65 protein-coding genes and 1 pseudogene are annotated in these 53,269 nt (G+C 59.2%); 45 read left to right on the forward strand and 21 right to left on the reverse strand.

Features of this window, described 5'->3' with window-relative positions; translation table 11 throughout:
- The 30 genes from DFR40_RS17565 to rplQ form a co-directional block, all read left to right on the forward strand.
- Positions 1-97 (forward strand): EF-Tu C-terminal domain-related protein (locus DFR40_RS17565; RefSeq protein ID WP_078453405.1); only part of this gene is annotated, 97 nt, incomplete at its 5' end.
- A 66-nt stretch (positions 98-163) separates the two neighbouring features.
- Entirely contained in the window at positions 164-475 is a 312-nt protein-coding gene (gene rpsJ, locus DFR40_RS08695) for a 30S ribosomal protein S10 (RefSeq protein WP_027456678.1), read from the forward strand.
- 110 nt (positions 476-585) lie between these two features.
- Complete coding sequence (gene rplC / locus DFR40_RS08700; RefSeq protein WP_121458254.1) at positions 586-1,224, forward strand: 50S ribosomal protein L3; 639 nt, start codon at positions 586-588, stop codon at positions 1,222-1,224.
- Positions 1,225-1,233: 9 nt separating this feature from the next.
- Positions 1,234-1,857, forward strand: a complete 624-nt coding sequence (gene rplD, locus DFR40_RS08705; protein WP_121458088.1) for a 50S ribosomal protein L4 — start codon at positions 1,234-1,236, stop codon at positions 1,855-1,857.
- The gene (gene rplW / locus DFR40_RS08710) at positions 1,854-2,156 is read left to right on the forward strand and encodes a 50S ribosomal protein L23 (protein WP_121458089.1); all 303 of its coding nucleotides are present in this window, start codon (positions 1,854-1,856) and stop codon (positions 2,154-2,156) included. The genes rplD and rplW overlap by 4 nt, the downstream gene beginning before the upstream one ends.
- On the forward strand, positions 2,156-2,983 hold the full coding sequence (rplB, locus tag DFR40_RS08715; RefSeq protein WP_121458090.1) for a 50S ribosomal protein L2: 828 nt from the start codon (positions 2,156-2,158) through the stop codon (positions 2,981-2,983). Before rplW ends, rplB begins: the two co-directional genes overlap by 1 nt.
- A 10-nt stretch (positions 2,984-2,993) precedes the next feature.
- Positions 2,994-3,269: a 30S ribosomal protein S19 gene (gene rpsS / locus DFR40_RS08720; RefSeq protein WP_028994188.1), complete on the forward strand. Its 276-nt coding sequence runs from the start codon at positions 2,994-2,996 to the stop codon at positions 3,267-3,269.
- A 9-nt stretch (positions 3,270-3,278) separates the two neighbouring features.
- The gene (gene rplV / locus DFR40_RS08725; RefSeq protein WP_028994189.1) at positions 3,279-3,608 is read left to right on the forward strand and encodes a 50S ribosomal protein L22; all 330 of its coding nucleotides are present in this window, start codon (positions 3,279-3,281) and stop codon (positions 3,606-3,608) included.
- 9 nt (positions 3,609-3,617) lie between these two features.
- Positions 3,618-4,403 (forward strand): 30S ribosomal protein S3, encoded by a 786-nt coding sequence (gene rpsC / locus DFR40_RS08730; RefSeq protein WP_121458091.1) that lies wholly within the window; start codon positions 3,618-3,620, stop codon positions 4,401-4,403.
- 2 nt (positions 4,404-4,405) lie between these two features.
- Positions 4,406-4,819 (forward strand): 50S ribosomal protein L16, encoded by a 414-nt coding sequence (gene rplP, locus DFR40_RS08735; protein ID WP_028994191.1) that lies wholly within the window; start codon positions 4,406-4,408, stop codon positions 4,817-4,819.
- Positions 4,820-4,821: 2 nt separating this feature from the next.
- Positions 4,822-5,016, forward strand: coding sequence for a 50S ribosomal protein L29 (rpmC, locus tag DFR40_RS08740; RefSeq protein WP_028994192.1), 195 nt, complete (start codon positions 4,822-4,824; stop codon positions 5,014-5,016).
- Positions 5,013-5,279, forward strand: a complete 267-nt coding sequence (rpsQ, locus tag DFR40_RS08745; RefSeq protein WP_121458092.1) for a 30S ribosomal protein S17 — start codon at positions 5,013-5,015, stop codon at positions 5,277-5,279. Before rpmC ends, rpsQ begins: the two co-directional genes overlap by 4 nt.
- 152 nt (positions 5,280-5,431) lie before the next feature.
- Positions 5,432-5,800, forward strand: a complete 369-nt coding sequence (gene rplN, locus DFR40_RS08750; RefSeq protein ID WP_028994194.1) for a 50S ribosomal protein L14 — start codon at positions 5,432-5,434, stop codon at positions 5,798-5,800.
- Positions 5,801-5,810: 10 nt separating this feature from the next.
- Complete coding sequence (gene rplX / locus DFR40_RS08755; protein ID WP_121458093.1) at positions 5,811-6,128, forward strand: 50S ribosomal protein L24; 318 nt, start codon at positions 5,811-5,813, stop codon at positions 6,126-6,128.
- A 9-nt stretch (positions 6,129-6,137) separates the two neighbouring features.
- Entirely contained in the window at positions 6,138-6,677 is a 540-nt protein-coding gene (gene rplE, locus DFR40_RS08760) for a 50S ribosomal protein L5 (RefSeq protein WP_121458094.1), read from the forward strand.
- A 7-nt stretch (positions 6,678-6,684) separates the two neighbouring features.
- Positions 6,685-6,990, forward strand: coding sequence for a 30S ribosomal protein S14 (gene rpsN / locus DFR40_RS08765; RefSeq protein ID WP_121458095.1), 306 nt, complete (start codon positions 6,685-6,687; stop codon positions 6,988-6,990).
- Between the two features lie 14 nt (positions 6,991-7,004).
- Positions 7,005-7,403: a 30S ribosomal protein S8 gene (rpsH, locus tag DFR40_RS08770; protein WP_121458096.1), complete on the forward strand. Its 399-nt coding sequence runs from the start codon at positions 7,005-7,007 to the stop codon at positions 7,401-7,403.
- 12 nt (positions 7,404-7,415) lie between these two features.
- Positions 7,416-7,946, forward strand: coding sequence for a 50S ribosomal protein L6 (gene rplF / locus DFR40_RS08775; RefSeq protein WP_121458097.1), 531 nt, complete (start codon positions 7,416-7,418; stop codon positions 7,944-7,946).
- Between the two features lie 9 nt (positions 7,947-7,955).
- Positions 7,956-8,312, forward strand: coding sequence for a 50S ribosomal protein L18 (gene rplR / locus DFR40_RS08780; protein ID WP_121458098.1), 357 nt, complete (start codon positions 7,956-7,958; stop codon positions 8,310-8,312).
- Positions 8,313-8,338: 26 nt separating this feature from the next.
- On the forward strand, positions 8,339-8,866 hold the full coding sequence (gene rpsE / locus DFR40_RS08785; RefSeq protein ID WP_121458099.1) for a 30S ribosomal protein S5: 528 nt from the start codon (positions 8,339-8,341) through the stop codon (positions 8,864-8,866).
- Positions 8,867-8,869: 3 nt separating this feature from the next.
- Complete coding sequence (gene rpmD, locus DFR40_RS08790; RefSeq protein ID WP_121458100.1) at positions 8,870-9,052, forward strand: 50S ribosomal protein L30; 183 nt, start codon at positions 8,870-8,872, stop codon at positions 9,050-9,052.
- A gap of 3 nt (positions 9,053-9,055) precedes the next feature.
- Complete coding sequence (gene rplO, locus DFR40_RS08795; RefSeq protein ID WP_121458101.1) at positions 9,056-9,490, forward strand: 50S ribosomal protein L15; 435 nt, start codon at positions 9,056-9,058, stop codon at positions 9,488-9,490.
- Positions 9,491-9,571: 81 nt separating this feature from the next.
- A complete protein-coding gene (gene secY / locus DFR40_RS08800; protein ID WP_245985655.1) occupies positions 9,572-10,837 on the forward strand; it encodes a preprotein translocase subunit SecY in 1,266 nt (421 codons plus the stop codon).
- 5 nt (positions 10,838-10,842) lie between these two features.
- Positions 10,843-11,061: a translation initiation factor IF-1 gene (infA, locus tag DFR40_RS08805; protein WP_028994205.1), complete on the forward strand. Its 219-nt coding sequence runs from the start codon at positions 10,843-10,845 to the stop codon at positions 11,059-11,061.
- A gap of 74 nt (positions 11,062-11,135) precedes the next feature.
- The gene (rpmJ, locus tag DFR40_RS08810; RefSeq protein ID WP_121458103.1) at positions 11,136-11,249 is read left to right on the forward strand and encodes a 50S ribosomal protein L36; all 114 of its coding nucleotides are present in this window, start codon (positions 11,136-11,138) and stop codon (positions 11,247-11,249) included.
- Between the two features lie 50 nt (positions 11,250-11,299).
- Positions 11,300-11,662: a 30S ribosomal protein S13 gene (rpsM, locus tag DFR40_RS08815; RefSeq protein ID WP_028994207.1), complete on the forward strand. Its 363-nt coding sequence runs from the start codon at positions 11,300-11,302 to the stop codon at positions 11,660-11,662.
- 12 nt (positions 11,663-11,674) lie between these two features.
- A complete protein-coding gene (gene rpsK / locus DFR40_RS08820; RefSeq protein ID WP_121458104.1) occupies positions 11,675-12,064 on the forward strand; it encodes a 30S ribosomal protein S11 in 390 nt (129 codons plus the stop codon).
- A 12-nt stretch (positions 12,065-12,076) separates the two neighbouring features.
- Positions 12,077-12,706 carry a 30S ribosomal protein S4 gene (rpsD, locus tag DFR40_RS08825; RefSeq protein WP_121458105.1) on the forward strand — a complete coding sequence of 210 codons (630 nt, stop codon included), beginning with the start codon at positions 12,077-12,079 and terminating at the stop codon, positions 12,704-12,706.
- A 24-nt stretch (positions 12,707-12,730) separates the two neighbouring features.
- Entirely contained in the window at positions 12,731-13,705 is a 975-nt protein-coding gene (locus DFR40_RS08830) for a DNA-directed RNA polymerase subunit alpha (RefSeq protein WP_028994210.1), read from the forward strand.
- A gap of 57 nt (positions 13,706-13,762) precedes the next feature.
- Entirely contained in the window at positions 13,763-14,164 is a 402-nt protein-coding gene (rplQ, locus tag DFR40_RS08835; protein WP_121458106.1) for a 50S ribosomal protein L17, read from the forward strand.
- 62 nt (positions 14,165-14,226) lie between these two features.
- Here rplQ and DFR40_RS08840 read toward each other — a convergent pair whose 3' ends face one another.
- Both DFR40_RS08840 and DFR40_RS08845 read right to left on the reverse strand, forming a co-directional pair.
- Positions 14,227-15,762: a SpoIIE family protein phosphatase gene (locus tag DFR40_RS08840; protein ID WP_121458107.1), complete on the reverse strand. Its 1,536-nt coding sequence runs from the start codon at positions 15,760-15,762 to the stop codon at positions 14,227-14,229.
- A gap of 66 nt (positions 15,763-15,828) precedes the next feature.
- A complete protein-coding gene (locus DFR40_RS08845; protein WP_121458108.1) occupies positions 15,829-17,658 on the reverse strand; it encodes an ABCB family ABC transporter ATP-binding protein/permease in 1,830 nt (609 codons plus the stop codon).
- A 90-nt stretch (positions 17,659-17,748) separates the two neighbouring features.
- Between DFR40_RS08845 and DFR40_RS08850 the strand changes: the two genes are divergently transcribed.
- The 4 genes from DFR40_RS08850 to DFR40_RS08865 are packed head-to-tail and all read left to right on the forward strand — an operon-like array spanning position 17,749 to position 20,624.
- Positions 17,749-18,162 carry an acyl-CoA thioesterase gene (locus tag DFR40_RS08850; protein WP_121458109.1) on the forward strand — a complete coding sequence of 138 codons (414 nt, stop codon included), beginning with the start codon at positions 17,749-17,751 and terminating at the stop codon, positions 18,160-18,162.
- Between the two features lie 45 nt (positions 18,163-18,207).
- The gene (locus DFR40_RS08855; RefSeq protein WP_121458110.1) at positions 18,208-19,296 is read left to right on the forward strand and encodes an OmpP1/FadL family transporter; all 1,089 of its coding nucleotides are present in this window, start codon (positions 18,208-18,210) and stop codon (positions 19,294-19,296) included.
- Between the two features lie 6 nt (positions 19,297-19,302).
- Entirely contained in the window at positions 19,303-19,836 is a 534-nt protein-coding gene (locus DFR40_RS08860; RefSeq protein ID WP_121458111.1) for a DUF2802 domain-containing protein, read from the forward strand.
- 32 nt (positions 19,837-19,868) lie between these two features.
- Positions 19,869-20,624 carry an SPOR domain-containing protein gene (locus DFR40_RS08865; protein WP_121458112.1) on the forward strand — a complete coding sequence of 252 codons (756 nt, stop codon included), beginning with the start codon at positions 19,869-19,871 and terminating at the stop codon, positions 20,622-20,624.
- Here DFR40_RS08865 and DFR40_RS08870 read toward each other — a convergent pair whose 3' ends face one another.
- Positions 20,625-20,945, reverse strand: a complete 321-nt coding sequence (locus tag DFR40_RS08870; RefSeq protein ID WP_121458113.1) for a tetratricopeptide repeat protein — start codon at positions 20,943-20,945, stop codon at positions 20,625-20,627. It abuts the gene before it with no gap.
- A 53-nt stretch (positions 20,946-20,998) separates the two neighbouring features.
- On the opposite strand from DFR40_RS08870, the gene DFR40_RS08875 reads away from it, so the two are divergent.
- Both DFR40_RS08875 and recG read left to right on the forward strand, forming a co-directional pair.
- On the forward strand, positions 20,999-21,379 hold the full coding sequence (locus tag DFR40_RS08875) for a RidA family protein (RefSeq protein ID WP_121458114.1): 381 nt from the start codon (positions 20,999-21,001) through the stop codon (positions 21,377-21,379).
- A gap of 7 nt (positions 21,380-21,386) precedes the next feature.
- Positions 21,387-23,414 carry an ATP-dependent DNA helicase RecG gene (gene recG / locus DFR40_RS08880; RefSeq protein ID WP_121458115.1) on the forward strand — a complete coding sequence of 676 codons (2,028 nt, stop codon included), beginning with the start codon at positions 21,387-21,389 and terminating at the stop codon, positions 23,412-23,414.
- Here recG and DFR40_RS08885 read toward each other — a convergent pair.
- On the reverse strand, positions 23,404-24,294 hold the full coding sequence (locus tag DFR40_RS08885) for an alpha/beta fold hydrolase (protein ID WP_121458116.1): 891 nt from the start codon (positions 24,292-24,294) through the stop codon (positions 23,404-23,406). The two genes, recG and DFR40_RS08885, sit on opposite strands and share 11 nt — an antisense overlap.
- Positions 24,295-24,426: 132 nt before the next feature.
- Here DFR40_RS08885 and DFR40_RS08890 point away from each other — a divergent pair, with 132 nt between their 5' ends.
- Both DFR40_RS08890 and DFR40_RS08895 read left to right on the forward strand, forming a co-directional pair.
- The gene (locus DFR40_RS08890) at positions 24,427-25,173 is read left to right on the forward strand and encodes a M48 family metallopeptidase (RefSeq protein ID WP_121458117.1); all 747 of its coding nucleotides are present in this window, start codon (positions 24,427-24,429) and stop codon (positions 25,171-25,173) included.
- A 182-nt stretch (positions 25,174-25,355) separates the two neighbouring features.
- Positions 25,356-25,757, forward strand: a complete 402-nt coding sequence (locus tag DFR40_RS08895) for a hemerythrin domain-containing protein (RefSeq protein WP_121458255.1) — start codon at positions 25,356-25,358, stop codon at positions 25,755-25,757.
- 23 nt (positions 25,758-25,780) lie between these two features.
- On the opposite strand, the gene nirD is transcribed toward DFR40_RS08895, so the two are convergent.
- The 3 genes from nirD to DFR40_RS08910 form a co-directional block, all read right to left on the reverse strand.
- A complete protein-coding gene (gene nirD / locus DFR40_RS08900; protein WP_121458118.1) occupies positions 25,781-26,119 on the reverse strand; it encodes a nitrite reductase small subunit NirD in 339 nt (112 codons plus the stop codon).
- An 18-nt stretch (positions 26,120-26,137) separates the two neighbouring features.
- On the reverse strand, positions 26,138-28,741 hold the full coding sequence (nirB, locus tag DFR40_RS08905) for a nitrite reductase large subunit NirB (protein WP_281270069.1): 2,604 nt from the start codon (positions 28,739-28,741) through the stop codon (positions 26,138-26,140).
- Positions 28,742-29,006: 265 nt separating this feature from the next.
- Positions 29,007-29,897: an MBL fold metallo-hydrolase gene (locus tag DFR40_RS08910; protein ID WP_121458119.1), complete on the reverse strand. Its 891-nt coding sequence runs from the start codon at positions 29,895-29,897 to the stop codon at positions 29,007-29,009.
- 118 nt (positions 29,898-30,015) lie between these two features.
- Between DFR40_RS08910 and DFR40_RS08915 the strand changes: the two genes are divergently transcribed.
- Both DFR40_RS08915 and DFR40_RS08920 read left to right on the forward strand, forming a co-directional pair.
- Entirely contained in the window at positions 30,016-30,930 is a 915-nt protein-coding gene (locus DFR40_RS08915) for a LysR family transcriptional regulator (RefSeq protein ID WP_121458120.1), read from the forward strand.
- 104 nt (positions 30,931-31,034) lie between these two features.
- A complete protein-coding gene (locus DFR40_RS08920; RefSeq protein WP_121458121.1) occupies positions 31,035-31,373 on the forward strand; it encodes a hypothetical protein in 339 nt (112 codons plus the stop codon).
- 215 nt (positions 31,374-31,588) lie between these two features.
- Here the strand turns inward: DFR40_RS08920 and DFR40_RS08925 are convergent, their stop codons facing one another.
- The 13 genes and pseudogenes from DFR40_RS08925 to DFR40_RS08975 all read right to left on the reverse strand — a co-directional run bounded on the left by DFR40_RS08925 (position 31,589) and on the right by DFR40_RS08975 (position 47,854).
- Positions 31,589-33,085 (reverse strand): NYN domain-containing protein, encoded by a 1,497-nt coding sequence (locus DFR40_RS08925; RefSeq protein WP_121458122.1) that lies wholly within the window; start codon positions 33,083-33,085, stop codon positions 31,589-31,591.
- Positions 33,086-33,224: 139 nt separating this feature from the next.
- Complete coding sequence (locus DFR40_RS08930) at positions 33,225-34,238, reverse strand: Abi family protein (protein ID WP_121458123.1); 1,014 nt, start codon at positions 34,236-34,238, stop codon at positions 33,225-33,227.
- A gap of 9 nt (positions 34,239-34,247) precedes the next feature.
- A complete protein-coding gene (locus DFR40_RS17570; RefSeq protein WP_425453941.1) occupies positions 34,248-34,748 on the reverse strand; it encodes a restriction endonuclease subunit S in 501 nt (166 codons plus the stop codon).
- 429 nt (positions 34,749-35,177) lie between these two features.
- A pseudogene (locus DFR40_RS17575) lies at positions 35,178-36,017 on the reverse strand (restriction endonuclease subunit S); the annotation flags it as partial.
- The gene (locus tag DFR40_RS08940; protein ID WP_121458125.1) at positions 36,014-37,483 is read right to left on the reverse strand and encodes a type I restriction-modification system subunit M; all 1,470 of its coding nucleotides are present in this window, start codon (positions 37,481-37,483) and stop codon (positions 36,014-36,016) included. The pseudogene DFR40_RS17575 and the gene DFR40_RS08940, both read right to left, overlap by 4 nt.
- A gap of 35 nt (positions 37,484-37,518) precedes the next feature.
- The gene (locus DFR40_RS08945) at positions 37,519-38,928 is read right to left on the reverse strand and encodes a B12-binding domain-containing radical SAM protein (RefSeq protein WP_121458126.1); all 1,410 of its coding nucleotides are present in this window, start codon (positions 38,926-38,928) and stop codon (positions 37,519-37,521) included.
- A gap of 3 nt (positions 38,929-38,931) precedes the next feature.
- On the reverse strand, positions 38,932-41,280 hold the full coding sequence (gene hsdR / locus DFR40_RS08950; protein ID WP_121458127.1) for an EcoAI/FtnUII family type I restriction enzme subunit R: 2,349 nt from the start codon (positions 41,278-41,280) through the stop codon (positions 38,932-38,934).
- 91 nt (positions 41,281-41,371) lie between these two features.
- Positions 41,372-42,499, reverse strand: a complete 1,128-nt coding sequence (locus DFR40_RS08955; protein WP_121458128.1) for a TniQ family protein — start codon at positions 42,497-42,499, stop codon at positions 41,372-41,374.
- Between the two features lies 1 nt (position 42,500).
- Complete coding sequence (locus DFR40_RS08960; protein ID WP_170160185.1) at positions 42,501-43,523, reverse strand: TniQ family protein; 1,023 nt, start codon at positions 43,521-43,523, stop codon at positions 42,501-42,503.
- Positions 43,501-44,478 (reverse strand): TniB family NTP-binding protein, encoded by a 978-nt coding sequence (locus DFR40_RS08965; RefSeq protein WP_170160186.1) that lies wholly within the window; start codon positions 44,476-44,478, stop codon positions 43,501-43,503. Before DFR40_RS08965 ends, DFR40_RS08960 begins: the two co-directional genes overlap by 23 nt.
- Complete coding sequence (locus DFR40_RS08970) at positions 44,475-46,454, reverse strand: integrase catalytic domain-containing protein (protein WP_121458131.1); 1,980 nt, start codon at positions 46,452-46,454, stop codon at positions 44,475-44,477. The genes DFR40_RS08965 and DFR40_RS08970 overlap by 4 nt, the downstream gene beginning before the upstream one ends.
- A 15-nt stretch (positions 46,455-46,469) precedes the next feature.
- The gene (locus DFR40_RS16965) at positions 46,470-47,405 is read right to left on the reverse strand and encodes a hypothetical protein (RefSeq protein ID WP_147431302.1); all 936 of its coding nucleotides are present in this window, start codon (positions 47,403-47,405) and stop codon (positions 46,470-46,472) included.
- 185 nt (positions 47,406-47,590) lie between these two features.
- Positions 47,591-47,854: a DNA-binding protein gene (locus DFR40_RS08975; protein WP_121458132.1), complete on the reverse strand. Its 264-nt coding sequence runs from the start codon at positions 47,852-47,854 to the stop codon at positions 47,591-47,593.
- A 78-nt stretch (positions 47,855-47,932) separates the two neighbouring features.
- Here DFR40_RS08975 and DFR40_RS08980 point away from each other — a divergent pair, with 78 nt between their 5' ends.
- Together DFR40_RS08980 and DFR40_RS16970 are read left to right on the forward strand one after the other, a co-directional pair.
- Positions 47,933-48,373 (forward strand): helix-turn-helix domain-containing protein, encoded by a 441-nt coding sequence (locus DFR40_RS08980; protein WP_121458133.1) that lies wholly within the window; start codon positions 47,933-47,935, stop codon positions 48,371-48,373.
- A 29-nt stretch (positions 48,374-48,402) separates the two neighbouring features.
- The gene (locus DFR40_RS16970) at positions 48,403-49,068 is read left to right on the forward strand and encodes a hypothetical protein (protein ID WP_147431303.1); all 666 of its coding nucleotides are present in this window, start codon (positions 48,403-48,405) and stop codon (positions 49,066-49,068) included.
- A gap of 247 nt (positions 49,069-49,315) precedes the next feature.
- Here the strand turns inward: DFR40_RS16970 and DFR40_RS16975 are convergent, their stop codons facing one another.
- Positions 49,316-50,638 carry a HEPN domain-containing protein gene (locus DFR40_RS16975; RefSeq protein WP_147431304.1) on the reverse strand — a complete coding sequence of 441 codons (1,323 nt, stop codon included), beginning with the start codon at positions 50,636-50,638 and terminating at the stop codon, positions 49,316-49,318.
- 434 nt (positions 50,639-51,072) lie between these two features.
- Here DFR40_RS16975 and DFR40_RS08985 point away from each other — a divergent pair, with 434 nt between their 5' ends.
- The 3 genes from DFR40_RS08985 to DFR40_RS17580 all read left to right on the forward strand — a co-directional run bounded on the left by DFR40_RS08985 (position 51,073) and on the right by DFR40_RS17580 (position 52,789).
- Positions 51,073-51,690, forward strand: a complete 618-nt coding sequence (locus DFR40_RS08985) for a hypothetical protein (RefSeq protein WP_121458134.1) — start codon at positions 51,073-51,075, stop codon at positions 51,688-51,690.
- A gap of 78 nt (positions 51,691-51,768) precedes the next feature.
- Positions 51,769-52,320 carry a hypothetical protein gene (locus DFR40_RS16980; protein ID WP_147431305.1) on the forward strand — a complete coding sequence of 184 codons (552 nt, stop codon included), beginning with the start codon at positions 51,769-51,771 and terminating at the stop codon, positions 52,318-52,320.
- A gap of 4 nt (positions 52,321-52,324) precedes the next feature.
- Entirely contained in the window at positions 52,325-52,789 is a 465-nt protein-coding gene (locus DFR40_RS17580) for a transposase (RefSeq protein WP_425453943.1), read from the forward strand.
- The last annotated feature ends 480 nt before the right edge of the window (positions 52,790-53,269 follow it).

Below are 53,269 nucleotides of genomic sequence, written 5' to 3' on the forward strand. Positions count from 1 at the left end.
GATTGCCCCGATCGCCATGGAAGAAGGCCTGCGCTTCGCCATCCGCGAAGGTGGTCGTACCGTTGGCGCCGGTGTCGTCGCCAAGATCATCGAGTAACATCGCTCTTTTGAAACCCGGAGCGGCAGGTACTGTCGCTCCATTGTTCTTTTGGAAGCCAAGAAAATGCAAAATCAAAAAATCCGTATCCGCCTGAAGGCCTTCGACTATCGCCTGATCGATCAATCCGCCCAGGAGATTGTTGAGACCGCCAAGCGCACCGGCGCTGTCGTTCGTGGTCCTGTGCCGCTGCCGACCCGCAAGCAGCGTTTCGACATCCTGCGTTCGCCGCACGTTAACAAGGCTTCCCGTGATCAACTCGAGATCCGCACGCATCTGCGCCTGATGGATATCGTCGATCCGACCGACAAGACTGTCGATGCCCTGATGAAGCTTGACTTGCCTGCTGGCGTCGACGTCGAAATCAAGTTGCAGTAATTGTAGTTTTGCGGATATAATCCGCGCCTTTCGGGGGTGGCCGGCAACGGCTGCCCGTTTGTTGTTTTACATCGACCGGCCAATCGCAGCCGGCGATGAGGAGAATAACCATGAGTCTAGGCCTTGTAGGTCGCAAGGTTGGCATGACTCGCATTTTTGCCGAGGATGGCGCGTCCATTCCGGTAACTGTGCTTGACGTGTCCAATAACCGCGTGACCCAAGTCAAAACGCCGGAGATCGACGGCTACGCAGCCGTTCAGGTCGCATTCGGCCAGCGCCGTGCCTCGCGTGTTTCCAAGCCCCTTGCTGGTCATCTGGCCAAGGCGGGTGTGGAAGCCGGGCATGTGCTCAAGGAATTCCGTATCGAAGCCGATCAACTTGCCTCTTTGAAGGCTGGTGATCAGGTGGCTGTGACGATCTTTGCCGAAGGGCAAAAGGTCGATGTCACCGGTACCTCGATCGGTAAGGGTTTCCAGGGTGGCATCAAGCGCCACAACTTCAGTTCCAACCGTGCTTCCCACGGTAACTCGGTGTCGCACAATGCGCCGGGTTCCATCGGTATGGCGCAGGATCCGGGTCGCGTTTTCCCGGGTAAGCGCATGGCCGGTCACCTGGGTGATGTGCAGTCCACGATGCAGGGTCTGACGATCGTTCGCGTTGATGCCGAACGTCAGTTGCTGCTGGTCAAGGGTGCTGTTCCGGGTGCCAAGGGTTCCGACGTCGTCGTGCGTCCGGCAGTCAAGGCTTAAGGAGGCGACATGGAACTGAAGGTTATCAACGAACAAGGTCAGGAAGCGGCAAAGCTGCAGGCCTCCGACGTGTTGTTCGGTCGCGAATTCAATGAGGCTCTGGTGCACCAGCTCGTCGTTGCTTATCAGGCAAACGCACGCTCGGGTGACAGCAAGCAAAAGGATCGCTCCGAAGTCCGTCACACCACCACCAAGCCGTGGCGCCAGAAGGGTACCGGTCGTGCTCGTTCCGGTTCGAACGGTTCGCCGCTGTGGCGTGGGGGCGGTCGGATTTTCCCGAACTCTCCGGATCAAAATTACTCCCAGAAGGTTAACAAGAAGATGTTCCGCGCCGGCATGGCAGCGATCCTCTCCGAGTTGGCCCGTCAGGATCGCCTGGTCGTTGTTGACGATCTGGCGGTCGACGCACCGAAAACCAAACTTTTCAGCGCCAAGCTGAAGGGTATGGGACTCGACGGCAACCTGCTGGTCATCACCGACGAACTGAACGAGAACCTCTATCTGTCGTCGCGCAACCTGCCCAATGTTCTGGTGCTTGAAGCTCAGGAAGCCGATCCGGTTTCCCTGGTTCGCTTCGCCAAGGTGCTGGTCACCAAGAACGCTGTGGCCAAGTTCGAGGAGATGTGGGGATGAACCAGGAACGTCTGTTGCAGGTGCTGCTTGCGCCGCAAATCTCCGAAAAGGCAACCTACGTTGCCGAGAAGAACGAGCAGGTGATCTTCCGCGTTGCCACTGATGCAACCAAGCCGGAGATCAAGGCTGCGGTCGAGCTTCTGTTCAAGGTTGAAGTTGAGTCTGTCCAGGTCGCCAACGTCAAGGGCAAGGTCAAGCGCTTCAAGGGCGCGACCGGTCGCCGCAAGGGTTGGAAGAAGGCCTATGTCTGCCTCAAGGCCGGCCAGGAAATCAACTTCGTTGAAGGGGGTAACGCCTGATGGCTCTCGTTAAAGTCAAGCCGACTTCCCCCGGCCGTCGTGCCGTGGTTCAGGTCGTCAATGCCAATCTGCACAAGGGCAAGCCGTTTGCCGGTCTGGTCGAAAGCCAGTCGAAGAACGCCGGCCGCAACAACAATGGTCGCATCACCGTGCGTCACCAGGGTGGCGGCCACAAGCAAGCTTATCGTGTCATCGATTTCAAGCGCACCAAGGACGGTATTCCGGGCAAGGTCGAGCGTCTGGAATACGATCCGAACCGTACCGCCAACATCGCTCTGGTTTGCTACGCCGACGGCGAGCGCCGTTACATCATCGCCAACAAGGGCATGGTGGTAGGTCAGCAGGTCATGAGCGGTTCCGAAGCCCCGATCAAGTCCGGCAATGCCCTGCCGATCCGGAACATTCCGGTCGGTACGACGATCTGCTGCGTCGAGATGCTGCCGGGCAAGGGTGCGCAAATTGCGCGTTCGGCCGGTACTTCGGTCCAGTTGCTGGCCCGCGAAGGCACCTACGCCCAGATCCGCCTCCGCTCCGGCGAAGTTCGCCGCGTTCACGTCGAATGCCGCGCCACCATCGGTGAAGTCGGTAACGAAGAAAACAACCTGCGCAAGATCGGCAAGGCCGGTGCTCAGCGTTGGCGTGGTATTCGTCCGACGGTCCGTGGTACCGCGATGAACCCGATCGATCACCCGCACGGTGGTGGTGAAGGTAAGACCGGTGAAGGCCGTGTGCCGGTTAACCCGTGGGGTCAACCGACCAAGGGTTACCGTACCCGCAGCAACAAGCGCACGAACAGCATGATCGTTCAGCGCCGTCATAAGCGTTAAGGGGTAGGAAATGGGACGTTCTCTCAAAAAGGGCCCGTTTGTTGATGCGCACCTGATCGACAAGGTCGAAGCAGTTCGCGCCACCAACGACAAGCGCCCAATCAAGACCTGGTCGCGTCGTTCGACGATCCTCCCCGAGTTCATCGGCCTGACGATTGCGGTCCACAATGGCAAGCAGCATATCCCGGTGTTCGTCACCGAGAATATGGTCGGTCACAAGCTCGGCGAGTTCTCGCTGACCCGGACGTTCAAGGGTCACACCGCCGGCAAGAAGGCCAAGAAGTAAGGAGCTGACATGGAAACTCGTGCAAGTTTGCGGGGCGTACGCCTCTCTGCGCAAAAGGGCCGCCTGGTTGCGGACCTGGTGCGTGGCAAGCCGGTTGGTCAGGCTCTCAACATCCTGGCTTTCAGCCCGACCAAGGGCGCCGGTATCATCAAGAAGGTTCTGGAGTCGGCCATCGCCAACGCCGAACACAACGATGGTGCCGATATCGACGAACTGACGGTGAAGACCATCTACGTCGAAAAAGGCATGGTGCTCAAGCGCTTCACTGCGCGCGCCAAGGGTCGTGGCAACCGGATCAGCAAGCCGACCTGCCACATCTATCTGACCGTTGGTAACTAAGGAAGAGCCATGGGACAGAAAATTCATCCGACTGGCTTCCGTCTGGCCGTCACCAAGAACTGGAGTTCGCGTTGGTTTGCCAACAGCAAGGACTTCCCCGGTATGCTGCAGGAAGACGTCAAGGTTCGTGAGTACCTGAAGCGTAAGCTGGCGCATGCCTCCGTGGGGCGCGTCACCATCGAGCGTCCGGCGAAGAACGCCCGCGTCACCGTGTATTCCGCCCGTCCGGGTGTGGTCATCGGCAAGAAGGGCGAAGATATCGAAACCCTGCGTACGGATCTTCAGCGCATCATGGGCGTTCCCGTCCATGTGTCGATCGAAGAAATTCGCAAGCCGGAAATTGATGCTCAGCTGATCGCCGACTCGATCGCCCAGCAGCTCGAAAAGCGCATCATGTTCCGTCGCGCCATGAAACGTGCGATGCAGAATGCCATGCGCCTCGGTGCCCAGGGTATCAAGGTGATGAGCGCCGGTCGTCTGAACGGTGCTGAAATCGCCCGTAGCGAATGGTATCGCGAAGGTCGTGTGCCCCTGCACACTCTGCGCGCCGACATCGACTACGCAACCTCGGAAGCGCTGACCACGTACGGCATCATCGGTATCAAGGTCTGGGTTTACAAGGGCGACATGCTTGATCGCAACGAGCAGCCGGTGGCTGAAGAGCCGATGGCTGAAGAGCGTCGTCCGCGTCGCGCGCCGGGCAAGCCTGAGGGCGACAAGCCCCGCACCCGTACGGTCAAGAAGGCCGACGGTGCTGGTGAGCCGGCCAAGCGCGTCAGAAAGGCAGGTGCTTAATCATGTTGCAACCTAATCGTCGCAAGTTCCGCAAGGAGCACAAGGGGCGCAATGAAGGTCTTGCCACCCGCGGCACCAAGGTGTCGTTCGGTGAGTGGGGCCTCAAGGCGACCGGTCGTGGTCGTTTGACCGCGCGACAAATCGAAGCCGCCCGTCGTGCGATGACCCGTCATATCAAGCGGGGTGGTCGCATCTGGATCCGTATCTTCCCGGACAAGCCGATTTCCAAGAAGCCGGCAGAAGTTCGTATGGGTAACGGTAAGGGTAACCCGGAGTACTGGGTTGCCGAAATCCAACCGGGCAAGGTCCTGTACGAAATGGACGGTGTCAATGAAGCGCTGGCCCGCGAGGCGTTTGCCCTTGCTGCTGCCAAGCTGCCGATTGCCACCACCTTCGTGACTCGTCATCTGGGGTAATCATGAAAGCTAGTGAACTGAGAACCAAGAGCGTGGACGAGCTCAAGACGGAACTGCTGGAGCTGCTGAAGGCGCAGTTCGGTCTGCGCATGCAGATCGCTACTCAGCAACTGTCTAACACCAGCCAAATGTCCAAGGTTCGTCGCGACATCGCGCGCGTTCGTACCCTCATCCGTGAAAAGGCGGTGCAACAATGAGCGAGGCTACCAGCATCAAGCGTACGCTGATCGGTCGCGTGGTTAGCGACAAGATGGAAAAGACGGTGACTGTCCTGGTCGAGCGCAAGGTCAAGCATCCGATGTACGGCAAGGTCATGATCCGCTCCAAGAAGTACGCGGCTCATGATGAGGCCGGTGTCGCCAAGGCCGGCGACCTGGTTGAGATCGTCGAAACCCGCCCCGTCTCCAAGACGAAGGCATGGGCAGTGACGACTGTTCTGGAAAAGGCAATCGTCGTCTGACGATATTTTTTCCAAATACTTGCGTAGTCAGTAAAGAAGCCGGTATAATCCGGCTTCTTTTTTGTTGCGGCGTGAATTGTCGCGGCAAATTTGTTCGACCCTTACGGGTTCCAAGACTGACCGCGTTGCGGATTAAGTTGGAGTTTATCTAAATGATTCAGATGCAGACGACGCTGGACGTCGCCGATAACACCGGCGCTCGTTCAGTTATGTGTATCAAGGTGCTTGGTGGGTCTAAGCGCCGTTACGCTGGCATTGGCGACATCATCAAGGTCAGCATCAAGGATGCTGCCCCGCGTGGTCGGGTCAAGAAGGGTGATGTTTATAACGCCGTGGTGGTTCGTACCGCCAAGGGCGTTCGCCGTCCCGATGGCTCGCTGGTGCGCTTTGATGGCAATGCCGCGGTTCTTCTCAACAACAAGCTCGAGCCGATTGGCACGCGCATCTTTGGCCCGGTCACGCGTGAACTGCGTACCGAGCGGTTCATGAAGATCGTGTCGCTGGCGCCCGAAGTTCTGTAAGGAGAGCGGAATGGAAAAAATTCGCAAGGGTGACGAAGTTGTCGTCATCACCGGCAAGGATAAGGGCAAGCGCGGTACCGTGCTGCTTCGCGTGGATGCGGATCACCTGGTGGTCGAGGGCGTGAATCGTGCCAAGAAGCACGTCAAGCCGAATCCGATCAAGGGTGTTCAGGGTGGTATCGTCGACAAGGACATGCCGATCCATATCTCCAATGTTGCGCTCTTCAATCCTGCGACCAAGAAGGCCGACCGCGTCGGTATCAAGTCGCTCGAAGATGGTCGCAAGGTTCGCGTGTTCAAGTCGAACGGCGAGCTGGTGAACGCATAAGGGGCAGTCATGGCGCGTTTGCAACAGTTTTACAAGGACACCGTCGTTGGCGAGTTGTCCAAGCAGTTTGGCTACAAGTCCGTGATGGAAGTGCCGCGCATCACCAAGATCACCCTGAATATGGGTGTCGGTGAGGCGGTCGCTGACAAGAAGGTGCTTGAGAACGCCGTTGGCGACATGCAGAAGATTGCAGGTCAGAAGCCGGTGACGACCAAGGCTCGCAAGTCTATCGCCGGGTTCAAGATTCGTGACGGTTACCCGATTGGCTGCATGGTTACCCTGCGCGGTCCGCGCATGTTCGAATTCCTGGATCGCCTGGTTACGGTCGCGCTGCCGCGTGTCCGTGACTTCCGTGGGGTGGCTGGCAAAGGGTTCGACGGCCAGGGTAACTACAACATGGGCGTCAAGGAACAGATCATCTTCCCGGAAATCGAGTACGACAAGATCGACGCGCTCCGCGGTATGAACATCAGCATCACCACGACCGCGAAGACCGACGCAGAAGCCAAGGCGCTGCTGGCCGCGTTCAAGTTCCCGTTCAAGAATTGAGGCAATCATGGCAAAACTTGCTCTGATCAATCGTGAAGAAAAGCGCCGCAAGATGGTGGCTCAGTTCGCCAAGAAGCGTGCTGCGCTCGACGCGATCATCAACAACGCCGGTCTGTCTGAAGAGGAGCGCTATGAAGCTCGTCTGAAGCTGCAGGCTCTGCCGCGCAACTCCAGCCCGTCCCGCCTGCGCAATCGCTGCCAGCTGACCGGTCGTCCGCGTGGTGTTTTCCGCAAATTTGGCCTTTGCCGTCACAAGATCCGTGAGCTTGCCTTTAATGGCGAGATTCCGGGTGTTGTCAAGGCCAGCTGGTAATAGGAGATACAGAGATGGCTATGAGCGATCCCATCGCGGACATGCTGACCCGCATCCGCAACGCCCAGCTCGCCGAGAAGGCGTCTGTGTCCATGCCGTCCTCCAAGCTCAAGGTGGCTATTGCCGCCGTCTTGAAGGACGAGGGTTACGTTGAGGAGTTTTCCGTCCGTCAGTCTGACGACGGCAAGGCGAACCTTGAAATTGCACTGAAGTACTACGCCGGTCGTCCGGTCATCGAGCGCATCGAACGTGTCTCGAAGCCTGGTCTGCGTATCTACAAGGGTGCTGAAGACATTCCGCGCGTCATGAACGGCCTCGGTGTGGCAATCGTTTCCACGCCCAAGGGTGTGATGACCGATCGCAAGGCGCGCGCTTCCCGTGTCGGGGGCGAAGTCCTCTGCATCGTGGCGTAAGGAGCGAAGCAAATGTCTCGTGTAGGTAAGAATCCAATCGTTCTGCCGGCCGGTGTTGAAGTCAGCATCGGCGAGCAGATCGTCGTCAAGGGGCCGCTGGGTACCCTCAAGACGGCAGCGAATCCCGCTGTCAGCGTCAGCCAGGAAGGGCAGAGCATCGTCGTTTCGAAGGTTGCCGGCGCTGATAACGCTTCCGCCATGTGGGGCACCATGCGTGCCAACCTGAATAACATGGTTGCCGGCGTTTCCAAGGGGTTCGAGCGTAAGCTGCAGTTGGTCGGCGTGGGCTATCGTGCCCAGGCTCAGGGCGATGTCCTGAACCTTTCGCTCGGCTTTTCGCATCCGGTTGCGCACAAGATGCCGGCCGGTGTGAAGGTTGAGTGCCCGACCCAGACCGAAATCCTGATCAAGGGTTCGGACAAGCAGCAGGTCGGACAGGTTGCCGCCGAAATTCGTGCATATCGCAAGCCGGAGCCCTACAAGGGCAAGGGCGTTCGCTATGCCGACGAAGTGGTGGTTATCAAGGAAACCAAGAAGAAGTAAGGGTGGCATATGTTTAACAAGAAAGAAGCACGTCTGCGTCGTGCCCGCAAAACCCGGGCCAAAATCGCCGAGCTCAAGGCTGTGCGCTTGTGCATCAACCGCACGAACTGCCACATTTACGCCCAGGTCATCTCGCCGTGTGGTGGCAAGGTCCTGGCTTCGGCTTCCACGTTGGACAAGAACGTTCGCGGCGATGTGCAGAATGGTGGCAACAAGGCCGCCGCTGCCATCGTTGGCAAGCTGATCGCCGAGCGCGCCAAGGCCGCTGGTGTCGAGCAGGTTGCGTTCGATCGCTCCGGCCTCCAGTACCACGGTCGTATTCAGGCGTTGGCGGAAGCCGCGCGTGAAGCCGGTCTGAAGTTCTGATCGCTGCGAAAGGAATAGGTTACAAAATGGCTAAACCTGAAAGAAACAAGAAGCCGCAGCAAGCTGAAGAGCGTGATGACGGCATGCGCGAGAAGATGGTTGCGGTCAACCGCGTCACCAAGGTGGTGAAGGGCGGCCGTATCCTCGGTTTCGCTGCGCTGACGGTGGTTGGCGATGGTGATGGCGGTATTGGCATGGGCAAGGGCAAGTCCCGCGAAGTGCCGGTCGCTGCCCAGAAGGCAATGGAAGAGGCCCGTCGCAAGATGGCCAAGGTCAGCCTGAAGAACGGCACCGTTCACCACACGGTGATGGGTCGGCATGGTGCTACCACCGTGATGATCCAGCCGGCTCCGGAAGGCACCGGCATCATCGCCGGCGGTGCTATGCGCGCCGTGTTCGAAGTCGTCGGTGTGACCAACGTGGTTGCCAAAGCGCACGGCTCGACCAATCCCTACAACATCGTGCGTGCCACCATCGACGGTCTGATGAAGGTGAACACGCCGGCCGAGGTTGCTGCCAAGCGTGGCAAGTCGGTTGAACAGATCCTGGGGTAAGCCATGTCCGACAAGAAAATCAAAGTGACGCTCGTCAAGAGCATCATCGGTACCAAGCAGGACCATCGCGCCACCGTGCGCGGCCTGGGCCTGCGCAAGCTGAACAGCTCTGCTGAGTTGCTGGATACGCCGCAGGTCCGCGGCATGATCCAGAAGGTTCAGTATCTCGTCAAGGTTGAGGGCTAAGCCATGCGTCTGAACACCATCAAGCCTGCTGAAGGCTCCAAGAAGGCCGCCAAGCGCGTCGGTCGCGGCATTGGCTCGGGCCTCGGCAAGACCTGTGGCCGTGGCCACAAGGGTCAGAAATCCCGCTCCGGCGGTTTTCACAAGGTCGGTTTCGAGGGCGGACAAATGCCGCTGCAACGCCGCCTGCCGAAGCGCGGCTTCAATTCTTTGACCCGTGCCCGTAACTACGAGGTTCGTCTCAGCGAACTGGAGAATCTGCCGGTCGAAGAAATCGACCTGCTGGTTCTGCAGGCTGCCGGTGTCGTGCCGGGCGATGCGCTGTCTGCCAAGGTGATCCTGTCGGGCGCTATTGCCCGCAAGGTCGTCCTCAAGGGCGTCGGTGCAACCAAGGGTGCCAAGGCTGCCATCGAGGCCGCTGGCGGCTCCATCGCCGAGTAATACAGAAAGGTTAGAACGTTGGCTGCGAATCCCAATACCGTTGGCAAGGGTGGAAAGTTTGGCGACCTCAAGCGTCGTCTCATGTTCCTGCTTGGCGCCCTGGTGGTGTACCGTATCGGTGCGCACATCCCGGTTCCTGGTATCGACCCCAACGTTCTAGCTGACCTGTTCAATTCTCAGCAAGGCGGCATCCTGGGCATGTTTAACATGTTCTCGGGTGGCGCCCTGTCTCGTTTCACCATCTTCGCGCTGGGGATCATGCCGTATATCTCGGCATCGATCATCATGCAGTTGATGAGTGTCGCCAGTCCGCAACTCGAAGCCTTGAAGAAGGAAGGCGAGGCTGGTCGGCGGAAGATCACGCAGTACACCCGTTACGGCACCGTTGTCCTGGCGCTGTTCCAGGGGATCGGTATCGCCGTTGCGCTTGAAGCACAGCCTGGTCTGGTCAATGACCCGGGCTTCATGTTCCGGCTGACGACGGTTTCGACGCTGCTGACCGGTACCATGTTCCTGATGTGGCTTGGCGAGCAAATCACCGAGCGTGGTCTTGGCAACGGGATCTCCATCATCATCTTTGCAGGTATCGCTGCTGGTTTGCCGAGCTCCATCGGCGGACTGCTCGAACTGGTTCGCACCGGTGCCATGCACCCGCTCACGGCGATCGTCATCTGCATACTGGTTGTTCTCGTTACCGCTTTCGTGGTGTTCGTCGAGCGTGGCCAACGCAAGATTCTGGTTAACTACGCCAAGCGCCAGGTCGGTAATAAAATTTATGGCGGTCAGAGTTCGCATCTGCCGCTCAAGCTGAACATGGCTGGCGTCATCCCGCCCATCTTTGCCTCGTCGATCATCCTGTTCCCGGCTACGCTGGCCGGCTGGTTTGGTTCCGGCGACAGCTGGCTGGCACTTGTCCTCAAGGACATGGCAGCCGTCCTCTCGCCGGGGCAGCCGATCTACGTGATGTTGTACGCCGCAGCTATCGTTTTCTTCTGTTTCTTCTACACGGCCCTTGTGTTCAATTCCAAGGAAACCGCAGACAACCTTAAAAAGAGTGGTGCTTTCGTTCCCGGTATCCGTCCCGGTGAGCAAACTGCCCGCTACATCGACAAGATCCTGATGCGCCTGACCCTGATCGGTGCTGCATATATCACCCTGGTCTGCCTGCTGCCGGAGTTCCTGATCCTGAAATGGAACGTTCCCTTCTATTTCGGTGGAACCTCGCTGCTGATCATTGTCGTCGTAACCATGGACTTCATGTCTCAGGTCCAGGCCTACGTCATGTCCCATCAGTATGAAAGTCTCTTGAAGAAGGCAAACTTCAAGGGTTCCCCGATGCTCAAGTAATCGCGATGGCAAAAGAAGACTATATCGAGATGCAGGGTGAGGTGATCGAGAATCTCCCCAATGCAACTTTCAAGGTCAAGTTGGAAAACGGACACGTTGTCCTCGGCTTCATCTCCGGCAAGATGCGCATGCACTACATCCGCATCCTGCCGGGCGACAAGGTCACGGTGCAATTGACTCCGTATGATTTAAGCAAGGCCCGGATCGTTTTCCGGGCAAAGTAAAAGTTCTCTACGCAATAAACCGCAGGGCAAGGAATCACGGCTGCTTCCAAGCTCTCGCAGACGAGGAGTGAAACATGAAAGTGCAACCTTCAGTGAAGCGCGTTTGCCGCAATTGCAAGGTGATCCGTCGCAAGGGTGTCGTGCGCATCATTTGCAAGGATCCGCGTCACAAACAGCGCCAGGGTTAATTCCTGACGAAGTCGGCATTCGTTAATCTTAGAAATATTGGAGTGAATCAATGGCCCGTATTGCAGGGGTAAACATTCCGAACCATCAGCATGCCTGTATCGCCCTGACGGCGATTTACGGCATCGGCCGTACCCGCGCACAGCAAATCTGTGACGCGGCCGGTGTTGGTCGTACCACGAAAATGAAGGACATCTCCGACACGGATATGGACCGTCTGCGTGACGAAGTGGCGAAGTTCACCGTCGAAGGTGACCTGCGTCGTGAAGTCACGATGAACATCAAGCGCCTGATGGACCTCGGTTGCTACCGTGGTCTGCGTCACCGCAAGGGCCTGCCCTGCCGCGGTCAGCGCACGAAGACCAACGCCCGTACCCGCAAGGGTCCGCGCAAGGCCATTGCTGGCAAGAAGTAATAGGGACTGAACATGGCCAAGACTGCTACCAAAGTTCGCAAGAAGGTAAAGAAGAACGTTGCCGAGGGCATTGCCCACATCCACGCATCGTTCAACAATACCATCATCACCATCACCGATCGCCAGGGCAACGCCCTGTCTTGGGCTACTTCCGGCGGTGCCGGCTTCCGCGGTTCGCGGAAGTCCACCCCGTTCGCTGCCCAGGTCGCCGCCGAAACCGCCGGCAAGGCCGCGCAGGAATGTGGCGTCAAGAATCTGGAAGTGCGCATCAAGGGCCCCGGCCCTGGCCGCGAATCTTCCGTCCGTGCGTTGAACGCCCTGGGCATGAAGATCACCGCGATTTCCGACGTGACGCCGGTGCCGCATAACGGCTGCCGTCCGCCCAAGAAGCGCCGCATCTAAGGAGAAAGACAAGTGGCTCGTAATCTCGATCCGAAATGCCGTCAGTGCCGCCGCGAAGGCGAAAAGCTGTTCCTGAAGGGCGAAAAGTGCTTCACCGACAAGTGCGCCATCGAGCGTCGCTCGTATGCACCTGGTCAGCATGGCCAAAAGTCCGGTGCCCGTCTGTCTGACTACGGTGTGCACCTGCGCGCCAAGCAGAAGATTCGCCGTGTTTATGGTGTCCTCGAAGGCCAGTTCCGCCGCACCTTTGCCGAAGCTGACCGCCGCAAGGGCCAGACCGGTGAAAACCTGCTGCAGTTGCTCGAAGCCCGTCTGGACTCCGTTGCCTATCGCATGGGTTTTGGCGCCTCGCGTACCGAATCCCGCCAGATCGTTCGTCACAACGGCGTCCTGGTCAACGGCAAGCGTGTCAACATCCCGTCCTACCTGGTCAAGCCGGGCGATGTGGTGCAACTGACCGACCGCGCCCGTGCTTCGCTGCGTTGCAAGGCCGCCCTGGAGGCCGCCGAGTCGCGCGGCTTCCCGGAGTGGATCTCTGTCGATGTCAAGGAAGGCAAGGGCACGTTCAAGGCCATGCCGCAGCGTTCTGAACTGCCGGCGACCCTGAACGAAGGTCTGGTCATCGAACTTTATTCGAAGTAACCCGCAAGCAGAGGAATCTAGCCCATGCAAAGCAGTGGACTTCTCAAGCCCCGCATCATCGACGTGCAGAGTGTTTCGCCGGTCGAAGCCAAGGTGGTCATGGAACCGTTCGAACGCGGTTTCGGCCATACCCTCGGCAACGCCCTGCGTCGCATCCTGCTGTCCTCGATGCCGGGCTATGCACCGACGGAAGTGTCGATCGACGGTGTGCTGCACGAATACTCGACCATCGATGGCGTCCAGGAAGACGTCGTCGATATCCTCCTGAACCTCAAGGGGGTCGTCTTCAAGCTGCACAACCGCGAGGTCGTCACCCTGAAGCTGGCCAAGGAAGGCGAGGGCGTGATTCGCGCTGGCGACATCGAGTTGCCGCACGACGTCGAAATCATCAATCCGGAGCATGTCATTGCCCACCTTTCCACCGCCGGCAAGCTGGCGATGGAGATCAAGGTCGAAAAGGGCCGTGGTTATGTTCCGGGTAACGTCCGCAACCTTGGCGATGCCAAGACCATCGGTCAGCTGGTGCTGGACGCCTCGTTCAGCCCGGTCCGTCGCGTTGCCTACTCGGTCGAGAACGCCCGGGTCGAGCAGCGTACCGATCTGGACAAGCTGATCGTCGATATCGAAACCAATGGTGTTGTCGAGCCGGAAGAAGCGATCCGCTACGCTGCCCGCGTGCTGATCGAGCAACTCTCGGTCTTTGCCGACCTGGAAGGCACGGCGCCGGTCGCCGAAGCCTCCAAGCCGGCTCAGGTCGATCCGGTCCTGCTGCGCCCGGTCGATGATCTCGAACTGACGGTTCGTTCCGCGAACTGCCTCAAGGCCGAGAACATCTACTACATCGGCGACCTGATCCAGCGCACCGAGAATGAGCTGCTCAAGACCCCGAACCTGGGTCGCAAGTCGCTCAACGAAATCAAGGAAGTTCTTGCCGCCCGTGGTCTCACGCTCGGCATGAAACTGGAAAATTGGCCGCCCGCCGGTCTGGAGAAGGCGTAAGCCTTTTCCCGATCCGGGCAGTCAAGGGACGCCTGCAGAACATAGAAAGGATTAACCATGCGTCACCGCAATGGACTTCGCAAACTGAACCGTACCAGCAGCCATCGCCTGGCGATGCTGCGCAACATGACCGTTTCCCTGCTCCGTCACGAGGCCATCAAGACCACGTTGCCGAAGGCCAAGGAACTGCGCCGTGTCGTCGAGCCGATGATCACCCTCGGCAAGAACCCGACGCTGGCCAACAAGCGTCTGGCATTCGACCGTCTGCGCGATCGCGAGATCGTGGTCAAGCTGTTCGCCGAGATCGGTCCGCGTTACGCCACCCGTCCGGGCGGCTACCTGCGCATCCTGAAGTGCGGTTTCCGCGTTGGCGACAACGCGCCGATGGCTTTCGTCGAACTCGTCGATCGTCCGGAACCCACCGAAGCGGTTGAGGTCGCCGAGGAAGCTGGCGAATAAGCCAGGTTTTCCGCGAAACAAAAAAGGCCGGATCGCTCCGGCCTTTTTTATTGCCCGATCGTTCAGGGGCAGTCGATCAGCATCAGCGACACGTCGTCAGCCGCCGGGCTGTTGCCGAGGTGCTGCGCCAGTGCCTGCTCCAGCGCCTGGAAGCGTGTCGCCGCAGGGGTTCCGGCGATGGCGCCGAGAACGCCGTCGCTGCCGAACTGGCAGCCCTCTCCGTCGCTCGCTTCGAGCAGACCGTCGGAGTACATCAACAGTTGGCTGCCCGGTGCCCAGCGGAAACTGCGTGGTTGGCAGTCGATTTCATCGCTGTCGAGAATGCCGAGCGCCAGGTTTTCCGACTGGAAGCGGGTGACCGGGCGGCCTTCGGCGTCGAGCAGGTAGGCCTCGGGCGTACCGCCAACCCAGATCTCGCCGTCCAGGCTGATCTCGTCAAGACAGACCACGGTCGCGGCGACGAAGCGGCCGATCGGCATCGATTCGCGCAGTTGCTGGTTGATTTCGACGACCAGTTCGCGGATCGTCCGGTTCAAACGGGTCATCCGGTAGAACAGCGCCAGCACCGGCAGCACGCTGATCGCGGCGGCCAGGCCGTGGCCGGTGGCGTCGGCGAGCAGTGCGTAGAAGCGGCCTTCCGGGGAACGTGAAGCGGCGACGATGTCGCCGCTGAAGTTTTCCGTTGCCATGACCTGGTAGCGCAAGCGCGGGTCGCGCAATCCGGGCCGGTGCAGCAGCTTTTCCATCAGCCGCACCGCCAGTTGCTGTTCGCTCTGGCTGTGGTCGAAATAGGCCTGGAGCAGGGTTGCGTTCTGCTGCAGTTGCTGCTCGGCGCGCTTGCGCTGGGAGATGTCGCGGACGACGCCGACGAACAGCTTTTCCTGGTCGATGGCTACCTCGGAGACGCCGATTTCGACGGGAAACTGGCGGCCGTCGGCATGCAAGGCGATGCCTTCGCGGTCGTGTCCCTTGAAGGTGGCCAGGCGGCAGGCACCGTCGCGCCCGTTGTCGCCTTCGCCGGTGAATACTTCGGGAAGCAGCAGGGTGAACGACTGGCCGACCATCTCGCGGGCCGGCCGTCCGAAAATTCGCTCCGTGGCACGGTTGACCGTCAGAATCCGGCCGTCCATCCCGGCCGTGACGATTGCGTCGAGCACGTTGTCGGAAATCGCGCGTAGCCGTTCGAGTGCGATCGCGGCGCTTTGCTGCATGGCCAGCGAGCGTTGCATCGAACGCAGCTTGGCTTCAAGGACGACGAAGTTGATCGGCTTGGTCAGGTAATCGTCGGCGCCGGCCTCGAGGCCTTCGACCAGATTCTCGTCGCGGTTGAGTGCCGACAGGAAGATGATCGGCACCCACTTGTCGCGGCAGGCAGCCTTGATGCGCCGGGCCGCCTCGAAGCCGTCCATCACCGGCATCATGATGTCGAGCAGGACCAGGTCGGGCTGGTGTTCGAGGAAGCGCTGCACGGCCTGTTCGCCGTTTTCGGCGAGCAGCACGTCGTGGCCGAGCTTTTTCAGGAACACCTGGAGAATGTGCAGATTGGTGCGGTTGTCGTCGACCGCGAGAACGCTCATCTTGTCGAATGCGGTGTTCATGATGGCTGAGTGTTGTCGTTCATTGTGCCGTCGCTGCTTCGGCCGGGCCGGCCTTTGCCGACGGCCTCATCCTACCACGCCGTTTGCCGGCGGCTCCGTCGTTGCATCGTTCTCGCGCTGCTGCAGCGTCCACATCCGGGCGTAGGCGCCGTTTGCCGCGAGCAGGGCGGCGTGGGTGCCGCGCTCGACGATGCGCCCGCCGTCCATGACCAGGATGCTGTCGGCGTTCATCACGGTGGACAGTCGGTGGGCGATGATCAGCGTCGTCCGGCCGCGGGCGGCGAGTTCGAGCTGGCCCTGGATCGCCCGCTCGGTTGCCGAATCGAGCGCCGATGTCGCTTCGTCGAAGATCAGGATCGGCGGATTCTTGAGCAGCGCACGGGCAATCGCGACGCGCTGCTTCTCGCCGCCCGAGAGCTTCAGGCCGCGCTCGCCGACGCGCGTGTCGTAGCCTTCCGGCAAGGCGGCGATGAAGGCATCCAGGCTGGCGGCGCGGGCTGCCGCGACCACTTCCTCGTCGCTGGCGTCGGGGCGTCCGTAACGGATGTTGTAGCGGATCGTGTCGTTGAACAGCACGGTGTCCTGGGGGACGATGCCGATCGCCGCGCGCAGGCTGTGCTGGGTCAATTGGCGCAGGTCGTGGCCGTTGATCCGGATGCTGCCGCCACTGACGTCGTAGAAGCGGTAGAGCAGCCGTGACAGCGTCGACTTGCCGGCGCCGGAGTGGCCGACGACGGCGACGGTATGGCCGGCCGGTACGGTGAAATCGACGGCATGCAGGATGGAACGATTGGCTTCGTAGGCGAAGTCGACTGCGGCGAACTCGATCGCCATCCGGCGTTCGGCGGGCAGGTCGAGGGCATCGGCGGCGTCGGCGATCTCGCGGTGCTGCTTGAGCAGTCCGAACATCCGCTCGATGTCGGTGAGCGCCTGGCGGATTTCGCGATAGACGATGCCGAGGAAATTCAGCGGCATGTAGAGCTGGATCAGGAAGGCATTGACCAGGACCAGGTCGCCGATGGTCATCGTGCCGTCGACGACACCCTGGGCCGCGCGCCACATCATCGCCGTGACGCCGAGCGCGATGATCGCCTGCTGGCCGAGGTTGAGGAAGGCCAGGCTGGTCTGGCTGCGCGTGCTGGCGTCCTCGAGTTGGAGCAATTGCTCGTCGTAGCGCCGGGCCTCCCAGGCTTCGTTGTTGAAGTACTTGACCGTCTCGTAGTTGAGCAGACTGTCGACCGCGCGCGTGTTGGCCGCCGAGTCGTTCTCGTTGACCGCGCGGCGGATGGCGATCCGCCAGTTGCTGACCTTGACCGTGAACACGACGTAGGCTGTCAGCGACAGCGCGGTGATCAGTACGAAGCCGGCGTCGTACTGGACAAAGAGGATGCCGAGTACGAGGGCGATCTCGATCAGCGTCGGCAGGATCGAATAGAGCGTGTAGGAGATCAGGCTCGAGATCGAACGGGTGCCGCGCTCGAGATCACGCGAGATGCCGCCGGTCTGGCGTTCCAGGTGGAAGCGCAGGGACAGCGCGTGCAGGTGCCGGAAAACCTCGAGCGCAACCTGGCGGATCGCCCGCTGGGTGACGCGGGCGAACAGGATTTCGCGCAGCTCGGTGAACAGCGAGTTGCCGAAGCGCAGCGCGCCGTAGAGCGCCAGAAAACTCACCGGCAAGGCCAGCAGCTGGCCGGAGAAGCCGTCGATCATGTCCTTGAAGACCAGCGGTACGGCGACGTTGGCGAGTTTGGCGGCGACCAGGCAGAGGAGGGCGGCAGTGACCCGCCAGCGGTATTGCCAGAGGTAGGGGAAAAGCGTGCGCAGTGTCTGCCAGACGTGGATTTCGGCCAGCGGCTGGCCGGCGGGCGGTTTGGGCAGGGCGGAAGCGCGGCGCATGGCGGGAAATGTCCGGGGGAAAGACTGCGAGTATATGAAAAGCGCTGGCTTTCCGGGAGAATCGGTCCTGTCTTCAGCCAAGGAAATTCGATGCAGCAAGAATCCGTCAGCCTTCCCGATCGCCAGCCAACCCTGCGCGTGGTCCCGATGCCGGCCGATCTCAATCCCAACGGCGATGTCTTCGGCGGCTGGGTGATGGCCCAGGTCGACGTCGCCGGTGCGATTCCGGCGATGCGCCGGGCACGCGGCCGGGTGGCCACGGTCTCGGTCAATTCCTTCCAGTTCCGGCAACCGATTTCGGTCGGCGACATCGTCAGTTTCTACGCCGAAATCCTGCACGTCGGGCGCACCTCGATCACCGTCCGGGTCGAGGTTTTTGCCGAGCGCAACCATGCAGCGCCCCTGCTGGTGAAGGTGACCCAGGCCGAGTTGACCTACGTCGCGATCGACGAATGCGGGGGCAAACGCGAAGTCCCTGCCGAAAAAGTCACGGAAATGGAATAAAATCGCGCGATTGACCCGATACGAAAGCCTTCGAGGAACGAAGCAATGATCAAAACGACGATGCGTACCCTGCCGGCGATGCTGTTGCTGGCCTTCTCCGGCGTCTCCGCGGCAGCGGGATTCCAGTCCCTGGAACAGAACGCCAGCGGGCTCGGCACGGCCTACGCCGGCTCGGCGGCGGTCGCCGACAATGCCAGCACGGTGTTCTTCAACCCGGCGGCAATGACCCAACTTGCCGGCTTCCATTTCTCCGCCGGGGTGGTCGGCGTCAGCGAGCGCCACGATTTCCGCCCGGGCAGTGTCGACGGCGGCGAGAACATGGCCTTGCCCAATGCCTACCTGACCTGGCAGCTGACGCCGAACTTCAGTGCCGGCATCGGCATCTCGCGCCCGTTCATGCTCGATACCCGCTATCCCGCCGGCTGGCTGGGCGCGGCCGAGGGCATCAAGTCCGAACTGGAGACGGTGAACATCAACCCGTCCGTCGCCTACAAGCTCAACGACACGGTGTCGCTCGGTCTCGGCCTCGATTACCAGCGCATGGACGTGCAGCTGACCAGCACCGGCAACGTCCTCAAGGTCGATGACAACGCCCTCGGCTGGAATGCCGGCGCCCTGTTCACGCTGTCGCCGGCGATGCGCGTCGGTGTCGCCTACCGTTCGAAGATCGAGCACGACCTGTCGGGGCGTCTCAACGGTGCCGCCGCGCGTACCGACATCGACACGCCGGCTTCGTTCACGCTGTCGGTCTGGCAGCAGGTGTCCGATCGCTGGGAAGCCATGGGCGATCTCTCCTACACGCGCTGGAACGCGATCGACGGCTTCGACCTCGACAATTCCTGGCGTCTCGCCTGGGGTGCCGCCTACAAGTACTCCGACAGCGCCAAGCTGAAGTTCGGCGTCGCCTACGATCGCTCGCCGGTCAGCGACAGCAAGCGCGGCGTGATCATGCCGGACAACGACCGCCTGTGGCTGTCGCTCGGCGGCCAGTGGAAGTTCGGCCGCGCCAGCGTCGTCGATGTCGGCTACGCCTACCGCTACCAGCGCGACGCCAAGGTTGCCGACGGTGCCGCCGTCGGCAAGTACGACAGCGCCGCCCACGTCGTCGGCGTCCAGTACTCGGTCGGGTTCTAAGGGGCCGTGTTCGGCGCCGGGCTGCCTTCCTTCGCCATCGCCGGCCTGACGGTCGGCGTTCGCGAGGCCGTCCTGGTGCTGATCATTCTCGTCGCCCTGTACATCGGCGTCGTCCTGTGGCGGATGCGCCATCTCGGCCGCCCCCCGACCGCCTCGGCATCGCGCGAGGCGCCGGTGATCGCGCCGGAACCGGCCGCCGCCGAAGCTGCCTCGGCATCGGAAGCTGCGCCCGAGGCGGCGGCTTTCGCGCAGACTTCGGCGCGGCTCGGCAGCGAACTGATCAATGACGGGCTGGCGCGCGAGCTGGCGCAATTGCGCGAGGAAGTGGATGTGATGCGCGGCGAGCTGGCGGCGCTGCGCACCGACATGCTCCAGGAACTGGCCCATTTGCGGGCGACGCAGACGGTTTCGCCGATCTATGGCGACGCGATGCAGATGGCCGTTGCCGGTTACGATGCGGCAACGATTGCCGAACGCTGCGGAATCGCCCGTGCCGAGGCCGAACTGGTCGTGGCGCTGGCGCGCAGCCAGGTGCAGTGAGGACAAGGATGGCGGACAAGGCAAGCGAGCGAATGCACGACGATACCCCGGACGACGCGCCCGAGCTGCGTCATCAGCTGGCGCGCCGGCTGGCCGTGGCCGGCGGTCTGGTGGCCGTCCTGCTCGGCCTGCTCGCCGCTTTCGACCATCTCTCGCAACCGGCCGACGATGCCGAGCCGCGCGTGTTCACCGAGCCGGTGCCGGTGGCGCCCAAGCGCATGGTGACGCAGCCGGTACTGCCGGCTGAGCCGAGCGCTCCTGAAGCGCCGGTGGAAAATGCCGAAAAAACGCCGTCGACCGTGGACGTCCCGGCCGAGGCGCCACCGCCGCCGGCCGTCGTCGCCGATCCGGGAACGGCGCCTGCACCGGCCGCTGCCCGGCGCCTGCAGCCGCGTCACAAGAGCGAGCCGCCGGTGGTCCCGGAAATGACCTCGGCGCCGGCGCTCACCCCGCCGCCGTCGGTGTCTCCGCCGGCTCCGTCGCCGGTGGTCAAGGCACCGCCGACTGCGGCTGCCCAGCCGAGCGCCCGGGTCGTCGAAAGCCGCCCGGCGGCCGTTGCCGCGCCCCGGCTTTTCTCCGGCTTCGTTCTCCAGGCCGGCGTTTTCGCCAGCGCCGAGCGGGCCGAGGAACTGCACGCACGGCTGACCCTGAACGGCGTTCCGTCGCAGATCGAGACGCGGGTTCAGGTTGGCCCGTTCAAGACCCGTCAGGAAGCGATCGACGCCCAGGCCAAGCTCAAGGAGCTTGGCGTGGATACCATCCTGGTCCAGCCCAAGGGCGGCCGCTAGCTAACCGGCTTTCTGCAGGCGGCGGGCGAACACCTTCATTTCCTTGGCCGCCTGGATGTCGCCCTTGGCTTCGGCAACGGCGATTCCGGCTTCATAGGCAGCGACGGCGCCGGCCGCATCGCCGGCTTCGGCCAGTGCCTTGCCCAGCGCCTTCCACGCTGCCGAATACTGCGGGTCACGGTCGACCGCGGCGCGAAAGCAATTTGCCGCCTGTTGCGGCGCCGCCGCCTTCAGGTACTCGTTGCCCAGCGAGAAGCGGAGCAGGGCGCCGTCGCGCGGGCCGTCGATCATTTTTTCCAGGGATTCGATACGCGGGTTCATCGATGCTCGGGTCTAAAATAGCGGCTTTCGCCAATCATCAGAGGGAATTCCACATGGCCAAGACCATCATCGCCACGCCGCATGCACCGGCCGCCATCGGCACCTACTCGCAAGCCGTGCGCGTCGGCGATACCGTCTACCTGTCCGGGCAGATCGGCCTCGATCCGGCGACCATGCAGATGGTAGACGGTATCGACGGGCAAATCGTTCGCGTCTTCGAAAATATCAAGGCGGTGGCCGAGGCTGCCGGCGGCTCGCTGGCCGACGTGGTCAAGCTCAACGTCTTCCTCACCGATCTCGGCAACTTCGCCAAGGTCAACGAAACGATGGCGCGCTATTTCAGCGAGCCGTTCCCGGCGCGTGCCGCCGTCGGCGTCAAGGAGCTGCCGCGCGGCGCGCTGGTCGAGGCCGACGCGGTGATGTTCCTCGGCTGATCGCCGGATGTCGCTGGCGCCGATCCGCGCCTCCGACGCGCTGAAGAAGAAGCTGGCCAAGCTCGGTCTCCACACGGAGGCCGATCTGCTGGTGCATCTGCCGCTGCGCTACGAGGATGAAACGCGCATCACCGAAATCGCCCGCGCCTTCAGCGGCGAGGCGGTGCAGCTCGAACTGCGTGTGCTGGGCAACGAGATCCAGTTCAAGCCGCGCCGGCAGATGGTCGTGCGCGCCTGCGACGACAGCGGCGAAATCACGCTGCGCTTCTTCAGCTTCTACCCGAACCAGCAGGCGGCACTCAGCGAAGGCTCGCTGGTGCGCGTCTTCGGCGAGGTGCGCGGCGGCTTCTTCGGGCTGGAGATGGTGCATCCGCGTTTCCGCAAGATCGTCGAGGGCGAGCCGCTACCGACGGAAATGACGCCGATCTACCCGTCGACCGCCGGCTTGGCCAGCTCGGCGCTGCAGAAACTGATCGGCCGGGCGCTGGCCGACGGCGACCTCTCCGAGACCTTGCCCGACGAGATCCGCCAGCGCCTCAAGCTGCCTGGCCTGGCGCGCAGCATCCATTTCCTGCACCGGCCGCCGCCGGGCACCGACGTCGATACACTGCACGCCCGCCATCATCCGGCCTGGCGGCGGGTCAAGTTCGACGAGGTGCTGGCCCAGCAACTGTCGCTGCGCCGCGCCTACCTCGCCCGTCGCGAGCAGGGGGCGCCGGTGCTGGTGGCGCAGGACGACCTCGGTGCACGCCTGCTCGACCGCCTGCCCTTCGGCCTGACCGGCGCGCAGTTGCGGGCGATGGCCGAGATTGCCGGCGACCTCGCCCAGCCTTACCCGATGCAGCGCCTGCTGCAGGGCGACGTCGGCGCCGGCAAGACCATCGTTGCCGCGCTGGCCGCCTGCCAGGCGATTTCCGCTGGCTGGCAGGCGGCCTTCATGGCACCGACCGAAATCCTCGCCGAGCAGCATTACCTGAAGCTGCGCGACTGGCTGGAGCCGCTCGGCGTGCGCGTCGCCTGGCTGTCCGGCAGCCTGAAGTCCAAGGCCAAGCGCGAGCAACTGGCGGCGACGGCGGCTGACGCGCAACTGGTGGTCGGCACGCACGCGCTGATCCAGGACGGCGTCGACTTCGCCAAACTGGGCCTGGCCATTGTCGACGAGCAGCACCGCTTCGGTGTCGCCCAGCGCCTGGCGCTGCGCAAGAAGGGCAGCAACCCGCACCAGCTGATGATGTCGGCGACGCCGATCCCGCGCACGCTGGCCATGAGCTACTACGCCGACCTCGACGTCACCGTACTCGACGAACTGCCGCCTGGCCGCACGCCGATCAAGACGCGGCTGGTCGCCGACAACCGCCGCCAGGACGTCGTCGGTTTCGTCAAGAAACACGTCGAGGAAGGCCGTCAGGCCTACTGGGTGTGCCCGCTGATCGAGGAATCGGAAGCGCTGCAATTGCAGACGGCGGAGGAAACCTACACCCAGCTTTTTGCCGATTTGCCGGGGTTGACCGTCGGATTGGTGCACGGACGGCTGAAGGCCGACGAGAAGCAGGCGGTGATGAGCGCCTTCGCCGCCGGCGACATCGATGTGCTGGTGGCGACGACGGTGATCGAAGTCGGCGTCGATGTGCCCAACGCCAGTCTGATGGTCATCGAGCACGCCGAACGCTTCGGCCTGTCACAACTGCACCAGCTGCGCGGGCGCGTCGGCCGCGGCCAGTACGAATCAAGCTGCGTGCTGATCTACGCCGGGCCGCTCGGCGAAATCGCCCGCCAGCGGCTGAAAATCATCTTCGAGCACACCGACGGTTTCGAGATTGCCCGCCAGGATCTGCAGATCCGCGGTCCCGGCGAATTCGTCGGCGCCCGCCAGAGCGGCGTGCCGCTGCTGCGCTACGCCGATCTCGACATGGACGCCGACCTGGTCGAGATGGCGCGCGAAGTTGCCGAGGAAATGCTGACCGAGCATCCGGCCCTGGCCGAGAAGCACCTGCAGCGCTGGCTCGGCGCCCGCGAGGAACTGCTCAAGTCGTAAACCACTCGTCGATCAGCGCCGCCACCTGTTCCGGCTGATCGTGGTGGAGCATGTGGTCGGCCTGGTCGATCCAGGCTTCGCGGACATCGGCAAAGCAGGCCCGGCGCGCCTCCCAGTCGCCCGGGCGGGTGGCGAAGTCGCGCACGACCCAGGACTGATGGCCGCTGATCCAGAGCACCGGGCAGGTGATCTCGCGCCAGATCGCCAGCGACTCCTCGAGACGGAACAGGTAGGGCGAGGTCGCCTTGTGCCAGGGGTCGCCGTTCCAGATCACGCCGTGGCGGAACTCGCCGTTGCGCGTGGTGCCGTCGCCGATGCGCGCCAGATGGCGGGAGAGGAACTCGGCGCGCGCCGGCGTCAGGTAGGGATCGCTTTTGAGCAACCGCCGGGCGAAGGCCGGTCGGTCGGGATAGACATGCAGGCGCGGCGGTTGCGCCAGTTCGTCGAGCCACTGGCGGTAGCGGCCGGGGGCCATGTCGGCGGTGGTCGGCGCGATGCCGACGCCTTCCAGCGAGATCAGCCGTTCGACCCGTTGCGGCCGGATGCCGGCATACAGCGTGGCCAGGATGCCGCCCATGCTGTGGCCGGCGATGCGCACCCGTTCGCCGGCGGCGTAGTGGTCCACGATCGCCGTCAGGTCGCCGATGTGCTCGGCAAAAAAATACGGCCGGTGCAGCCATTGCGACAGCCCGAAGCCGCGCCAGTCGGGGGCGATGATGTTCCAGTCGCGGGCCAGCGCGTCCACGACGAACTGCCAGGAGGCGGAAACATCCATCCAGCCGTGCAGCAGGAACAGGGTCGGCGCGTCGGCGCGGCCCCAGCGGCGGATGTGCAGGCGGACGCCGTTGGCGTCGACGAATTCGGAACGGGAAGGGCGCATGGCGGTGGCGGTTCGATGATCAGCCCCGGATTCTAATGAGCCGGGTGGCCTGGCGTCGATAGCGGCTGCGATGCGGCTTGCCGAGGGCATATAATGCCCGCCTCGAATTTTCCAATCCTGCGAGGAGATGTCATGAAGCGTCGCGATTTCGTCCGTCTGGTCACCTTGTTTTCGGGCGTCAGCGCCGTCAATGTCGCGCTGGCCCAGTTCAATTTCGGCAAGGCGCTCGAGGCCGGCAAAAGCCTGCTTGCCTCCGAGACGCTCTCGGACGCCGACCTGCAAGCCTATTTCGACCAGATGGCGGCGGCCAGCGATGCCCAGAACAAGCTGGCCGGGCCGCAGGATGCGTACGGCAAGCGCATCGCCCGCCTGGCCCGGGGGCTGGAGAGCTACGACGGCCTCAAGCTCGACATCAAGGCCTACCTGACGCCGGAAGTTAACGCCTTCGCCATGGCCAACGGCACGATCCGGGTGTACAGCGGGCTGATGGACAAGTTCTCCGATGACGAAATCCGCTACGTCGTCGGCCACGAGATCGGCCACGTCAAGGCCGGTCACACCCGGGCACGGATCCAGACGGCGATGCGCACCAGCGCGCTGCGCAGCGCGCTGTCGTCGGTCGGCGGCCGGACCGCGGTCCTCGCCGAATCGCAGCTTGGCGACCTGTTCGAACAGGTGGTCCGCGCCCAGCATTCGCAGGCCAACGAGAACGAAGCCGACGACCTGGCAATGCAGTTCATGAAGAACAAGGGCTTCCCCGCCAGTGCCTGCGTCAGCGCTCTGGAAAAACTCGACGCACTGGGCGGGGGCGGGGCTTCCTGGTTATCCACCCATCCCAGTCCAAAGGCACGCGCCGAGCGGATGCGCACCCAGGTCTGAGGGCGGGAGTGGCGGCAAGGCAGGCTTGCCGCCGCCGATTCGGAATATGCCCCGTTTTGACGGTCGACCGTCAACTTCCGGGAAAATCCGCGCCGTCGAGCTTGCCGCTGATCGGGGCGGCGGGTACCGTGTCGGTTGCGGCGAGCCGCCCCGGCTGCGCCGGTCTTTCGATGAAAGCCGCGATGAAGCGCCATGAATCCCTGCAGGAACTATCACGCGAGCACTACCAGGCGCTCAAGCTGGTACTGGTGGTGCGACGGGCGGTCGATAGCGGCGATCTGCTGCGTATCGGGGAAGCGGCCGCGGCTTGCGTCGCTGCGTTCGCTGCCGAGCTCGAACCGCATTTCCAGGTCGAGGAACGCGATCTGCTGCCGCAGCTCGAGGCGGCCGGCGAGGCTGCGCTGCTGCAGCGGACGCGCGACGACCACGGCGAATTGCGCCGGCTCGCTGCCGTCTTGCCGTTCGCCGACGCGGCGAGCTTGCAGCGCTTTGCCGACTGCCTGAACGCCCACGTGCGCTTCGAGGAGCGCGAGATGTTTCCGGCTGTCGAGCGCATCCGCACGGCAGGCGAAGCGGTCCGGTAAGTCCGCCCGCCGCGGCGCGGTGTTCAGGAAACGGCGACGAGGACGTCGTCGCCGCTGACTTGCACGGGGTAGGCGCGGACCGAGTGTTCCGGCGCTTCCAGGCATGCGCCGGTGTTCAGGTCGAAGTGGTTCTTGTAGAGCGGCGAGGCGACGACGACACGCTCGCCGAGGCTGCCGACCAGGCCGCGTGCCAGCACGCTGGCGCCGGAGCGCGGGTCGATGTTGTCGATGGCGTGGTAGCGCTCGCCGGCGAGCCGGAAGACGGCGATGTGGCGGCCGTCGACCAGGGCGCAGACGCCGGTGCCGGGAAGGATCTCGGCGGTCTTGCAGACGACCGTCCAGGGCAGGTTTTCGGGGGCCATGCGGGACTCCTGTAAAGGTCAGGCGGTGAGCGGGTCGGCGGCGGCGAGGGCGCGTTCCTCGGCGCGGGCGGGCCGGATCTGGCCGCGTTCGCGGACGAAGACGATGCGCTGGTCGGGCTGTTCGCTGTTGATGAAGGATCGGAAGCGCTGGCGTACCGCCGGGTCGCTGACCGCGGTTTTCCACTCGCACTGGTAGGTATCGACGACATGCTGCATCTGCGCCTCGAGTTCGCCGGCGATGCCCAGGCTGTCGCCGATGAGCACGTCCTTGAGGTAGTCGAGGCCGCCTTCCAGGCTTTCGCGCCAGGTGCTGGTGCGTTGCAGGCGGTCGGCGGTGCGCACGTAGAACATCAGGAAGCGGTCGATCAGGCGGATCAGCCCGGCCTTGTCGAGGTCGCTGGCGATCAGCTCGGCGTGGCGCGGCTTCATGCCGCCGTTGCCGCAGACGTAGAGGTTCCAGCCGCGCTCGGTGGCGATGATGCCGATATCCTTGCCCTGCGCCTCGGCGCATTCGCGGGTGCAGCCGGAGACGCCGAACTTGATCTTGTGCGGCGCGCGCAGGCCCTTGTAGCGGTTTTCCAGCTCGACCGCGAGGCCGACCGAGTCATCGACGCCGTAGCGGCACCAGGTGCTGCCGACGCAGCTCTTCACGGTGCGCAGGGACTTGCCGTAGGCGTGGCCGGATTCGAAGCCGGCGGCGATCAGTTCTTCCCAGATCAGCGGCAATTGCTCGACGCGGGCGCCGAACAGGTCGACACGCTGGCCGCCGGTGACCTTGGTGTAGAGGCCGTACTTCTTGGCCACCTGGCCGACCGCGATCAGCCCGTCCGGCGTCACCTCGCCGCCCGGCATGCGCGGCACCACCGAGTAGGTGCCGTCCTTCTGGATGTTGCCGAGGAAGTAGTCGTTGCTGTCCTGCAGGCTGGCGAGTTCGCCCTTGAGCACGAACTCGTTCCAGCACGAGGCGAAGATCGAGGCCGCCGTCGGCTTGCAGATGTCGCAGCCGAGGCCCTTGCCGTGGCGGGCGAGGAGATCGTCGAAGCTGCGGATTTCGCCGACCCGGATCAGGTGGAAGAGCTCCTGGCGCGAGTACGGGAAATGTTCGCAAAGATGGTTGTTGACCGTCAGACCGAGGCGCGCCATCTCCGCCTTCATGACCTGGGTGACCAGCGGCACGCAGCCGCCGCAGGTGGCGCCGGCCTTGGTGCAGGCCTTGATTTCGCCGATGCTCGTGGCCCCGGCGGCGACCGCCTGGCAGATGTCGCCCTTGCTGACGTTATTGCATGAGCAGATCTGCGCGCTGTCGGGCAGGGCATCGACGCCGAGGCCGGGTTTGCCCTTGCCGTCGCCGGCCGGGAGCACCAGGAATTCGGGATCGGCGGGCAGCGCGATGCCGTTCAGCGTCATCTGCAGCAGCGTGCCGTACTCGTCGGCGTTGCCGACCAGCACGGCGCCGAGCAGGCGCTTGCCGTCGGCGCTGACGACGATCTTCTTGTACACCTGCTTGCACTCGTCGGCGTAGCGGAAGCTGCGGCAGCCCGGCGTCTTGCCCTGGGCGTCGCCGATGCTGGCGACGTCGACGCCCATCAGCTTGAGCTTGGTGCTCATGTCGGCGCCGGCAAAGGTGGCACCGCTCTCGCCGGCGAGCTGGCGGGCGACGACACGGGCCATCTCGTAGCCGGGGGCGACCAGGCCGAACATCTGCTCGCGCCAGGCGGCGCATTCGCCGATCGCGTAGATGTCCGGGTCGCTGGTCAGGCAGCGGTCGTCGATCGCGATGCCGCCGCGCGGACCGACCGCCAGCGCGTTTTCGCGGGCGAGTTCGTCGCGCGGCCGGATGCCGGCGGAAAAGACGATCATGTCGGTTTCGAGGTGGAAGCCGTCGTCGAAGACCAGGCGGTGGCGGGCCGTCGCACCGTCGCGGATTTCCTGGGTGCTGCGGCTGGTATGCACGCGCACGCCGAGCGCCTCGATCTTGCTGCGCAGGATGCGGCCGCCGTCGTCGTCGACCTGCACCGCCATCAGGCGCGGCGCGAATTCGACGACGTGGGTTTCCAGGCCGAGGTCGCGCAGGGCCTTGGCGCATTCCAGGCCGAGCAGGCCGCCGCCGATGACGACGCCGCTGCGCGACAGCTTGCCCGAAGCCTGCATCGCCTCGAGGTCCTCGATGGTGCGGTAGACGAAGCAGTGGCGGCGGTCGTTGCCCTTGATCGCCGGCACGTAGGGATAGGAGCCGGTGGCGAGGACCAGCTTGTCGTAGGCGAGCGTTTCGCCGGCGAGCGTGGTCACCGTCTTGCGCCGGCGGTCGATGGCCACGGCGCGGCTCTTCAGCCGGATGCGGAAGCCGCTGGCAGCGAAGAAGCCGTCGTCGGCGAGGGCCAGGTCGGCGGCGCTCTTGCCGGCAAAGAATTCGGAAAGATGAACGCGGTCGTAGGCCATCCGCGCTTCTTCGCCGAGGACGGTGACTTCGACGTCCGCCAGCTGGCGCTGCTGCAGTTCTTCGAGAAACTTGTGGCCCACCATGCCGTGGCCGATGACGATGATCTTCATGTTTGGTTCTGCCCGGCCACGAACGGGGGCTTCGCGCATTACCTCGATCGCCGGGCGTGCCGGGATCTGCATGAAGGCCTCCGCGAATCGCGGCGCATTGTCGGTTTGGAATTGCCGGGCCGGAAAGCTGACCGGTCCGGATTCCGCCGTCTTTGGCGGAGGCTGCTGCTCGCTGCATCGTTGCATTTGAGCGAGCAGGACATCGCATGAAGCGTGCCAGCACCGCCAAGCGCCGTTTGGCGGCAGATTGCGCGGCGGCTGGCGGATTTTTCGCACCACAAGCGTGCCGCCGCGACCAAAGTGGTGCGGCGGCACGGCGCGAGTCAGCCTTGCCGGCTCACCATTTCATTTCGCCCTTGGCGACCTTGGCGCCGATGTCGAGGGCAATGCCCAGCCCGGCTTCCGGATAGGCGCTGCGCATCGCCGCGATCAGCGCGGCGGCGTCGCCGGCCTGGCCCTGTTCGTGCGCGAAGCGCTGCAGGTAGTTGCGGGTGTGCTCGATGCTGCTGGTGTCGAGCGGCGTGCCCGGGGCCATGTGGCCGGGGACGACGACGGCCGGGCGGCGCGCCTGCATCTCGTCGAGCTGGGCCAGCCAGGCTTCGCGTTCGGCGGCGAGCTGGGTGTCGGCGGTCCACACGTGCAGCTTGCCGAAGATCGCGACGTTGCCGGCGATCGCCTTGAGCGACGGGATCCAGACGTAGGGGCGGTGGGCGAGCGGGCCAGTGGTCCCGGAAATCTCGATTTTTTCACCGTCGACCGTCAACGTGTTGCCGGCGATGGCTTCCGGGACGATCGGCTGGCGCGGTGCGTTGACGCCCAGCTTCGGGCCCCAGAAGGCGAGCTTGCCGGCCAGCTTGGCGGCGATCCGGTCGCGAACCGCCGGTGTCGTCACGACCTTGGCCTGCGGGAAGATCTCCTTGAGCGTCTCGGCGCCGAAGTAGTAGTCCGGGTCGGCGTTGCTGACCAGGATCGTGGTCAGGCGGCGGCCGCTGTCGAGGACGTTGGCGGCGATGCGCAGCGCGTCGGCGCGGGTGAAGCCGGTGTCGATGACCAGGGCCTCGCTCTTGCCGCTGACGACGACGGCGTTGACATGGAAGCTGCCGGCATCGGCGTTGTAGACCTTGAGGCTGAGCGGCGGCGTTTCCTGGGCGCCGGCCTGGCCGGCGGCGATCAGGCCGAAGCCGAGGACAGGCAGCGCCAGGCGCAGGAACTTGGAAGTTGGGAACATGGTTTTCTCCGGACAGGTGATTGATGACGGAGTGGATTCTATTGACCATGTATCGCGCAAAAAACAGCGTTTAGGTTTAATATTCATTGCGTAAATCGATTGAATCGGGAGTGTCGCCATGGATCGCCTGACCGCCGCCAGCGTCTTCGTCAGCGTCGCCGAACACGGCAGCCTGACGCAGGCCGCCGACCAGCTCGAGATGTCGGTGGCGATGGTCAGCCGCTACCTGGCGGCGATCGAAAAATGGTTGGGGGCCCGCCTGCTGCACCGGACGACGCGACGGGTCAGCCTGACCGATGCCGGCCAGTCGGCGTTGCATTCCTGCCGGCAACTGCTCGGCCTGGCCGACGACATCGCCGAGCAGGCCGGCGCCGCCAGCCGGGTCGCCCGCGGCACGCTGCGCATCACCAGCGCGTTGTCCTTCGCCGAGGCGCAGCTGGCGCCGGCGCTGGTCGATTTCCAGGCACGTCATCCGGAAGTTGCCGTCATCCTCTCGGCCACCGACCGCAGCGTCGACCTCGCGGCCGAGCGCATCGACCTTGCCGTGCGCATCACCAACGCCCTCGAACCGACGCTGATCGCCCGGCCGCTCGCCGTCTGCCGTTCAGTACTGTGCGCCGCGCCCGCCTACCTGGCGGCGCAGCCGCCGATCGTCCATCCCGACGACCTGGCCCGCCACCGCTGCCTCAGCCACAGCTTCGCCAGCGGCGCCCGCTTCAGCTTCCGGCGCGCCGGCGAACGCTTCGACGTGCCGGTCAGCGACAGCTTCTCGACCAACGACACGGCAATCCTGCGCAGCGCCGTCCTCGCCGGCGGCGGCATCGGCGTGCTGCCGACCTATTACGTCGGCGAAGACCTTCGCCAGGGCCGGCTGCAACGCCTGCTGCCCGGCTACGAACCGGACAGCCTGGGCATCCACGCGCTCTTCCTGTCGCGCCAGTACCAGCCGCTGGCGCTGCGCCTGCTGCTCGATTTCCTGGTCGAGCGCTTCGGCGGCCAGACGCCGTTCTGGGACCGCTGGGAGGCTGCCTGAAGGCGCATCTCGTCCGCAGCTTAAATCGAGGTACCGGAAGTGCAAAATGGTTTTGCAACCGTCGATGAATTGATTCGTTTTGGTTATTTGAAGGATCTGAAGAAATGAAAATCGAATGGAGCGATTTGTACGAGTTCGTGCAAACACCGCCGGGGCCGACTGAAAATTGGGCGCTTAAGGAATTGGCAGAGGAACTGCAACGCTTGAAGGTGGATATCGATGTGCGGCTACTGGGTATCCCTGATGCGTTTCCGGACGGCGGATGGTGCATCCATCAGGAAGACGACGTCTGGCTCGTCTATCACTGCGAGCGGGGGCGGAGATCAGGGCCTGCGATCTTCACCAGTTCATTCGACGCGGCGAACTTCTATTTATGGTGCCGAGTTGCCGAGCCCAAAGCCGGCAACTCGGACGTGGGTAGGCTGCCGAGGTTGAAAGGATAACCATTGTGGCACCGATGTTTGCTATCTCGACCTAAGCTGCGGAAGTCTCAACTTGAGCTGCGGACGAGACGTCTCGTCCGCAGCTTAAGTTGAGACAGGAAAGGCCCGTGAATCCTTGGTTTCTTGAAAGTCTCGCAAAACACTCCGGAACGGTTTGCGCACTTCAAGTTGAGAGTTTTCCATATTCGCGCAGCTTAATCAGAGAGTTTTCCGGTCTACTCGCATCCAATCCACTCAAGGATTGCCCTGTCGGCTTGTTCATCCAGTACGAATTGCTCCCGCAGGCAAAGCGAGCGCACGTTGTTCGCGAGTTTTTTTGCCAGCGTTGCAGCGTCGTTCGGGCCTTCGTCGAAGGTATGGCCGCGCATGCTCAGGCCACGCAAAACGTGATTGACGTCGGCGCGGCTGACCGGAAGCCCAGATTCCTTGCAGCGGTCGCGGACACGTTTCCCGGTTTCCATCAGATGGAACGGTGTTTCCGCGACATCGCGGGAAATCATGGCGATCAGGTTGCGGTATTTATCCGGTGTCAGCAGAGGTACATCAGTCAGCTCGTGAATCTGCCTGGCAATCTTGTAGAGGTTCTTGTCAGCCCAATCGGCGGCCGTTTGGCTTGGCGGGGCGGAATTTGCAGTCGACCTGGTCGGATCGTAGGCCACCCCGCCCGAGCCGCTCCAATTGAACTCGATGGGCTTGGTGTCGAGCGATTCGACAAACTTGCGGAAGGTGCCCTTGCCAGCCCAGTCTGCCGCCAGGCTGCCATCAAGACCGATCAGCACCGTGGCCAGCCGGCCACAGGGCACAGGTTGCCCTGCCTTGGTGACTTCGCTCCTGATCGCCTCAATGACCGTATCCACCAGCTTGCCTGCTTTTCCATTGCCGTTGCCATGGCTTTGCGAGGCCGGAAAGGCGTGTCGTCGGGGATCGTGAATCGTCCCGCCAGATTCCCAACTGACTACCAGTGGGCGGAGATCAAGCGCTTCGATCAAGGCGCGGAAGCTGCCAAATCCAGCCCACGACGAAGCATCGAGACCTTCTATCCGGCTCAGCAGCAGGGACGCAATCTTGGCCAGCGATACCGGCGTCGCCGCTTCGCGCACAGCCTGCTGGATCAATTGCAGTGCCAGCGGGCCACATTCGGCGGCTGACGGGCCAGCGGGCTGTGGCTCAACTGGTGGCGGCGCTGCTGTCTCGTCGAAACTCAAGGCGTTGCGGACGAAGTCGTCCTGGTCGATCAGCAGGTCGGCCGAGGCACGATACGCCGCCGAAGGAAAGCCTATCGCCAGCACGGTGGTACGCCGGTCCCAGCGGCGCAGCTTGCGCAGCACCGGGGTGAAGTCGGCATCGGCGGAAAAGACGATGAATTCGTCGTAACGGGTCTCGTGCTGCAGCAGGTCCACGATGTCCAGCACCATGTTGATGTCGGTACTTGTCTTGCCTTCGCTGGTCAGCGCCGGGCAGTCGATGATCTCGAAACCGGCCAGGTTGAACGATGGCCGGAAGCGCTGGTAAGCCTGCGGATTCAGATAGCAGCGGCGCACCAGAACGCGTCGTTTGGCACCGGGGGCTACCGGTTCGGGCATTTCCAGTGACTTGATCAGCCAGTTCATCCACACCGTCGGGTTGCGGGCGAACTGGTCGGCCGTTTCCTGATCGAGACGGCGCAGGCCGGAATAGACGTTGTCGAAATCGACGAAGAGGGCGCTTTTCATGGTTCTGTTTTCAGGTGATTTTTTTGCAGTCGATTTTCAAAAGGATTTCTTGACAGTGCTTTTCCGGACCCGGAAAATTGCCACCAACACGGCCCCCCTCGGTTGAGTCATTTCGGTGACAAGATCGCTGGGGGGTTTTTCATTGGCCGGCATTTTTCGGCCATAGTTCTGACGCCCAATCTTCGGCCGGCATGCCCATGCCTTCCAGACTCAAGCCGGACTGGACGGGGAATTCCGCCAGCAAGGCTTGGAAGCGGCTGCCCCAGCTGGAGGTTGGATTGATCCGGTCGAGCAGATGCTGGGAAATGCAGAACAGCAGAAACGGCCGTGCCAGACGATGCGCGTTGCCGATGAAAGGAGCGGTCCACGGCAGTTCTTCTGCCGCCGGCAGCTTGGGCTGATCAACGATGTTCCGGTTCCACAGGCGGCTGTGGTGGGCGCAGACATTGCGGAGATAGTTGAGGCTGCGCAGCCAGGAGGCGAACAGGCGGCCGTTGGCGATCCCGTACTTGCTGGCAATTTCATCCTGATCCGCTTCCCTCATCCCGGCGAACAGCGTCGATAGCGTACCGAAATCCCAGATTTCGCAGACCACCCAGATAGCCAGCGGCAAGCCGTACTTTTCCCGGTTGTGGCGGATGAAATCCTCCTTAGAGCGCCCGATCAGGCCGGCATGCTTGGCCAGCCATTCGTGGTGTCTGGTCAGTCCCGATTGCTTGTCCAGCGTCTTGCTGAAACCGGGAAAAAACAGATCCGGATTCAGGTAGGCGAAGCGATCTTTCTCGCCGAGACGATGGGCGATGTCGACCCGCAACGCGATCTCGATGCGCTCCAGCGCGTCCAGCGCCAGCAGGCGCAGCTTCTTGTCGAACACGTACAGTTCGACCGCGTGCTGAAAACAGGTGCCGGGTTTGAATACATCAAGCGCCAGACGATCAACGCGGACCTTGCGGGGCTTGCCAACGCTGCCTGGGTCGAGCGGACAGCAGGCTTCGGAACGCTCGCGAAAGGCGAACCAGTAGCCGCTCAGCCGGTAATAGCCAATCCGTTCCAGGTAATCGAGGGCCCGCGCCCGGTCGGTCACCACCATGCCGCGCGCGATCAGTTGATCAAGTTGCGACTCGTAGCTGGACCAGGGCTTTTCGTAGGCCATCGCGATGGATTACCCGAGGCTGTCGACAAAGGCCTCGGCCAGGCGGGACTGGGTTCGGGCGGTGGCAGCGAGGCGCTCGCGGAGTTGGGCGCAGAGCGCGCGCAGTTCGGTTACGCGGGCGACGATTCGGGATTGTTCGGGGAGGGGCGGAAGAGGTAGCAAGAGCGATCCAATATGAGCCTGATTCACCGTTTTTTGCCCTGCCGTTGTTATAAATAGGCTTTGTATTCTCGATCTGGCGATATCGCTCTCGCCGAACAAGGAGAGAAAGCGGGGCGTAATCACTCCTTGGTCAATGCGCATGCGGATGAAATGGTCACAGTAAATTGCTGCAAGTTCATCGTCATTCAGAATGAACTGGCCGACTATGTCGGCGCTGCCGTTGACTCGCACGATCAGAATGTCTCCTTTTTGGAGGCCATATTTTTTTGCATCCCGCTCGTTGATTGGAATTTCACGCGTATCGCTAAGGCTGATGCGACGATTCTTTATGTCGGCCAGTCGTAGCACCGTGATTGGACTGCCGCCAGTGTCGCCGCGACTAGAGGCTCCGTTTTGGAACTCTGGAAGAAGGTCTCTCAAGGCGACCCACTCCCACCCCTCCGGCAACTCAAACGGTTTTTCCTCGTCGCTGATCGGCGGCAAGGGTTTGTCGCGTTTGATTTTGCCGGCGGCGATCTGGTGGTCTTTTTCTTGTCGGGTCTTTTGCAGCAGGGCGCTGGCTGGTTCGTCGGCGGGGTTTTGCGGGACGAGCAGCCCGCGGACGGCGAGTTGCAAAATCGTCTGTTCCAGGCGGTCGACCGTAGAAGTCCGGTCGAGCAGCAGGTCGAAGTGGGGCGCGATGCGTTGCCAGTTCTCAGTGGCTTCTTCCGCCGTGGCGCTGTTGGCCAGTGCGTCGAACAAGGCACCGGCCAAGCGCTCATGCTGCACCGCCGCTAGCCGCCCCGTTTCCTCCAGCGTATCGCACAGGGCCATCAATTCATCGACGCGGGCGACGATGCGGGACTGTTCGGCGATGGAAGGAACGGGGATCAGGAGAGGATTTAATTTCCCCAGAGAAATGTTGGCGATATTCGTGGTTTGACTCGCACTGTCAATTAGGCTTGATCGGGTGTATTGAGTACGAAGCACAATCATCAGGAACTGAGGCAAGACTGAATGAGGACGTAGAACAGACAAGAAGCCGCCAATTGTTGCCTCGGCAATAGGGATTTCCTTAACGATAGCGACTTTCCCGACAAGTTCACGACTATTAGCCATTGACATAACGATATCGGAGCGCTGAATAATTTGCTCCTCCCGTACCATGAACGACCGATCAATAAAAAGCAGATCGTCCCACTCAATTCGGTCTTGGATGTTGGTAGTTCTCAAACAACCAATTCGACCTTCTGCGGGCTCCTTTGTTTTTTCGTTAGCGGGGAATGTGATGCCTCGTATAACGTCAACTACATGGCCTAGACGCTCCCACTCCCAAGCCAAAGGCAAACAAAATGGCGTCTCTTCATCATCTATCGCCGCCAGCGGCTTCTCCTTACGGATCTTCCCTTCTTTGACCAGTCGCGCCTTCTCGGCACGGATTCGTTCCAGCAGTACGCTGGCTGGTTCGTCCGTCGGGTCTTGCGGGACCAGCTTGCCCTGCACGGCCAGGGTCAGTATCAGTTCGCGCAGGCGGGTGATGCCGCCGGGGGCCTGGGCGACCTGGTCGAAGTGCTGGAGCAGCGGCGGTGTGGCGACGTAGCGGGCGACGGGTTCGCGGGCTGCCAGTGTTGCACTCATGCCTGCCCCGCCAGCGATTGTGCGAGGATGGCCTTGAGCTGGTCGCGCAGTTGCTGCGTTTCTGCGGTCAACCTGCCGTATTCGGCCAAAAGCGCATCCGGGTCGTGGGCGATGGCGTCGGGGCTGTGCGGGTTTTTCTGGTCGAGGTTGTAGCCGTTAGCCTTGAGGGTGGAAATGTCGACCTTCCACGCGTATTCGTTTTCGACGCGGGCCTTGAAACCGTCGGCCTCGTCGCCCCACCATGCTTTTTCGGCGGCGAATTCCTCGATGCGGATGGGCTTGGTCTTGGAATAGCTTTTGTAGCCGGCCGGATAGGGATGCTCGTAGTACCAGACCTCCCTGGTCGGCGCGCCCTTGGTGAAGAACAGCAGGTTGGTCTTGATGCCGGTGTAGGGCGCAAAGACGCCGTTAGGCAGGCGGACGATGGTGTGCAGGTTGCACTCGGTGAGGAGTTTTTCCTTGATCCGCGTTTTGACGCCTTCGCCGAACAGCGTGCCGTCGGGCAGGACGACGGCGGCACGGCCGTTGTGCCGGAGCAGTTCGATGATCAGTACGAGGAAGAGGTCGGCAGTTTCCTTGGTCCGCACGTCGGCGGGGAAGTTGGCTTCGGTGCCGGGTTCCTCGGTGCCGCCGAAGGGCGGGTTGGTCAGGATGACGTCGACCTGATCACGTGGTCCGTAATCGACCAGCGGGCGCGACAGGGTGTTGTCGTGGCGGATGTTGTACGGCACTTCGATGCCGTGCAGCAGCATGTTGGTGGTGCACAGGAGGTGCGGTAACTGCTTCTTTTCGACGCCGTGGATGGCGGCTTGCAGCAGGGCGTCGTCTTCGACGTTCTTGCGCTGGGTTTTCAGGTGCTCCAGCGTGCAGGCGAGAAAACCGCCGGTGCCGCAGGCAGGGTCAAGAATCTTTTCGCCAAGGCGCGGATTGACCTGATCCACCATGAATTGGGTGACAGCGCGCGGCGTGTAGAACTCGCCTGCATTGCCGGCGCTTTGCAGATCCTTGAGGATTTTTTCGTAGAGGTCGTTGAAGAGGTGACGGTCGCTGCGGTTGTTGAAGTCGATCTCGTTGATCTTGTTCACCACTTGGCGCAGCAACTGGCCGGACTTCATGTAGTTGAAGGCATCCTCAAATACCTGCTGGACGACGTAGCCGCGTGGATTGCGCACCGGATCGGCGTTGAGATTCTTGAGCTTGGGGAAAAGCGTGTTGTTGATGAAGTCCTGCAACTCCTCGCCGGTCATGCCCTCGCTATCGGCCGCCCAATGGCGCCAGCGCAGATGCTCGGGAATGGGCGACTTGTAACTGTCGCGCAGGATTTCGAGTTCGGTTTCCTGGTCGTCGAAAATTTTCAGGAAGAGCAGCCAGGAGAGCTGGGAAATGCGCTGGGCGTCGCCATCGACGCCGGCATCCTGGCGCATGATGTCCTGGATGGATTTGATGAAGGTGGTGCTGATGGTCATGAAACTTTGCTGTCCTTAAATTATGGGATGGCTGATCAAGCAACCATGCCCATCACCTCCTGAATGCACTCATCCAGAAACGCGGTACTGAAGCTGTGCGCTCCGGCATCTTGTGCCATATCAAGCAGAAAATCGTTGAAACCGTATGTGCGCGGAAAGTATGAAAACGATTTGAGCTTGTAGTAGCGTCCAGCCCGCATGAAGCGGCTACTGATCAATCGCGCAAGCGCTAAAGAGTCCTCGTAGTTCACACGTTCGCTAAGATTGATGTGTGTCACACCGGAACAAGGTGAATGATCCCTTGTTGCTCCGAACTGCGCCAGCGTATTCAGATATGCTTCCGCTTCTTCATGCCAACCGAAAACGATGACTGGATTGGCTGAAACGCCGTAGATGCACTCCCGATGCTTTTCTAGCCAGTCGAGTGTTTGAGAAATGGTGTCATCGTTCTCACCGGCAAAAAGCAGGATATTGACCTTCACTTTGACCTGGTTTTCGGCACAAGCTTCAAGCAGGCGGGATGCGCGTTCAAGATATTTCTCCGGATCCCGCGTTTTCTGCATACGGAGCAATTGTGTTGGCGAGGCACTCTCCAATCCGAGGTCGAGGATACTCATACCCGAACTCGACAAGGCGGGGAGCAGTTCGGGTTTGATGGTGTCGACGCGCCCCTCTGTCCGCCATTTGACTGTCATCCTTGCCTGATCGAGCGCAACCCTGAGTCCATCGGCCCAACGTTTATTCGGGACGAACATTGACGTCTCAAAATAAGGCGTCATTTCGATCAGGTCATCAGCCAGTAGCGTTGATTCAAGCTCGTCTACCAATACGCTGGGGGATTTCAGAGGCTGGAGCTTTTCATCCTTTTCTTGGCAGAAGCTACAGCCCATGCCGCAACCACGAGCGATTTCGATGCTCGGCTGATAGAGACTCCTGTTGTGCAGCAGGCTGTAATCGAGACGTGACGCGATGCTTAGTCCCATTGGCGCCTCACCGAAATGGAGGGCCTTCGTGCCGGTAACCAGCTCAACGATACGTTCCTCAGCTAAACCCGGAATGATCAGGTCAGCCTCCGGCAGCATCGCTCTGAGTTGATCAGGGCGGTTGCCGATAACCCATCTGCCACCAACGATAATACGCAGGTTTGGAAGCAGCGCTTTGGCTTCAGCAATGAACTCTCTGGCCCAAGCAACAGCATAGAAGCTTGGTATCGAGAGCAATGCCGGCAGTCTGCTATCAGCAAGCCCGTGGGCGAACGCCGTTTGCAGGGTTTCATTCGGCGCAGAAAAATGGCCATGGATCACAACTGGCGCCAGCCCGTTGCGCTTCAGAACAGAGGCGAGTGAGAGCAAGCCGTAATTCAGGTACTGGTTGAGCCGATTGAGACGGTTGTTGGCTTTCTTCGTGCTGAGTTGTCCAGCACTGATACAGATGACCTGCGCCATAAATTACTGGTACAGCGACCGCTCAAGCTCCCGGAGGGCTGCCTGATACTGAGGTTTTCCACCAAAGGCCTGAATGATTTCTACGGGCGAGCCGAACTGATCCAGCGGCGCCACGCGAAGCACCTCCATCTGCTCGATATTGCCGATGCCTTCGTCAGCATATTTGTCGAGCAGGAGTTCCAGTACCTTGCGGGCAGTGCCACCGTATTTGGTGAAGTAATCTCGTTTCTTGACCTGGTTTGCTCGTTCGCGCCGAGTGAGCGGTTTTTGGCCGAAGGCAATGTGGCAGATCAGATCGAATGGATCTACATCCTTGCCGGTTTCCTTGGCCAGTTCGTCAAAGAATATGCCCTGCTCTTCCAGTTCGGCAATGATTGCGACCTTCTTGTCGGCGTCGTTCCAAGTCTGCAGGAAGTTATCCAGCGAGGTGAAGCGCTTGTTGATCTGAATCCGCGTGAAGTCCTTGAGCGATTCGGTGATCAGCTTGCCATCGTTGCCGTAATACTGAACCCGCTCATTGACGACATAGACCGGAACATCGTCGATGACGTATTTGATACGCCCGCCACCGGGCGGGTCTTCATTCATTCCGCCTTCGCCGGGGCCGGCCGTCGTGGTACCCGACTGATCTCCAGCCGTCGAATCTGCGTCGCCGGGAGGTACTACTGGGTCTGCTGACTGCGGCTCATAAATCACCACCGGCTCGCCATCGAAGGCTTCATCGGCAAACAGTTCGGTGGCGCGCTTGAAATCGAGAATCGTGAACCAGAGCTTGCCGTAGTCTTCGTCAATCCGTGTGCCACGACCGATGATCTGCTTGAACTCGGTCATCGAGTTGATCGTTCGATCCAGGACGACGAGCTTGCAGGTCTTGGCATCGACACCGGTTGTCATCAAACGCGAGGTACAGGCAATGACCGGGTAGGCTTTGCGCGGGTTGATGAAATTGTCGAGTTCGAGCTTGCCTTCTTCGTTATCGCCGGTGATTTGCATCACGTACTTCGGATTCTGGCTGGCAAGATCAGCGTTGGCATTGATCAAGGCTTGGCGCATTCGGGCCGCGTGGTCGATGTCTTCGCAGAAAACAATCGTCTTCGACATGCGGTCTGTCGCCTTGAGGAATTCAGTGATTCGTTTGGCCACTGCCTCATCCCGCTGTGTGAGGACCAGCGTCTTGTTCATGTCGGAGGCGTTGTAGATACGGTCTTCGACGACTTGGCCCTTGCTGTCTACCTTCCCCTGCGTGGGGCGCCAACCAAGATCCTTGTCCATGTCTACACGAATGACTTTGTAGGGCGCCAGGAAACCATCCTCGATCCCTTGTTTCAGCGAGTAGGTGTACACCGGGTCGCCAAAATAGGTGATGTTCGAAATTTCTTCTGTTTCCTTGGGAGTCGCGGTCAGGCCAAGGTGCACTGCGGAACTGAAGTAATCGAGAATTTGCCGCCAGGCGGAGTCTTCGGCAGCGCTGCCGCGATGACATTCGTCGATCACGATGAGATCAAAGAAGTCAGGGCTGAACTGTTTGTAGATGTTCTGTTCTTCTTCATTGCCGGTAACCGCCTGATACAACGACAGGTAGATTTCGTAGGATTTGTCGACCTGGCGCTTCTCGATCTTGGTCATCGCCCCGGCAAAGGGCTTGAAATCGTTGGTTTTGGTCTGGTCGACGAGGATGTTGCGGTCGGCCAGAAATAAAATGCGCTTCGCTGCCCGTGCTTTCCAGAGGCGCCAGATGATCTGAAAGGCAGTGAAGGTCTTGCCGGTGCCCGTAGCCATGACCAGAAGGACGCGATCCTGCCCCTTGGCAATGGCTTCAACAGCGCGGTTGACGGCGTTCAACTGGTAGTAGCGAGGCAATTTGCCGGTCGTGTAGTAGTCCTGTGAGAACACAGCTTCTGCAGCAGCAGTAATGCCTTTCCAGTCCAGATAACGCTGCCAGAGCACATCCGGCGAGGGGAATTCATCCAGCGCGATCTCGCACTCAATCAAGCCGCCGCTGGCGGTTTTGTCGTGCCACAGGAAACCGTCGCCGTTGCTGGAGAAGGCGAAGGGTACATCGAGCATCTCCGCGTAGGCTAGACCTTGCTGAATGCCGTCACGGACCGAATGCTTGTTGTCTTTGGCCTCAACCACGGCGATGGGAATGCCGGGTTTGTAATAGAGAACGTAATCTGCACGCCGGATGGTTTTTTCATCACGTTTGGCCTTGTTTCCACGGACAACAACCCGACCGCTCGTGAGGTTCACCTCTTCGAGAAATTGCGTGTCTCGGTCCCACCCACTGGCCTCGAGGGCTGGCGTGATGAACTTGGTACAGATGTCCCGCTCGGAAAGCGACTTTTTGTCCATTCAAGATGATGGTTGGCGCGAAATGACATAGAGCTTAACATTCTTGATGTTTTGTGTGCCTGTGTCGTATACAAAAAGACGCGATCGTTATTTATCTGAATTTGAGCGGTGGGCTTGCTTCTCGATTGGCATGACGAAGCACCCATTCTTTTGCCCGATCAAAATCGTGAAGGGACCATGATTCTTGTTGCGCCTTTTTCAAAGGATTGGCACCTGGCCTCCAAAGCGTAGTGCCGCATGTATTTTGATGTTGCATTACAGCCGTGTGGATTAGGCTAGTTGCACTACCAAATAGCTTGTTCGCTTCAATTCCAGCGCCTATGCGTAGTTCTTGGTGCCTAACGCTGGAAGGGAAATCTAGGATTCGGATGATTTCAATTAAATTTTCAAATGCATCGGCTAGCGTGGGAGTGTTTTTTGCGAAGCGATTATGGATCAGGGCTTCTATTGCGAGCGTCTCTCTTTGAAGTTGACTGATCGTTGGGTTTTTGATGGGTCTAATGTCGATTTCATCAACTTCCGCTTCGTGGAACCCTAAGACTTCTAGAAAATCAGCTTGGGTTGCTATTACCTCCTTTGTTAGCCACTTGGGTAGGGTGACTATTTCTTTGAGGGAGCAGAGATCTCCTCCGCAGTGGTAGCACATTCGTAAATCCAGGATGCGAGTTCGGTTGCGGGGGGTGTAATTCCAGAATAGTGGTTTCTGGCAGGCTGGGCAGTAGTCGCGCATGATGCACCTATGCTTCGGGCATATCCAGTTGGAGGCTAGGCGCCAACTGGTTCTGTAATACGGGATGGCGTCACTACCCAGGCATCGAGAGCAGTAGCGGAGGTGCGGGAGCATGCGCATGGGATCGGTATGCAGGCACAACAAAGCAGGCCCCAAGAGAAGGTCGCCATTTTTTGGAACCATTTTTTCCAGGGTTGTAGCAGATGCGCTTGTCAGTGTGCCGAGGTAATCCCAAGGCAGCCCTCGACGATCAAAATCCAACCAATAAACAGGTTTCTGCCACGAGACACCGATCCAGTCGAGAACTTTGCCGGGAGATCTGTTCTTTCTGATGGCATAGCGAATCAGCCACGAGCTGACCGCTTCACCCGGTAGCGGCGCAGGAAAGTCATAGGCTCTTGCAACGCTCGGATTCCAGCTATCACCGTAGGTCGAGGCCAACTCGCTGAGTGCTTCGAGCGACCTGGCAATCATCTCTTCACGGGCCATATCAGCTTAGGTCGAGCTCTAGTTGTGGGGAGTCAAGCCTGGAAGGCCTGGTTTTTATCCCTGCTTGTTTCACCAGTTGCCGGACGAACGTTTCGTATGGGCTCGAGATAAACCTGAAATCACTTGAGCCAATATGGGACTCGTAATAGCGCTGAATCGGGCCGAGCAGGCGCATGGTGGCATTGTCTCCAGACCACTTGGAATTGACCGCAATTTGCTTCGACAAAGCTTCATCCAGACGGGTTGGCCAGTCAGATAGGAGCCAGCAAGCCGCGGCGATCATTTCTCGGGTTTCTCCGGCATCAAGTTTTCGGAGACCACTACCTTGACTGAGTGAAAAATTACCCAGCAGGTGATGGCCGAGAAACCAGAGGCTGTGGCATAACCCGTCAAGACTCAGGCGTGCGAGATTTTCGACCTGGTTAGCTGGAATGCATTCGGAATCAAGATTCAACGGACCATCGGAGTGATTTGCCATGATCCTTGCAATGAGTAGTTGCTCTGCCTCTGCTGGTGTCGTGACACTCTTGCGAAGATCGAATCCACATTCGCAGTATTCGGGGTGGCGTCGAGCAAGGGCTAGTTGCCTTTTGCATTGAGGGCAGCGATCGATCAATCGGCAACTGTGTTTCCAGCAAGCGGTATTGAATGCCAAATGCCACACTCCTCGTAAGAAGGGCTGTTCTTGTAGGCATTGAGGGCAAATTGGAGCATGTCGGAGTTTGAGAAAGGTCGATTTGCTCAGCCATTCGCCGAGAATTTTCCAATCGCGCCCCTTCCTGGCGACTTGTCGGGAATAGCCCGAGAGCTGGTCAAGCTCGTGCACGCTGTTCCGCGTGTATGTCGCCAATCGAGGAATCTCCGTTTGCTCAACCTGCGGATTTGTTGAACTGGCGTCGAGTGCGTACTGGAGAATTTCCTGATGATCCCGGTAGTGATTGGCACGGGCGCAGCGCATCAGGAAGCCCCAGAGCGATTCATGCGGGTAGGGCTGCGTTCGGTTAATTAAGCGGTACTGGTCCAAAGGGGGTCTCCTCTGAGCAATGCACCAGGAAGTGGGCTTCTGCAAGATCCTCACGAGAAATTCGTTTATTGCCCTTCCTGCTGGCAATACGAACCGCATCTGCTAGAAGCATTTTGAGTAGCCGAAAACTTCCTCTGCTTGAGTCGAATATCGACTTGGAAAGCTCGCTATCGATGAGATTGGCCTTTTCCGGCATGGGTAGGCACTGATCGAGTGTCGCTAGGACACCCAGATACTCGTCGTTGTAAGAAAATGCCTTGATAAAGGAGAGGCCTGGCCATCGGGTTGTTTGCTCATCCTGCCGCCGGATTTCATCAAGGGGTGGTGTGCCGATAAAGACAAATGCCACGCCAAGAAAATCATAGAGGCGCTTCAGGGTCGCTCCTAGCGCACCACCTGCGTCTCCCTTGATTTTCCTGGACGCTAGTATCCAGAGGTGTTGGGCTTCGTCGAAAGCGATTAGTAAAACACCAGTTGTCTTGACGGCGTCGCGCAGCGTATCTCGAAGCTCTTTTAGCGATAGCCCTTTCAGGCTGCGGGGATCCTGCCCCAACTGCATGAGAAGTCGTATGTAGATTTCCCCGATGCTCGGGCGGGCTTCGAATGTGAGGTATAGAACTGGGCAGAGGCGGCGGTGATCGCCTTCAACCGGTTTTAGTCGCTTGAGAAGCCGTTCCAAAATGAAAGATTTGCCGCGACCACCTTCGCCGATGATCCAGAGCCCTCCTGGTTTCTTTGAAACCTTGGCTCTGGCCAGGAGCGCATCAATGTACTTGTTGGCTCTGCGGTACTCGTCAAAGGCAATGGGTACATCAAGTACGTATTGCGCCCTGTCGTCCGGGCTACCCGCCATGGCTCGGGTACGCTCCTTTATGGGATCTAGCGCAGGTGTGGTGGTCGATGTTGGTTCTGCAAATAGATGTTCCGAGTGTAAGTCCGCCATCGTATTCATCATGACCCCCATGCGTAGCTTGGAACGTCTGTGAACGATGGTATGTTCGGAGGTGGCGCGCCGTTTTTCCTGTCTCCGAATGGGGTCAGTATCGTTCGCGTCTCTCCAGCCAGGACACTATTTGAATTGATGCTGGCGATGCGGGCTAATTGAACCTTGCCCTTGTTTTTCTTGGCCTCTAGTTCCTCTGCGATTACGTTTTGTATGCGGTCGCGGGTTTCGATCAAGGTGTCGACAGCAGTCGATTTTTCTAAACGTATTGTGGCTTCGGACCGGATAAACTTGTGTTGAAACAGACTCAATCCCTTGCTGTACTCAGGTCGAGTAGAAGGAATGCTTAGGTATTCGTGTGAATGAGGATGTTCGACGTAAATCTGCCCCAGATCTTCAGTGCAGACAACATAATTGATGGTTTTGATGCGGCCGACATTCTTCATCAGAGCTTCCAACTGGTCATCAGCGTAGGTTTGCCAAGAAAATCGAATTCCTTCTTGTGAGAGTGCTCCTGTGTGATGCTCGCCTAGGATGATGTTCAATTCATCGATCGAACAGGGATAGGGTGGTGGAGCTGTTTCGATCCCGCTTTGCCATAGCTCGAGTGGCGCAGCTTGATTTCGTACGTTGGTTTGTATGTTGTGAAAATCTGCCGCCCACTTGTGAAGCAGATATACCAATGTTGAAAAGCGAATGACTGCCTGATTGACAGAGTCGTAGTCCCTCCTTTTTGCAAGTGACGCATAGGTGCGTCCCGGCATTGCTTCGAAGAACGTTTGTTCCAGCGTGAGAAAGAATCGTTCGATTGAGCCCTTTAGCCACGGGGTTCTGCGTTCACAGTATTCCCAGAATGACCCCAGCGCTTTGATTGCATTCCGGTAGCGCTGGCAAACGAAATCAGGCCCGCGATCGGATGCGTAATAAACGGCTCGCCCAAATGCAGGCCACGGATTTTCGATGTCCGGCCAAAGCTCATAAGCAAGGTGGTGCGAGGAGAGTGAGTGTTTGACCGCCCCAAAGATTGAGCTCAGCCCAGTCTTCTGGAACGAGACGTAAAACCCGAGCAAAACGCCGGAATAACGATCCTTGATTGCTGTCAGCCATGGTCTCCCAAGCGGTAGCAATGCATGATCGTCTATGACGTAGAGATTCATCGGCGTGTGATCGATTTCGACTACGTCCAGCGGGTGTTCTGCTGAAAGATGCCCTTTTGCCATTTTGAAATGGCGTCGAGCTTCTGCTCGCCCCAGTCTGGCGATCATCATTTCTTCTTCGGGGCGATCGGCGACCCGGTTTCCGTACGTTCGCTCGCTGATTGCGTTCAGGACAGGTCGCTGATCAGACTTTCGCTCGGTGTTTTCAGCCTTTAATTTCTTTGCGTAGTCTCGATGCGCGCCGGCGAGAGTTGGTTGAGTGGATTTTGCGTAATAGTCGTCAATGTGATTCTGGAGGAACTCTTCGCTTTCCTTGTCAAGCCGTTTGGTACATCTCCTGAAACTGTTGCCATTGACTACGACAAGAAGGTCGCTTCCCGATGAGTCGATCTCTTTCCACCATTTCGATATCGTCGAAGCACCAGGGGGGCCGAGCGGATCATTGATTTCTTTCGCAATTCTCGTGGCGCTATCGGTGATCAGGAATTTTTGACCGCGGGTGATGCCTTCCCTCTTTAGTTTGGAAATGTAAGTAATTTTGCGGTCGTGATCGAGTTGGTATTTCTCCGGGATGAGATTCAGGTCTCGGAAGTTCTGGAGCGCGTCAGAGCTGTCTGGCTTGATTACAAGAGCTTCCGGTGATGAGAATGCGTCGATAATTTTCAGTTGCAGAGACGCTTGTGCTGACCAAAACTCCGATTCCGTCAGCGTCTTTTTTTGGCCGGTTTTCGGATTCTCGAAGTAAAGCTCTTCGGTGGAGCGGCTGTCGTACTCGAGAATCTGGCCCTGGTAGGAGATAACAAGCCCTTTTTGGAGGAAAAAAGATCCCATGTCGATTCCTCCGGACTAGGCGTTGTTAGGCTGAGTTGCCTGACCAGGTGCGCGATCTCGGCGCTCCCAAGATTTTCTAGGGCTGAGCTCCGCCTCTCCAAGATCACGAAGAGGCGTCGCCTTTGAAAATCCTCCAACAAAATTCCATGGGGTGAGAGGTGGACGAGTCTGTCGCCAAGTCGTCGTAATTTCCAGTCGGTATTGATTTGCCGTTCCACGACCCAGAGCCAACGCTGCCAGAAGATCACCATGCCGGGTCGCACGAAAAATGTCGCCAAGGAATAATCCTTTAAATGGTTGATCGGGGAGGCTGAGCAAACTTGATTTGGTGAGCTTGTAGCTCCAGTCGAAGCAAAGCCGGCGTTGGGCAATCAGTGTGTAGACTTCGGCCAATGAACAAGATGCCGCATCGCAGAGTTCAGTAACCGCCACCGTCTGCTCGCGTTGAAATGCTTCTACTACCCGAGCCAAGGCCTCACTGGGCAAAGGTGAAGTCAGATAACGCATCAATAGATTGGTATTGGTTCTTTGGGGCTCAGAGAACAGTTGCTCATCAACAATGAAAGCAAATGCTTGCCCTGTTTTCTGAAAATGCTTGGCGATCGCGAGGTAGGTTGGGAGGTGTTCCGGATGGAAAAGAAATTCGAGCGGCTTGATTTCGATTAGTGTTTCGATATTGCCGTGTTCAACTAGGAAGTCGGCGGTGTATTGGCGTTCAACACCGTCTTGGTCGAAGTAGCTTCGTGCTTGTTGGGAATAAACCCGTTTGATGTCCCTGCAGAGCAGAAGACGTGGAATCACGAGTTTTTCGTAAGCGGACTCGTATTCAGCCGGATAGGGGGTTAGCTCTTCAACCAGAAGGCCTCCCGTGGTGCGGTGTGGCGAGACTTCAACTAACTGGCGGCTAGGGGCGTTATGGCCCTCCAGCTTTCTTGCGCGGCGTTTCTTCATGATTTCTCCAAGGTGAAATCCTATGCATCCAAACGAATATTTTTTCGTTTATTGATGTAATTTTTGGCGACAGAAGTCCTTGACTTTGCCGGCTGCCTTGGAGATACTTTGGGTGTCAGATGTATTTTTTTCCGTGGCTAACGGGCAAGGCCGGATGAACCGAAAGGTGAGTCCGGTTTTTTTTGTTACATGGTTTCCTCCTTTCGACTAAGCCCGGCGAGAATCTGACTGAGTGTTTGAACGTCGGTCAGATGTCCTGCTTTCAAGCCGAGAGCGACTGCAATCCTGTGGCTTTGGCCACGCAGGCAGCGCCGCTTCCCTTCAAGGACTTGATAGACGAGGCCGCACGAAAAGCGGTTTTCGCGAGCCCATTCCGCAATGGATATGCCGGCGTCCTCGATTAAGGAGCGGCATTCCTGAGGGCTGCGGATTGGGTTGGGTGTATTCATGGGAGTAAATGTATTCGAATGAGTGCACGCTAGCACCAAAACTGGAAACTGTGCAATATGTTTTCTATAATCTCTGACATGCCTACACAAAACGAAACATTTCTGCCCGGTTTGGGCGAGCGTCTTAAGGAAGAGCGGAAGCGCTTGGCGCTCAGCCAAGAGGAGTTCGCGGAGCGTGCAGGCGTTAAGCGCCTTGCCCAACTTCAGTACGAGAAAGAAATTCGTGAGCCTCGTACCTCATACCTTGCTGCATTGGGGGCTATGGGGGTCAGCCTTGGTTATGTTCTTTTCGGAAAAGAGCCTTCGGATAGAACCCTGGCGCCCGAAGCTACACGACGGATCGAAAAGAAGATTTTTGACCTGATTGATGAATACGCGGCTACTCAGTGCAACGGAGTGCTTTCGTCTGATGAGCGCTTTGTCCTCTTTGAGGTTATGCGTGCCCACTGCATTCAGGCGGAACTGAATGGTCGAAATTCAGAGGAAGAAGCAGTTACTTTTATTCCAAAAAGTGCGTGAGGTTTCCGAGCGATAGAAGGAGTTGTCCGTTGCTCTTCATGAACGCTCTAGACGAAGGTCTTGGTTCATCGTCAAATGGAAAGAAGGTGCGCAGCATGGATTGCAGTAATGAAAAATCCGAGGTGCGTTTTCGGAACGCGCTCGCGGCCCTGCGTGGTGTAATCGAAACGGATATTGGTGATGACGCCGAAACCTCTGTCGAAATGTTTCGGAAAGCCTTGCTGACGGCCGAGATTCGGGCAGCGATGCAGTTAGATGTTCACACGAAGGGGAGCTGGTCAAGTATTCGTCGCCTATTCAGGGAGGCTAGGGCGGTTGACGCTGTGATTGCTTGCTTGGAAAAAACTGGGCGGTTTGACAACAAACAGATTTTGCGTATTCGCAGAGTAAAGTTGTTCAAAGAAACATCTGCTGGCGAAATTGTTATCCGGCCGCAACCAATCAGAGAGCCCGTCGCTACTTCGTGGGTGTCTTTGCTGTCGATGTTTGTCGGAGGTTGGGTGTCGTGGGTTTGGTTTGCTGCAGAGGGCACCCCGAATCTAATCGTAAGCTCTTTCGTATTGGGAACAACATTGGGAGCACTAGCCGGAAAAGTTTTGGACTACTCTTTTCGTTTTGCTGCCATTAGGAAACAGGTATTGGAAGTCGCGCCATGGATGAAGGAAGGGGTTTGCTTAAAATTAAGCTGTAGGTGAACAGTTCCGCAGACAGTTCATCGGCCATAGCTGACCTTCGGCCTTCGACCAGAATCAGGCGACAATATGCCGCTTACCCGCCATTGAGCCCCTAATGGCGGCTTCCCTGAGCAGCGTAGGACGGACCCCGACCCGAAGGAAACGCAGGGGAGCAACAAAAGCCGACGCTCAACGGGGAAGTGCGCGGCATCCGCTGAACTCGCAGCAGAGATGTCATTCGCTCACCAGAATCGGCTTGTGTTCTGGATCACTCTCCCCGCGCATCTACCAACATGCTCTGGTGGTCATTTATATCGAAATGCAGCCAGTCAGGGAATGCCCCACGCCGAATGACCGTCTTGATCAGTTCAGCACAAAGATGACAAGCCTCAGAGATCACCGCGTCAACTCCCATAGAGACCCCTAAAACTGAAATCGGTTTGGTGTCATGACTACCTTGATGAACAAGTTTGCTTCGAACGTCATAGGTCTTTGTCAATATGGTTCGGTTCCTCTCTCGCACACCTGAATCACCTCCCAAAAGCCTCACGGCGCGAACCTTCACCTTGTGCGTCATTTCACTTGTTTGATTGTCCCCGCACAATATTTCGAGCGCGATGGAGACCTCAACAGCTCTATCAGCAGCTTGATGCCGTAAGAGGGCACGCTTCAACCTATCTGTTGCGATTTTTATCTTCTCCTTTGCGCTTGGAGTCAACGTCTTGAATCGCCTAATGATTTCTATTGCCTCCTGGGAATTCAGGGCCGGTGGATCTTGTCCAATGAGCTTTGGCAGGATTTCCATTATTTGGCTGCCTCGTGATTGACCCAAGAGAGCCAACTCTAAATCCGGATCATCAAAGTTGAACCAATGCGCTACCTGAATGGCAACCCTTGGACCGATCAGCGTTAACAACATTGTGATTTCTGCCACTGACTCGTGAAAACCGGAAAATTCCCCATCCACTGCGTGGCTTTCCTCCGGGTCACGTAAAAAAGGGGCTACCTGATACGGGACAACGAGTGCCGAAGACGGTGGTTCCCAGATTAAAGGGGACGAAATAATCCCTGTCTGAAATTGACTATTTTCAATGGCAGCCTTTTGTCTGCTATGAGGGAGCGATTCAAATGGGATAAGACGGACATCCGGCGTTAGTTGCACCTCTGAGCCAACAGGGACGTTCCACAAAGCGGTGATAAATTTTCCATCTGCTACCTGCGTTGAGAGAACTTTTTGCAGCCAAGATATGCCACCACTTGCTGAGCCAGTATCAATGGTGCGTTGCAAAAGCTTAGGTCCCACAAATTTCGGGTAAAAACCGAATCCGCCATTGAGCGTCCTGATTATTTTTACTGTGCGCCCCAAAAATCGGGAGTCAGAGGTAATTAGATCCTCTAACCCTGAACTCATTTTGTGAATTACCGTGGAGGCTCGAATAGAAAAGGTTTGCGGATCAATGTTCCGAATATCAGACAAACCCAAAGGCGGAGAGCGATATGCCAATGCCTCCTGCAACTTTTCCTCTAAAAAATCCTCCAAAACAACGCCCTTAGACGCAGGCGTTGTATCCGCACTTGAATGCGATTGCATGTTCTGACTTCCCCCTGAAAAACTGTTGTCTCCGCCAAGAGCATCTTGGGAATTTTGCCTTCATTCCAATGCTTGGCCGCCAATTCACTGTATGTCTTTTATTCTTCACCGGCATTCGTAAAGTATAGATACTGCTCATCCACAATAATTTTTCCCCAGGCACTGGGTTGGAATACGTGCTGTCGGCCAGAAGCCGTCACTGCCCCCCCCAATCCGGATAGCCGTCATCCGGGTGAGGCGGTATGCTACCCGCCTGTATGCCAAATCCGTCGCCTCGACTCGGAAAGATGTCGGCTGCTGCTTTTCCTGTTTGCTATTCTGCGTAGCGCGTAATCTCTGCTCCTAAACAGTAAGTTGCATACACGTTATTAGGCATTCTGATGTTACGCAGCAGAACTGTCGCCAGAAAACAAATTTATCCGAAGATAGGGCGCATGGACAATTTCAAGCATTTCTCGTTGATGTATCTGAACGACTGGTACTGGTGGGATAAGCCGTTTTCGGAGCGGATCTCGTCCAGTGACAAAGACGATAGTCTTGATGCGTTTCACAGTGCGGCGAAATACTACAAGGTTACTCGTAACTTCGAAGACGATGGAAACGAAAAGCGCTTGCAGGCGGCGCTTGACCTTGTTCTTTCGGTTGGAGGCCCCCTGACGGAAGATAATGTATGTCAGCAGGTGTCTGCCTTGGCGGATGCGTTCGAACGAAGATACGGCAAGAACGCCGTTTCCGCGGCTTCGAAGTTTCTGTGGCTTAGGCATCGAAGCCCTGTGGTTATTTTCGATAGCAGGGCTGTCGCTTGGCTACGTGCCAACAACTACAAGGTGCCGCATGGAAGCGGGTATCACGAGTATCGGCGCCAATGGTTGGCGGCATATGCAGATAACGAAGAGAGAATCCGCGTGGCGTGCTCTGGGCTTCCGTCCGTTAAGGATTACACAATGGCGAGCGAGTGGACTTCCGACGAAGTGGCAGCGATTGCTGGCTCGCGGTGGTTTCAGGAGCGGGTCTTTGATAAGTACCTCTGGTTCAATGCAGCGAGCCGTTAACAAGTCGATCCATCGGACGTCAAAAAGGCTAGCGTCTTTTTGCTGCCGCTGAGCATGTCGTTATGATGAAAGTGCCGTATGCCTAAAAGAACGGACGATAGTAGCGAAGATACCTGTGCAGGTCGTCCAATTAAGGCAGCAACGCATCCATTTTCCGTTAATTTTTTGGCGGGTTGTCGAAAGTTCTCTGATTTAGCCAAAGAGACCGACGACGGACAAGAGGTAATGATTTACGCTACATCTTGCATCGTGAATGCTGCGTGTTTCTTGGAGGCTAAGCTAAATGAAGAGGTTGCAATAGCGCGGATTTGCTTTGATGAGAGCTCGTATGAGAGAAAACGCTGGGATGAGGTTAAGGATGGCGAACGACGCCATTCGATTCCTCAAAAATGGAATCAAGTAGCCGCACTTACGGGCGGCCGTTGTTGGGATTCAGGGGTAGAGCCGTTTCAGTCCTTTGAAACCATCTCATCATTGAGAAACGAACTTGTACATTTCAAGGCTGATCCGCTTGGTAAAGACGAAGCGCCATCGAGAAAAATAGCCGGTCTTATGCGGTTGCTACCCGTTCACCGAAATTGCCAGACAGGTTGGCGTGGACGAGAAGACCGTCCGCGCCATCTTCGCTGAGTACGTGAAGGAACTGGAGAAGGATTTCAAGCGCGAAACCCCGACCATCATTGGGCTGGACGAAATCTACCTCTCCACGCCACGGGGCATCATCACCAACATTGGTGACCGCTGCCTGGTGGATATGCTGGACAACCGGCGTAAGGTGACCATTGTCGAATTCCTGCGTAGCCTGCCCAACCCCGAGAAGATTCAGGCAGCCAGCACTGACATGTACCGGCCTTATCGGGAGGCCATCCAGGAAGTGCTGCCGCACGTCGTTCATGTGGTCGATAAGTACCACATCATCCGGATGGGCAACGAGGCATTGGAAGCCGTCCGGCGACGGTTGAAGCGACGCATCAATAAATTGGTGTTTGTTTTTTGGGGTTCGCAAAACAACTGTTCATCAACAATGAACGCAAATGCTTGCTTGGTCTTCCGAAAGTGCTTGGCGATCGAGAGGTACTTTGGGAGATGTTCCGGATGAAATAGAAATTCGAGTGGCTTGATTTCGAGGAGCGTCTCGATATCGCCGTGTTCGACCATGAAATCTGCGGTGTATTGACGTTCCACACCCTCATGGTCGAGGTAGGTGCGTTCTTGTTGGGAATAAACCTTTTTGACGTTCCGGCAGAGCAGCAGGCGTGGAATCGCTAGTTTCTCGTGAGGAGACTCGTATTCAGCCGGATAGGGGGTTAGCTCCTCAACCTGAAGGCCTCCCGTGGTACGGTGCGGCGAGACTTCAACTAAATTGCGGCTTGGGGCGTTAGTGCCCGCCAGTTTTTTTGCGTGGCGCTTTTTCATGATTTCTCCAAGGTGAAATCAAAAGCATCCAAACGAATATTTTCGTCATTGGATGTGATTTTTTGGCGACAAAAATCCTTGACTTTGCCGATCGCCTTGGAGATACTTCGTGTGTCTGATTTAATTTTTTCCGTGGCTAACGGGCAAGGCCGGATGAACCGAA

Source organism: Azonexus fungiphilus (genome assembly GCF_003634965.1).
GTDB classification, from domain to species: domain Bacteria; phylum Pseudomonadota; class Gammaproteobacteria; order Burkholderiales; family Rhodocyclaceae; genus Azonexus; species Azonexus fungiphilus.

Coding starts and splice junctions, on each gene's coding strand:
- DFR40_RS08885 (WP_121458116.1), bottom strand. CDS start 24,294: ATGCGCCCTTCCCGTTCCGAATTCGTCGACGCCAACGGCGTCCGCCTG.
- rpsC (WP_121458091.1), top strand. CDS start 3,618: ATGGGACAGAAAATTCATCCGACTGGCTTCCGTCTGGCCGTCACCAAG.
- rplP (WP_028994191.1), top strand. CDS start 4,406: ATGTTGCAACCTAATCGTCGCAAGTTCCGCAAGGAGCACAAGGGGCGC.
- DFR40_RS08975 (WP_121458132.1), bottom strand. CDS start 47,854: ATGAATACACCCAACCCAATCCGCAGCCCTCAGGAATGCCGCTCCTTA.
- DFR40_RS08945 (WP_121458126.1), bottom strand. CDS start 38,928: ATGGCGCAGGTCATCTGTATCAGTGCTGGACAACTCAGCACGAAGAAA.
- rpsM (WP_028994207.1), top strand. CDS start 11,300: ATGGCCCGTATTGCAGGGGTAAACATTCCGAACCATCAGCATGCCTGT.
- rplV (WP_028994189.1), top strand. CDS start 3,279: ATGGAAACTCGTGCAAGTTTGCGGGGCGTACGCCTCTCTGCGCAAAAG.
- rpsQ (WP_121458092.1), top strand. CDS start 5,013: ATGAGCGAGGCTACCAGCATCAAGCGTACGCTGATCGGTCGCGTGGTT.
- recG (WP_121458115.1), top strand. CDS start 21,387: ATGTCGCTGGCGCCGATCCGCGCCTCCGACGCGCTGAAGAAGAAGCTG.
- rpsK (WP_121458104.1), top strand. CDS start 11,675: ATGGCCAAGACTGCTACCAAAGTTCGCAAGAAGGTAAAGAAGAACGTT.
- rpsN (WP_121458095.1), top strand. CDS start 6,685: ATGGCAAAACTTGCTCTGATCAATCGTGAAGAAAAGCGCCGCAAGATG.
- DFR40_RS16975 (WP_147431304.1), bottom strand. CDS start 50,638: ATGCAATCGCATTCAAGTGCGGATACAACGCCTGCGTCTAAGGGCGTT.
- rpsS (WP_028994188.1), top strand. CDS start 2,994: ATGGGACGTTCTCTCAAAAAGGGCCCGTTTGTTGATGCGCACCTGATC.
- rplF (WP_121458097.1), top strand. CDS start 7,416: ATGTCTCGTGTAGGTAAGAATCCAATCGTTCTGCCGGCCGGTGTTGAA.
- rpmC (WP_028994192.1), top strand. CDS start 4,822: ATGAAAGCTAGTGAACTGAGAACCAAGAGCGTGGACGAGCTCAAGACG.
- nirD (WP_121458118.1), bottom strand. CDS start 26,119: ATGGCCCCCGAAAACCTGCCCTGGACGGTCGTCTGCAAGACCGCCGAG.
- DFR40_RS08830 (WP_028994210.1), top strand. CDS start 12,731: ATGCAAAGCAGTGGACTTCTCAAGCCCCGCATCATCGACGTGCAGAGT.
- rpsJ (WP_027456678.1), top strand. CDS start 164: ATGCAAAATCAAAAAATCCGTATCCGCCTGAAGGCCTTCGACTATCGC.
- DFR40_RS08940 (WP_121458125.1), bottom strand. CDS start 37,483: ATGACCATCAGCACCACCTTCATCAAATCCATCCAGGACATCATGCGC.
- rpmD (WP_121458100.1), top strand. CDS start 8,870: ATGTCCGACAAGAAAATCAAAGTGACGCTCGTCAAGAGCATCATCGGT.
- rpsE (WP_121458099.1), top strand. CDS start 8,339: ATGGCTAAACCTGAAAGAAACAAGAAGCCGCAGCAAGCTGAAGAGCGT.
- DFR40_RS08930 (WP_121458123.1), bottom strand. CDS start 34,238: ATGGCCTACGAAAAGCCCTGGTCCAGCTACGAGTCGCAACTTGATCAA.
- DFR40_RS08845 (WP_121458108.1), bottom strand. CDS start 17,658: ATGCGCCGCGCTTCCGCCCTGCCCAAACCGCCCGCCGGCCAGCCGCTG.
- DFR40_RS08985 (WP_121458134.1), top strand. CDS start 51,073: ATGGACAATTTCAAGCATTTCTCGTTGATGTATCTGAACGACTGGTAC.
- rplW (WP_121458089.1), top strand. CDS start 1,854: ATGAACCAGGAACGTCTGTTGCAGGTGCTGCTTGCGCCGCAAATCTCC.
- nirB (WP_281270069.1), bottom strand. CDS start 28,741: ATGCAGATCCCGGCACGCCCGGCGATCGAGGTAATGCGCGAAGCCCCC.
- rplN (WP_028994194.1), top strand. CDS start 5,432: ATGATTCAGATGCAGACGACGCTGGACGTCGCCGATAACACCGGCGCT.
- DFR40_RS08895 (WP_121458255.1), top strand. CDS start 25,356: ATGAAGCGCCATGAATCCCTGCAGGAACTATCACGCGAGCACTACCAG.
- DFR40_RS08855 (WP_121458110.1), top strand. CDS start 18,208: ATGATCAAAACGACGATGCGTACCCTGCCGGCGATGCTGTTGCTGGCC.
- infA (WP_028994205.1), top strand. CDS start 10,843: ATGGCAAAAGAAGACTATATCGAGATGCAGGGTGAGGTGATCGAGAAT.
- DFR40_RS08920 (WP_121458121.1), top strand. CDS start 31,035: ATGAAAATCGAATGGAGCGATTTGTACGAGTTCGTGCAAACACCGCCG.
- rplE (WP_121458094.1), top strand. CDS start 6,138: ATGGCGCGTTTGCAACAGTTTTACAAGGACACCGTCGTTGGCGAGTTG.
- DFR40_RS08980 (WP_121458133.1), top strand. CDS start 47,933: ATGCCTACACAAAACGAAACATTTCTGCCCGGTTTGGGCGAGCGTCTT.
- DFR40_RS08865 (WP_121458112.1), top strand. CDS start 19,869: ATGCACGACGATACCCCGGACGACGCGCCCGAGCTGCGTCATCAGCTG.
- DFR40_RS08955 (WP_121458128.1), bottom strand. CDS start 42,499: ATGGCCCGTGAAGAGATGATTGCCAGGTCGCTCGAAGCACTCAGCGAG.
- rplQ (WP_121458106.1), top strand. CDS start 13,763: ATGCGTCACCGCAATGGACTTCGCAAACTGAACCGTACCAGCAGCCAT.
- DFR40_RS08850 (WP_121458109.1), top strand. CDS start 17,749: ATGCAGCAAGAATCCGTCAGCCTTCCCGATCGCCAGCCAACCCTGCGC.
- rplR (WP_121458098.1), top strand. CDS start 7,956: ATGTTTAACAAGAAAGAAGCACGTCTGCGTCGTGCCCGCAAAACCCGG.
- DFR40_RS08925 (WP_121458122.1), bottom strand. CDS start 33,085: ATGAAAAGCGCCCTCTTCGTCGATTTCGACAACGTCTATTCCGGCCTG.
- DFR40_RS08970 (WP_121458131.1), bottom strand. CDS start 46,454: ATGGGATCTTTTTTCCTCCAAAAAGGGCTTGTTATCTCCTACCAGGGC.
- DFR40_RS08870 (WP_121458113.1), bottom strand. CDS start 20,945: ATGAACCCGCGTATCGAATCCCTGGAAAAAATGATCGACGGCCCGCGC.
- rpsH (WP_121458096.1), top strand. CDS start 7,005: ATGGCTATGAGCGATCCCATCGCGGACATGCTGACCCGCATCCGCAAC.
- rplD (WP_121458088.1), top strand. CDS start 1,234: ATGGAACTGAAGGTTATCAACGAACAAGGTCAGGAAGCGGCAAAGCTG.
- rpmJ (WP_121458103.1), top strand. CDS start 11,136: ATGAAAGTGCAACCTTCAGTGAAGCGCGTTTGCCGCAATTGCAAGGTG.
- rplC (WP_121458254.1), top strand. CDS start 586: ATGAGTCTAGGCCTTGTAGGTCGCAAGGTTGGCATGACTCGCATTTTT.
- DFR40_RS08910 (WP_121458119.1), bottom strand. CDS start 29,897: ATGTTCCCAACTTCCAAGTTCCTGCGCCTGGCGCTGCCTGTCCTCGGC.
- rplX (WP_121458093.1), top strand. CDS start 5,811: ATGGAAAAAATTCGCAAGGGTGACGAAGTTGTCGTCATCACCGGCAAG.
- DFR40_RS08875 (WP_121458114.1), top strand. CDS start 20,999: ATGGCCAAGACCATCATCGCCACGCCGCATGCACCGGCCGCCATCGGC.
- DFR40_RS16965 (WP_147431302.1), bottom strand. CDS start 47,405: ATGAAGAAACGCCGCGCAAGAAAGCTGGAGGGCCATAACGCCCCTAGC.
- DFR40_RS08965 (WP_170160186.1), bottom strand. CDS start 44,478: ATGATGAATACGATGGCGGACTTACACTCGGAACATCTATTTGCAGAA.
- rplO (WP_121458101.1), top strand. CDS start 9,056: ATGCGTCTGAACACCATCAAGCCTGCTGAAGGCTCCAAGAAGGCCGCC.
- DFR40_RS08840 (WP_121458107.1), bottom strand. CDS start 15,762: ATGAACACCGCATTCGACAAGATGAGCGTTCTCGCGGTCGACGACAAC.
- hsdR (WP_121458127.1), bottom strand. CDS start 41,280: ATGGACAAAAAGTCGCTTTCCGAGCGGGACATCTGTACCAAGTTCATC.
- DFR40_RS16980 (WP_147431305.1), top strand. CDS start 51,769: ATGCCTAAAAGAACGGACGATAGTAGCGAAGATACCTGTGCAGGTCGT.
- rplB (WP_121458090.1), top strand. CDS start 2,156: ATGGCTCTCGTTAAAGTCAAGCCGACTTCCCCCGGCCGTCGTGCCGTG.
- secY (WP_245985655.1), top strand. CDS start 9,572: ATGTTCCTGCTTGGCGCCCTGGTGGTGTACCGTATCGGTGCGCACATC.
- DFR40_RS08915 (WP_121458120.1), top strand. CDS start 30,016: ATGGATCGCCTGACCGCCGCCAGCGTCTTCGTCAGCGTCGCCGAACAC.
- DFR40_RS08890 (WP_121458117.1), top strand. CDS start 24,427: ATGAAGCGTCGCGATTTCGTCCGTCTGGTCACCTTGTTTTCGGGCGTC.